54 protein-coding genes and 1 tRNA gene (1 of these 55 cut by a window edge) are annotated in these 56440 nt (G+C 66.2%); 24 read left to right on the top strand and 31 right to left on the bottom strand.

The genetic code is table 11. The annotated features are described in order from the left end of the window. On the bottom strand, positions 1-913 hold the 5' portion of the coding sequence (locus EPO55_RS18565; RefSeq protein WP_363719368.1) for an ABC transporter substrate-binding protein. It extends 287 nt beyond the left edge of the window; the window shows 913 of its 1200 coding nt (coding positions 1-913); it begins with the start codon at positions 911-913; its stop codon lies off the left edge, out of view. Between the two features lie 227 nt (positions 914-1140). On the opposite strand from EPO55_RS18565, the gene EPO55_RS18560 reads away from it, so the two are divergent. Then, positions 1141-2412: an amidohydrolase family protein gene (locus tag EPO55_RS18560; protein ID WP_296338589.1), complete on the top strand. Its 1272-nt coding sequence runs from the start codon at positions 1141-1143 to the stop codon at positions 2410-2412. A 72-nt stretch (positions 2413-2484) separates the two neighbouring features. Here the strand turns inward: EPO55_RS18560 and EPO55_RS18555 are convergent, their stop codons facing one another. The 6 genes from EPO55_RS18555 to EPO55_RS18530 form a co-directional block, all read right to left on the bottom strand. Then, entirely contained in the window at positions 2485-2847 is a 363-nt protein-coding gene (locus tag EPO55_RS18555; protein WP_296338587.1) for a hypothetical protein, read from the bottom strand. Between the two features lie 149 nt (positions 2848-2996). After that, positions 2997-4781: a S8 family serine peptidase gene (locus EPO55_RS18550; protein ID WP_296338586.1), complete on the bottom strand. Its 1785-nt coding sequence runs from the start codon at positions 4779-4781 to the stop codon at positions 2997-2999. A gap of 217 nt (positions 4782-4998) precedes the next feature. Then, positions 4999-5883 (bottom strand): TauD/TfdA family dioxygenase, encoded by an 885-nt coding sequence (locus EPO55_RS18545; protein ID WP_296338585.1) that lies wholly within the window; start codon positions 5881-5883, stop codon positions 4999-5001. 21 nt (positions 5884-5904) lie between these two features. Further along, positions 5905-7569, bottom strand: a complete 1665-nt coding sequence (locus tag EPO55_RS18540) for a thiamine pyrophosphate-binding protein (protein WP_296338584.1) — start codon at positions 7567-7569, stop codon at positions 5905-5907. Between the two features lie 11 nt (positions 7570-7580). Next, entirely contained in the window at positions 7581-8198 is a 618-nt protein-coding gene (locus tag EPO55_RS18535) for an SRPBCC family protein (protein WP_296338583.1), read from the bottom strand. A 1-nt stretch (position 8199) separates the two neighbouring features. After that, a complete protein-coding gene (locus tag EPO55_RS18530; RefSeq protein WP_296338582.1) occupies positions 8200-9081 on the bottom strand; it encodes a dienelactone hydrolase family protein in 882 nt (293 codons plus the stop codon). Between the two features lie 102 nt (positions 9082-9183). On the opposite strand from EPO55_RS18530, the gene EPO55_RS18525 reads away from it, so the two are divergent. Continuing rightward, on the top strand, positions 9184-9567 hold the full coding sequence (locus EPO55_RS18525) for a cupin domain-containing protein (RefSeq protein ID WP_296338581.1): 384 nt from the start codon (positions 9184-9186) through the stop codon (positions 9565-9567). A gap of 276 nt (positions 9568-9843) precedes the next feature. Here EPO55_RS18525 and EPO55_RS18520 read toward each other — a convergent pair whose 3' ends face one another. Then, a complete protein-coding gene (locus EPO55_RS18520; protein ID WP_296338579.1) occupies positions 9844-11004 on the bottom strand; it encodes an ABC transporter substrate-binding protein in 1161 nt (386 codons plus the stop codon). Beyond that, on the bottom strand, positions 10980-12536 hold the full coding sequence (locus EPO55_RS18515) for a gamma-glutamyltransferase (protein ID WP_296338578.1): 1557 nt from the start codon (positions 12534-12536) through the stop codon (positions 10980-10982). Before EPO55_RS18515 ends, EPO55_RS18520 begins: the two co-directional genes overlap by 25 nt. Before the next feature lie 127 nt (positions 12537-12663). On the opposite strand from EPO55_RS18515, the gene EPO55_RS18510 reads away from it, so the two are divergent. From EPO55_RS18510 to EPO55_RS18490, 5 genes are read left to right on the top strand one after another with little or no spacing between them, the layout of a single operon-like run. Next, positions 12664-13209: a sigma-70 family RNA polymerase sigma factor gene (locus EPO55_RS18510; protein WP_296338577.1), complete on the top strand. Its 546-nt coding sequence runs from the start codon at positions 12664-12666 to the stop codon at positions 13207-13209. 50 nt (positions 13210-13259) lie between these two features. Further along, positions 13260-13775: a hypothetical protein gene (locus EPO55_RS18505; RefSeq protein WP_296338576.1), complete on the top strand. Its 516-nt coding sequence runs from the start codon at positions 13260-13262 to the stop codon at positions 13773-13775. A gap of 1 nt (position 13776) precedes the next feature. Further along, complete coding sequence (locus EPO55_RS18500; protein WP_296338575.1) at positions 13777-14343, top strand: periplasmic heavy metal sensor; 567 nt, start codon at positions 13777-13779, stop codon at positions 14341-14343. Positions 14344-14353: 10 nt separating this feature from the next. After that, positions 14354-15922 carry a DUF1800 domain-containing protein gene (locus EPO55_RS18495; RefSeq protein WP_296338574.1) on the top strand — a complete coding sequence of 523 codons (1569 nt, stop codon included), beginning with the start codon at positions 14354-14356 and terminating at the stop codon, positions 15920-15922. A gap of 10 nt (positions 15923-15932) precedes the next feature. Continuing rightward, the gene (locus EPO55_RS18490) at positions 15933-17012 is read left to right on the top strand and encodes a DUF1501 domain-containing protein (protein WP_296338573.1); all 1080 of its coding nucleotides are present in this window, start codon (positions 15933-15935) and stop codon (positions 17010-17012) included. A gap of 4 nt (positions 17013-17016) precedes the next feature. Here the strand turns inward: EPO55_RS18490 and EPO55_RS18485 are convergent, their stop codons facing one another. The 6 genes from EPO55_RS18485 to EPO55_RS18460 form a co-directional block, all read right to left on the bottom strand. Continuing rightward, positions 17017-18384, bottom strand: coding sequence for an MFS transporter (locus EPO55_RS18485; protein WP_296338572.1), 1368 nt, complete (start codon positions 18382-18384; stop codon positions 17017-17019). Positions 18385-18443: 59 nt separating this feature from the next. After that, positions 18444-19616, bottom strand: a complete 1173-nt coding sequence (locus EPO55_RS18480; RefSeq protein ID WP_296338570.1) for a cyclopropane-fatty-acyl-phospholipid synthase family protein — start codon at positions 19614-19616, stop codon at positions 18444-18446. A 4-nt stretch (positions 19617-19620) separates the two neighbouring features. Continuing rightward, positions 19621-20409, bottom strand: a complete 789-nt coding sequence (locus EPO55_RS18475) for a DUF1365 domain-containing protein (RefSeq protein WP_296338568.1) — start codon at positions 20407-20409, stop codon at positions 19621-19623. Positions 20410-20498: 89 nt separating this feature from the next. Then, the gene (locus tag EPO55_RS18470) at positions 20499-21851 is read right to left on the bottom strand and encodes an FAD-dependent oxidoreductase (RefSeq protein WP_296338567.1); all 1353 of its coding nucleotides are present in this window, start codon (positions 21849-21851) and stop codon (positions 20499-20501) included. Between the two features lie 187 nt (positions 21852-22038). Next, complete coding sequence (locus tag EPO55_RS18465; RefSeq protein WP_363719360.1) at positions 22039-23445, bottom strand: deoxyribodipyrimidine photo-lyase; 1407 nt, start codon at positions 23443-23445, stop codon at positions 22039-22041. Between the two features lie 193 nt (positions 23446-23638). Then, positions 23639-24421 carry a DUF1849 family protein gene (locus EPO55_RS18460; protein ID WP_296338563.1) on the bottom strand — a complete coding sequence of 261 codons (783 nt, stop codon included), beginning with the start codon at positions 24419-24421 and terminating at the stop codon, positions 23639-23641. On the opposite strand from EPO55_RS18460, the gene EPO55_RS18455 reads away from it, so the two are divergent. Together EPO55_RS18455 and pdeM are read left to right on the top strand one after the other, a co-directional pair. Next, positions 24420-24977, top strand: a complete 558-nt coding sequence (locus tag EPO55_RS18455; RefSeq protein WP_363719357.1) for a L,D-transpeptidase family protein — start codon at positions 24420-24422, stop codon at positions 24975-24977. The genes EPO55_RS18460 and EPO55_RS18455 overlap by 2 nt on opposite strands. Further along, the gene (gene pdeM / locus EPO55_RS18450; RefSeq protein ID WP_296338561.1) at positions 24974-25684 is read left to right on the top strand and encodes a ligase-associated DNA damage response endonuclease PdeM; all 711 of its coding nucleotides are present in this window, start codon (positions 24974-24976) and stop codon (positions 25682-25684) included. Before EPO55_RS18455 ends, pdeM begins: the two co-directional genes overlap by 4 nt. A gap of 534 nt (positions 25685-26218) precedes the next feature. On the opposite strand, the gene EPO55_RS18445 is transcribed toward pdeM, so the two are convergent. After that, complete coding sequence (locus EPO55_RS18445; RefSeq protein ID WP_296338559.1) at positions 26219-27019, bottom strand: hypothetical protein; 801 nt, start codon at positions 27017-27019, stop codon at positions 26219-26221. A gap of 47 nt (positions 27020-27066) precedes the next feature. Between EPO55_RS18445 and mobA the strand changes: the two genes are divergently transcribed. The 5 genes from mobA to dksA all read left to right on the top strand — a co-directional run bounded on the left by mobA (position 27067) and on the right by dksA (position 30319). Then, positions 27067-27771 carry a molybdenum cofactor guanylyltransferase gene (gene mobA, locus EPO55_RS18440; protein ID WP_296338556.1) on the top strand — a complete coding sequence of 235 codons (705 nt, stop codon included), beginning with the start codon at positions 27067-27069 and terminating at the stop codon, positions 27769-27771. 68 nt (positions 27772-27839) lie between these two features. Continuing rightward, positions 27840-28091 (top strand): DUF2282 domain-containing protein, encoded by a 252-nt coding sequence (locus tag EPO55_RS18435; protein WP_296338554.1) that lies wholly within the window; start codon positions 27840-27842, stop codon positions 28089-28091. Between the two features lie 15 nt (positions 28092-28106). Further along, a complete protein-coding gene (locus tag EPO55_RS18430) occupies positions 28107-28946 on the top strand; it encodes a DUF692 domain-containing protein (RefSeq protein WP_296338552.1) in 840 nt (279 codons plus the stop codon). Continuing rightward, complete coding sequence (locus EPO55_RS18425; RefSeq protein ID WP_296338550.1) at positions 28927-29730, top strand: DNA-binding domain-containing protein; 804 nt, start codon at positions 28927-28929, stop codon at positions 29728-29730. The genes EPO55_RS18430 and EPO55_RS18425 overlap by 20 nt, the downstream gene beginning before the upstream one ends. Positions 29731-29893: 163 nt before the next feature. Continuing rightward, complete coding sequence (dksA, locus tag EPO55_RS18420; RefSeq protein ID WP_296338548.1) at positions 29894-30319, top strand: RNA polymerase-binding protein DksA; 426 nt, start codon at positions 29894-29896, stop codon at positions 30317-30319. Positions 30320-30325: 6 nt separating this feature from the next. Here dksA and EPO55_RS18415 read toward each other — a convergent pair whose 3' ends face one another. The 3 genes from EPO55_RS18415 to EPO55_RS18405 all read right to left on the bottom strand — a co-directional run bounded on the left by EPO55_RS18415 (position 30326) and on the right by EPO55_RS18405 (position 34545). Then, positions 30326-31789: a D-aminoacylase gene (locus EPO55_RS18415; protein WP_296338547.1), complete on the bottom strand. Its 1464-nt coding sequence runs from the start codon at positions 31787-31789 to the stop codon at positions 30326-30328. A 10-nt stretch (positions 31790-31799) separates the two neighbouring features. Then, a complete protein-coding gene (locus EPO55_RS18410; protein WP_296338545.1) occupies positions 31800-33299 on the bottom strand; it encodes a M81 family metallopeptidase in 1500 nt (499 codons plus the stop codon). Between the two features lie 331 nt (positions 33300-33630). After that, positions 33631-34545, bottom strand: coding sequence for an N-formylglutamate amidohydrolase (locus tag EPO55_RS18405; protein ID WP_296338544.1), 915 nt, complete (start codon positions 34543-34545; stop codon positions 33631-33633). 128 nt (positions 34546-34673) lie between these two features. Between EPO55_RS18405 and EPO55_RS18400 the strand changes: the two genes are divergently transcribed. The 5 genes from EPO55_RS18400 (at position 34674) to EPO55_RS18380 (ending at position 39391) form a co-directional block, all read left to right on the top strand. Next, positions 34674-34748 (top strand) — tRNA-Val (locus EPO55_RS18400). A 67-nt stretch (positions 34749-34815) separates the two neighbouring features. Further along, positions 34816-36861: an NAD(+) synthase gene (locus EPO55_RS18395; RefSeq protein ID WP_296338543.1), complete on the top strand. Its 2046-nt coding sequence runs from the start codon at positions 34816-34818 to the stop codon at positions 36859-36861. Positions 36862-36888: 27 nt separating this feature from the next. After that, positions 36889-37296, top strand: coding sequence for a rhodanese-like domain-containing protein (locus EPO55_RS18390; RefSeq protein WP_296338542.1), 408 nt, complete (start codon positions 36889-36891; stop codon positions 37294-37296). Between the two features lie 15 nt (positions 37297-37311). Continuing rightward, positions 37312-38913 (top strand): AMP-binding protein, encoded by a 1602-nt coding sequence (locus EPO55_RS18385; RefSeq protein ID WP_296338540.1) that lies wholly within the window; start codon positions 37312-37314, stop codon positions 38911-38913. 7 nt (positions 38914-38920) lie between these two features. Continuing rightward, on the top strand, positions 38921-39391 hold the full coding sequence (locus EPO55_RS18380) for a DUF3237 domain-containing protein (RefSeq protein WP_296338539.1): 471 nt from the start codon (positions 38921-38923) through the stop codon (positions 39389-39391). Here the strand turns inward: EPO55_RS18380 and EPO55_RS18375 are convergent. The 10 genes from EPO55_RS18375 to EPO55_RS18330 all read right to left on the bottom strand — a co-directional run bounded on the left by EPO55_RS18375 (position 39388) and on the right by EPO55_RS18330 (position 49845). Then, entirely contained in the window at positions 39388-40245 is an 858-nt protein-coding gene (locus EPO55_RS18375; protein ID WP_296338538.1) for an alpha/beta hydrolase, read from the bottom strand. The genes EPO55_RS18380 and EPO55_RS18375 overlap by 4 nt on opposite strands. A 1-nt stretch (position 40246) precedes the next feature. After that, entirely contained in the window at positions 40247-40630 is a 384-nt protein-coding gene (locus EPO55_RS18370; protein ID WP_296338536.1) for a hypothetical protein, read from the bottom strand. After that, positions 40627-41328 (bottom strand): DUF6134 family protein, encoded by a 702-nt coding sequence (locus EPO55_RS18365; protein WP_296338535.1) that lies wholly within the window; start codon positions 41326-41328, stop codon positions 40627-40629. Before EPO55_RS18365 ends, EPO55_RS18370 begins: the two co-directional genes overlap by 4 nt. 64 nt (positions 41329-41392) lie before the next feature. Continuing rightward, positions 41393-42577 (bottom strand): CoA transferase, encoded by a 1185-nt coding sequence (locus EPO55_RS18360; RefSeq protein WP_296338534.1) that lies wholly within the window; start codon positions 42575-42577, stop codon positions 41393-41395. A gap of 189 nt (positions 42578-42766) precedes the next feature. Beyond that, a complete protein-coding gene (locus tag EPO55_RS18355; protein WP_296338532.1) occupies positions 42767-43924 on the bottom strand; it encodes a TAXI family TRAP transporter solute-binding subunit in 1158 nt (385 codons plus the stop codon). Between the two features lie 240 nt (positions 43925-44164). Next, positions 44165-46405 (bottom strand): TRAP transporter fused permease subunit, encoded by a 2241-nt coding sequence (locus EPO55_RS18350; RefSeq protein WP_296338530.1) that lies wholly within the window; start codon positions 46403-46405, stop codon positions 44165-44167. Between the two features lie 157 nt (positions 46406-46562). Further along, positions 46563-46919, bottom strand: coding sequence for a cupin domain-containing protein (locus EPO55_RS18345; protein WP_296338529.1), 357 nt, complete (start codon positions 46917-46919; stop codon positions 46563-46565). Beyond that, positions 46916-47872: a hydroxymethylglutaryl-CoA lyase gene (locus tag EPO55_RS18340; protein WP_296338528.1), complete on the bottom strand. Its 957-nt coding sequence runs from the start codon at positions 47870-47872 to the stop codon at positions 46916-46918. Before EPO55_RS18340 ends, EPO55_RS18345 begins: the two co-directional genes overlap by 4 nt. Before the next feature lie 19 nt (positions 47873-47891). Further along, positions 47892-49394: a tripartite tricarboxylate transporter permease gene (locus EPO55_RS18335; protein ID WP_296338526.1), complete on the bottom strand. Its 1503-nt coding sequence runs from the start codon at positions 49392-49394 to the stop codon at positions 47892-47894. A 1-nt stretch (position 49395) separates the two neighbouring features. After that, on the bottom strand, positions 49396-49845 hold the full coding sequence (locus EPO55_RS18330; protein ID WP_296338525.1) for a tripartite tricarboxylate transporter TctB family protein: 450 nt from the start codon (positions 49843-49845) through the stop codon (positions 49396-49398). 560 nt (positions 49846-50405) lie between these two features. On the opposite strand from EPO55_RS18330, the gene EPO55_RS18325 reads away from it, so the two are divergent. Genes EPO55_RS18325 through EPO55_RS18315 form a run of 3 tightly spaced genes read left to right on the top strand, consistent with a single transcriptional unit; the run spans position 50406 to position 52906 of the window. Next, positions 50406-51452 (top strand): phosphotransferase, encoded by a 1047-nt coding sequence (locus tag EPO55_RS18325; protein ID WP_296338607.1) that lies wholly within the window; start codon positions 50406-50408, stop codon positions 51450-51452. Beyond that, positions 51449-52102: a TetR/AcrR family transcriptional regulator gene (locus tag EPO55_RS18320; protein WP_296338524.1), complete on the top strand. Its 654-nt coding sequence runs from the start codon at positions 51449-51451 to the stop codon at positions 52100-52102. The genes EPO55_RS18325 and EPO55_RS18320 overlap by 4 nt, the downstream gene beginning before the upstream one ends. A 30-nt stretch (positions 52103-52132) precedes the next feature. After that, positions 52133-52906 carry a C13 family peptidase gene (locus EPO55_RS18315; RefSeq protein ID WP_296338523.1) on the top strand — a complete coding sequence of 258 codons (774 nt, stop codon included), beginning with the start codon at positions 52133-52135 and terminating at the stop codon, positions 52904-52906. 10 nt (positions 52907-52916) lie between these two features. Here EPO55_RS18315 and EPO55_RS18310 read toward each other — a convergent pair whose 3' ends face one another. After that, positions 52917-53303, bottom strand: coding sequence for a Rid family hydrolase (locus EPO55_RS18310; protein ID WP_296338522.1), 387 nt, complete (start codon positions 53301-53303; stop codon positions 52917-52919). Between the two features lie 80 nt (positions 53304-53383). Here EPO55_RS18310 and EPO55_RS18305 point away from each other — a divergent pair, with 80 nt between their 5' ends. Beyond that, complete coding sequence (locus EPO55_RS18305) at positions 53384-54184, top strand: enoyl-CoA hydratase/isomerase family protein (protein ID WP_296338521.1); 801 nt, start codon at positions 53384-53386, stop codon at positions 54182-54184. Between the two features lie 2 nt (positions 54185-54186). Continuing rightward, positions 54187-55395 (top strand): cobalamin-independent methionine synthase II family protein, encoded by a 1209-nt coding sequence (locus EPO55_RS18300; RefSeq protein ID WP_296338520.1) that lies wholly within the window; start codon positions 54187-54189, stop codon positions 55393-55395. Between the two features lie 3 nt (positions 55396-55398). Here the strand turns inward: EPO55_RS18300 and EPO55_RS18295 are convergent. Then, positions 55399-56440, bottom strand: a 1042-nt coding sequence (locus EPO55_RS18295) for an AMP-binding protein (RefSeq protein ID WP_296338517.1), incomplete at its 5' end; no start/stop codon positions are given.

The raw sequence follows: 56440 nt of genomic DNA, 5'->3' as shown, positions 1-56440 counted from the left end.
AGGTGCCGGCCTGGATGAAGCTGGGCGGACGGCCCCGCTCCTTGGTGAAGCGGTCGGTGAAGGTGCGCGCCTCCGGAGTCATGTCGTAGTAGAACGGGCTCGAGATCAGCGTGCCCTGGGCGATCTTCAGCCCGATGCCGTGGATGTCGGGGAACTGCGCCAGCGGTGCGCTGATCCGCATGCCCTGCTTCATGAGGCCGAACTCGGACGCCTGCTTGATGCCGTTGACGATGTCACCGCCGCCATTGGCGAACATCAGCCCCTTGGCCTTGGAGGCCTGTGCCTGCAGGACATAGGAGGAGAAGTCCGCCGTGTTCAGCGGATGGCGCACCGAGCCCAGCACCTTGCCGCCGGCCGCCTTGATGAAGGTGGTGGCATCCGCTTCCACCGCCAGGCCGAAGGCGTAGTCCACGGTGATGAAGAACCAGGTATCGCCGCCCATCTTGCTCAGCGCATTGACGATGGTCTTGCCCTGGCCGTAGGTGTCGTAGATCCAGTGGACGCTGTGCGAGCTGCAGGACTTGCCGGTCAGCTCCGAGGTCGCCGCCGCGGTCGGCATGACGATGCGGTTCTTTTCCTCCGCCACTCTCACGAGCGCGAGTGCCAGCGCCGAATTGGGAATGCCGAGGATCATGTCGACGTTCTCTTCGTCGTACCAGCGCTTGGCGATGCCAGCGCCGACATCGACCTTGTTCTGGAAATCGGAGGTCACCAGCTCGATCGGCTTGCCGAGCACCGAGCCGCCGAAATCGGCGATGGCGAACTTGACCGCAGCGACGTCGCCCGGGCCGGTGTTGTCGGCGTAGAGGCCGGACATGTCGTCCAGGACGCCGATCTTCACCGCCTTGTTCTGGGCCAGCGCCGTGGCGCTGAGCAGGCAGCAGGACAGCAACGCCGCGGCAGCGGCTTTCATGCATCGCATCGTTTCCTCCGTATCGAGTTTATTGCGGCACTACGCGCCGACGTTCCCGAATGAACCCTGGGAACTTTCCGAACGCTACCATCCCGCCGGATGCCGGGGAATGCGGGATTGGCCGACCCTCGCCACCCAAAAGCGCCATAGACGGCGCCGGGAAGAGGCAGAGGGGGCATCGGAATCCTGCGCTATAGTCGACGGCAAGAAACCACGGGGAGGCCGGGATGCGGCTGTTGATCGAGCATGCGACGGTCTGGGACGGCAGCGGCGCGGCGCCGTTTCCGGGCCAGGTCTTGATCGAGGGCGAGCGCATCGAGGCGGTGGCGCCCGCCGGCCAGGCCGTGGCTGCCGCCGAGGGCGCTGAGCGGATCGATGCCGGCGGCAAATTCCTGATGCCCGGCCTGGTCGAGGGCCACGCCCATCTCTCCTTCGTCGACACGCCGCGTGGTACGGCGCTGGGCGAGCTGCCGCCGGAAGACCACGCGCTCCTCACCATGGATGCGGCGCGAAAACTGCTGGGCGCCGGCTTCACCAGCGCCTGCTCGGCGGCGGCGGCCAAGATCCGCCTCGACGTCGCCGTGCGCGACGCCATCGAGCGCGGCCACACCGACGGGCCGCGGCTGCTCACGGCGAGCCCCGAGCTCACCGTCACCGGCGGCCTGGGCGATGGCCGCCGCCTGCACCTGCACCAGGACAGTTTCGGTGTCGCCGTCGATGGGCCCGACGAGGTTCGCCGCATGGCCCGGCTCTGTCTGCGCGAGGGTTGCGACACCATCAAGCTCAATATCTCGGGCGACTACGGCACCGAATCGGCCCTGGCCGAAACCACGGTCATGACCGACGCCGAGGTCGCGGCCGGCGTCGAGGCCGCCCACGCCATCGGCCGCCGGGTCGCCGCCCACGCACGCGCTTCCGACTCGGTGAAGCGCGCGCTGCGCAACGGCGTCGACATCATCTATCACTGCGACTTTGCCGACGAAGAGGCACTCGACATGCTGGAAGCCGCCAAGGACCGCGTCTTCACCGGGCCTGCCATCGGAATCGTGCTGGCGCGGCTCGAAAGCCTGCGCGGCGACAATTCATGGCAGGGCCAGAGCTTCCTCGAGCGGCTGAGGCCGCTCTACGAGGCGACCTGTCGTACGCACAACGAGATGCGCAAGCGCGGCATCCGCATCGTGATCGGCGGCGACTACGGTTTCGCCGCCAACCCGCAGGGCACCAATGCGCGCGACCTCGAACATTTCGTGGCCCATCTGGGCTTCAGCCCGAGCGAAGCGCTGCAGGCCGCGACCCGCACTGGCGGCGAAATCATGAAACGCGGCCACGAGCTCGGCCAGGTCAGGCCGGGCTTCCTCGCCGACCTGCTGCTGGTCGACGGCGATCCGCTGAAGGACGTGCGCGTGCTGCAGGACAGGAAGCGGCTCGCCCTGATCATGAAGGGTGGCGTGCGCTACCAGCCATGCGAGGGCGCACCACATGTCAGACGCCTGCATTGAGGGCGCCTGCTGCACTGAGGCGGTCTGCGACCGTTCGGCTGCGCCATGACCTGCCGGGTGACCGATACAAAGTTACCGACGACAGGCAACTGTCGTCGTCTTCCACATCTCGAAGCCGTCCTGCGGACCTTCCGACTCATCGATCTCGCCCGTGGCGCTGATCTGGGCACCCTTGGTGCAGGAAGAAGGCGGCGCCGTCACGACGACGTTGACGATCCGGCAGCCGGCATAGGGACGAACATCGACGGCAAAGTGCGTCGCGTTCTTTCCTTTCCAGACGTCGAGAATCCTGGCGTTGATCGTCAAGACCTGCTTCCTGACGCAGCTCGACGTTTGAGCCGAGGCGATCGTCGACGCCGCGACGAAGGCCGTTGCAATCGTGGCGCAGGCCGCAAGTGCGACGGCGGCGCGTGACTTACTCCTGAAGTTGGGCATCTTCGACCTCCATCGGAGGCTCGGCCACGCGCCGGCCACCTTTTGGCGGGAGGACCCTGCGGCCGAAAGCGTGGGCGGCAACGACGGGGCGACCAGCACCCCGAACGGGACGCCGGCGTGCGGCGACATGGGATTGGGGCGACATGGGATTAAAGCGTGACATCGTAGGCCGGCGCCTGATGGATCTTGAGCGTGCCCGGCGGCGGATTGGGCCAGCGCCGGGCCTTGATGTCGAACCGCACCTTCGCCCTCGTTCCCTTGAAGGCTTCGAGCGACTTCAGGGGAATGCGCACCTCGAGGGGATGGCGCACGAAATCGGCCTTGTCCGAGCGTACCACGGCCAGGGCGCCGCCCAGCGTCTTGCCGTTGGCTGGATCCACGAGGTCGACGGCGATGCCCCAGCTCAGGCTTTCCATGCAACAGCGGGTGACGGCGAACTTCACGACGAGGTTGCCATCGTCGATGAGATGCGAGACCTCCTCGATCCTGGTCGGTCCGACCAGGGTGTCCAGCTTGGCGAGCAAGGCCGGATCGGGAATTCCCCAGCGCGAGCGTTCGTGCGGTGCGATGCCCGGCGCGAATCGCGTGAAGTTGGATGACCGGGCGATCAGGTTCTTGAAATTGTAACCGACCTGCGTGGCGTACATCGCGGTGATGAAGGGCGATGAAAACGACGTGCCGTTGGTCGGCCGGCCGTCGATCAGGAGCTGGCCAGGCCCCAGGACATGCGGCGTCAGCCGCCCGTCGGGCGCGGTGCCGACGTTGGAGAAGGGCGACGGCGCGAAGCGGCCGCCGGCCGCCTTGCCGAACGAGCCGACGAAGGTGACGAAGGGGTTCTCGCGGAACAGGTAGGCGTTGGTCGTCTGCAGGCCGTTGAAGTCGCCGGCGACTCCCAGGGGATAGCCGTTGACCCGCATGAAAACGCCACCCGCCGGTCCGGCGAGCCGCTTTACCCGGATCGCGGCGTCGACCGGCTGGCTATAGGCATGGTTCAGGACGATGAGGCCCTTGGCCTTGTCTTTGGGGTCGACGCGTCCCGAATAGAAGACCCGATCGCCCGCGCCGACGATCTGCAGCTCGTAGTCGGCATCGGGTTGGGCGCCGGCATCCCAGGTCAGCACGGTGCGGAACTGACCCGCCCGCAGCTTGAGGCGCAGGCTGTCGACATCGCGCCCCGGAGCCGCGGCATTGTGAAAGTCGACGTAGCCATTGTTGTTGCGGTCGGCCGTGACGAAGGAGTGGACGTCTTGTCGGTTGTTGCCGGCAGAGATGAAGGCAAACGCTTCCTGCTGCGGCAGGTACACGCGCAGGTACCTCGAAACCTCGTCCTCTTCCTGGGAGAGGATCTGAAACTCCCTCGGGTAGGAGAGGCTGATGTTGGACAGCACGACGCCCTGCGTCCCGGCATGGAGTAGTGCTGTCGCCATCCGGCCGAGCCCACCAGCAGTATAGAGAAGGATCTGCACGTCGGGCGCGACGGAACGGACCACCCGATAGACCCAGTAGCCGTGATCGGAGTCCCATGGTCCGGCATAGGTGGGATCGGCTACCGGCATGTCGCCGGGCGACGCGCCGGTGCGCATCACGCTGGTCAGGGCCTTCTCGTGCGGGATTGCCTCCAGCCGTTCGCGAATGCCGCGGAAGCCGGCGTCGACGATCGCGATCTTGCCACCCGGCAGCCGTGCCGCGACGACAGGCTGGCCGAGTCCCATGAGGGTCCGGGCCTCGTTGAGCTCGATGCCCAGCGCCGCCGGGGCGCGGGCCGCCGCGCGCTCGGCGGCGCTGGGCGCCGGCACGACGAGCGGCGGCATCTTGCGCGTCGCTTCCTCGATGAAGCGCTGACGATGGGAGGTCTCCCATTGCGCCTGGGCGCCGGCCAGCGGCAGGACCGTCAAGGCGACGGCGACGGTTGCAGCGAGTCGGCACGACGTCATGGTGTCGGCGCGGCCAAAGCGTGCGCGACAAACGCCCCGCCATTGTGAAACATTGGCATTGCGGACATCCCCCAGAGGCGCCTCCCCAGGCACCCTCCCCGACAGAAAGGCTAGACCCCGGCAAGTCGGCCGGCAACGGCTGCCCACCGGAGCTCGTCAAATCGGAATGATTTCAACAAGCAACGTGCAGCGCTGCTTGGAGCCTCGAGGCGAGGAACTACGCCGCGACCTGTTCCGCTGTCGGGCCGTCGCCGATCAGCGTCGTTCGGCGCATGTCGCGCGGCTCGTGCGCCGGGAAGGGGCGGGCGCGGTGCATGGTCTGGCGGTTGTCCCACATCACCAGGTCGTCGACCCGCCACTTGTGGGTGTAGACGAACTCGCGCTGGGTGGCGTGCTCGATCAGGTCGCGCAGGTAGCCGCGCGCCTCGGGCATCGGCCAGCCGACGATTTCGCCGGCATGGGACGACAGGTATAGCGACTTTCGGCCGGTCACCGGATGGGTGCGGACCATGCATTGACGCACCGGCCTGAAGCGCTCGCGTTCCTCGTCGGTGAAGTCGCTGAAGCCGATGAGCTGGCGCGAGAACATCTGCGAATGCTCGCACACCATTCCCTCGACCTCGGCCTTGGTGTCGTCGTCGAGCGCATCATAGGCCGCCCGCATGTCGGCGAACTGCGTGTCGCCGCCTTTCGAGGGAATGCTGACGGCGTGCAGCAGCGAATACTTCGCCGGAGTCGTCTTGAACGAACTGTCAGAGTGCCACAGCCGGTTGCCGATGGCGAACAGCCGGCGGCGGTCGTCGCGGGGGTAGGGCGTGTTGTTCTTGTCGAGGTTGGAGACATCGGCGAAGGTCGTGGGCAGCCGCGTCTCGTTGGCCGCGCGCAGGCTGGTGCCGATGGCATGCTCGATCTCGCCCAGGCTCTGCGTGAAGGCGAGTTGCTGGGCGTCGGTGATCTTCTGGTCGCGGAACACCAGCACGGCGTACTTGTCCATGCCGGCATGGATCGCGGCCACCTCGTCGCGCGTGAGCGGCCGGCGCATGTCGATGCCGTCGATTTCGCCTGCGAAGCAGGGACCGACCTGGCGGATGGTGACTGTCATTGCTCAGCCTCCTTGGTTTCCTCACGCTTCTCCGTAGTGAACGCGGCGATAGGCGCGCGACGGGATGAGATCGTCGATATGCACATCCCAGAGGGTACCGATATTGGCACCCTGGTGCTCGGCGAACAGCGGCGCGTACCGGCCGGGCTGGGTGACCGAGGCGCCGCGCAGGCCGAAGCCCGTCGCGGCAGCAGCGAGGTCGCCGCGGCCATGCACGGCTTCCTTGGCGGTGATGCCGTTGGCGCGGAACTTGTGCACCTCGGCGCCGTAGCCGCCGTCGTTCATCACCGCCATCAGCATCTTGATGCCCTGGCGGCGGATCGTCTCCAGTTCCTGCACGTGCATCATCAGGGAGCCGTCGCCCTCGACCAGCAGCACCTTGCCGTCGCCGCGCGCGGCGGCGATGCCGATGGCGGCGGGCAGGGCCGAGCCAATGGCGCCGAAATCGTTGACCACGTGATAGCGTTCGGCGGGGCGGCCCTTCATGTGGGTCATTACCATGCTGAAATAGTGGCCGGCGCCGACGACAACCTCCCAGTCCTTGGGCACCACCTGGTCGAGCTCGACCACTGTCTTGCGCGGGTCGACGGTGTTGGGCTGCACTGGGAATTCCTTGCTGTCAGGCGAATCGCCTGCGACCAGTTTGGCCATCTCGTTGGTCCGGAAGCCGGTGCGCGACACGCCGCGCTGCTTCATGCGGGCCACGATCGCCTCGGCGGCGGCTCTTGCGTCGGCACGGACATGGAGATCGGCGGTGCGCAGACCCTGCCACAGGCCGCGCGGGTTGGTGTCGATCTGGATGGTGCGGGCGGCAGGATAGAGGTAGCCGCCCTCGGTGGTGTAGTGGCCGAGCGCTGCGCCGGCGCCAATCACCAGGTCGGCTTCCGCGAAGCGTTCCCGGGCGAAGTCGCTGGCGAAGGCACCGGCGATGTCGAGCGCGTAGGGGTTGCCGTCGAACAGGCCCTTGCCGAGCAGCGACGTTGCCGTCAGCGCGCCGGCTTGCGCGGCCAGGGCCTCAAGTGCCGCGGCAGCGCCGGACAGGATCGCGCCGCGGCCGGCGATCAGGATCGGCTTCTCCGCCTCGGCGATCATGTCGATCACGCGATCGACGATGGCGGGATCGGGCAGCGGCCGCTGCGCCACCGGCACCAGCTCCGACGAAGGCGTGTAGTCGGTGAGGTGCGGCCACGCCTGCTTCTGCATGTCCATGGGCACGGCGAGCACCACCGGGCGCTGCTCGAGCGCCGCCACCTGGAAGGCCTCGCGCACATTGTCGAGCAGGCGGTCGATGTGCTTTACGCCGACATAGTGCGCGCCGCAGGCGAGCGCGAGCGGCGCCATGTCGAGCTGCTGGATGTACCACGAGGCGGCGAGCGGCGAATCGCCCGCGAACACCACGATCGGCACGTTGCCGCGCGCCGCGATGGTGAGCGCCGTCATGATCTGGGTAAAACCCGGGCCGCAGGTCGTGGAGGCGACGCCGACCTTGCCGGTGGCGCGGGCGTAGCCGTCGGCCATGGCGACGGCGCAATGCTCGTGGCGGGCGTGGATCACCTTCATGCCGGGCAGCTCGGCCATCGCCGTCGACCAGTACATGTTGGCGTCGCCCATGAGGGTGAACAGGTGGTCGACGCCCTCGGCCGCGAAGGCGCGGGCCAGCATGTCGGAAACCTTCAGCTTGCTCATCGCAGTATCCCTTACTTGCCGCGCAGCCAGGACAGGAAGGCCCGCCACAGGAGATTGAAGGCGCTGAGCTCGGCGGCGGCCGGTGGCGATGCAAGCATTGCGTTCGCGGGCGCTGAAGGCAACACGCTGGCATTGATGGGCGAAACTGGGGGGGCCGAATCGTTCGGCGACGAAACGGGCGCGCCGCGCTCGGCCACCATCTTGGCCATGTTGGCGGAAAACTCGGCCAGAAGCGCGCGCGCGACATGGACGCCGCCGGCATTGGCGAAGGTTTCCAGCGGGCCACTCACAGTGAAGCTGCCGTCGACGGCGAGTTCCGTCACGTCGCCGCCGCTCACCTTGACCACGCCCGACGCCAGCGCACGCGAGGCGCCACGCCCGTCGATGCCGCGGCCTTCTATGGTGCACGTCCGTGTCGCGTGGTCGAAGGTAAGGTTTGCCTCGCCGCGGAACATCGCGACGGTGGGGCCGAATTTTACGCGAATGGAGCCGCGGTAGAGTCCGTCGCCCTGGTCCGCCGCCATCTGGGCGCCGGGGATGCAGGAGGCCACGAGCGCCGGCTCGCTCAGGAGGGACCAGACCTGGTCGGCCGGCAGCGGGATTGCCGTCTTCTCGCTCAGCGCCACCATATCAGGCGAGGTTTTTCTTGAAGAAGGCGATTGTGCGCTCCCACGACAGCTTGGCCGCTGCCTCGTTGTAACGCGGCGTCGAGTTGTTGTGGAAGCCGTGCTGCGTGCCGGGATGGATGAACACCTCGTACGGCACGCCCGCACTCTTCAGCGCCGCCTCGTAGGCCGGGTACATCGCGTTGATGCGCTCGTCGTTCTGCGCGAGTTGCACCATCAGCGGTGATTTGATCGAGGGCACCGCTGCGGTCTCCGCTGCCGCGCCGTAGTAGGGCACGCCCGCCTGCATGCCGGCGCCCATGGCGGTGGCCAGCCAGTTGGTCGTGCCGCCGCCCCAGCAGAAGCCCGTGACGCCAAGCTTGCCGGTCGAGAGCGCATGCGTCTTGAGATACTTCGCGCTGTTCAGCATGTCGGTGCGCAGCTTCGGCTGGTCGAGCCTGGCCTGCAGCGCGCGGCCGTCGTCGTCATTGCCGGGGTAGCCGCCGACCGGGAACAGCCCGTCCGGCGCCAGCGCCAGGAAGCCCTCGGTCGCGGCGCGCCGCGCGACGTCCTCGATGTAAGGGTTGAGTCCGCGATTCTCGTGCACCACGAGGACCACCGGGAACGGGCCGTTTCCCTTGGGTTGCACGAGATAGCCGCGCATCGTGCCCGAGGTGCCGCCCGGCGACGGGTAGGTGACGTACCTGGCCTTGATGCGCTCGTCGGTGAAGGAGATCGTCTGGGCGTTGGCATAGCGCGGCATCAGGGCCTGGGCCATGGCGAGGCCACCCGCCGCCACCACGGCGGCCTGCTGCAGGAAGGCGCGGCGGTCGATCCGTCCATGGCAATATTCGTCGTAGAGATCGAACACGCGCTGGTCGATCTCGAGCTGGGTCACCGAATCCAAGTCGTTGCTCCTCCACCAGGGGCTGCAGTCTAGATCAAGGAATCAGGTTGCGCTCCTCTTGACGGAAAGGAGAGGCTAGAATGGATCAAAATGAGGTGAGCGATGCCAGTCGTCGACTACGCGGCACTGCCGGAGTTCCCCATGCGGGCCGGAATCACCGGCAAGTGGATCACCAGCCACGAGCATGGCGCGACCACGACCAGCGTGCTCTCCAATACGGTGGAACCCGGCGTCGCCGTCCCAAAGCACTTTCACGAATACGAGGAGATCGTGCTGGTCGAGGAGGGGCGGATCTGGGTCGAGCTGGGTGACACCCGGGTGTTCGCGGCCCCCGGTCAGGCCGTCATCATTCCGCCGCGCACACCGCACGCCTGGGGAACGGAAGGCCCGGGCATGGCGCGCGTCCTCTTCGTCTGGCCAGTGCTGGAGCCTTTCGCACCGGGCAAGAGCACCTACTTCGAAGGCGCGCCGCCCAAGGTGAGCTGACCCAAAATCAGGCTTCCTCACGAAGGGTTGGAGAAAAAGTCGCAAATTCAGCAGGAAAAAGATTATTCCGACGGGAGTGCATTTTCGTCCCTGATCAACCCACTCGCCCGCCCCACGCGCGGTGTTCCATTGTGGCCGGAAGGCCGGCTGGGGGACGATTTTTCTAGCAGGTCCGCGATTCGGGCCTGAGTCGAAAAGAATCTTCCGGTTCGAGCCGGCAGGCGCTTTGCGAATTTCCGGACAGTTTCTGGACAACTCGTGTCTGAAAAATCGCACCTAGCGCGGCTGACCCTGGCGCAATTGCATGGTGTAGCGCTGGGCGAGCCTGGGCACTCGGCTGGTGCCGTCGTAGCAGACGATCTCGGCCTCGTGCGCCATGTTGCCCTTGCCGTCCGATTTGTAGGTCGTGACCACGCCCACGTAGCTCTCGCTGGCGAGGCGGTCACGCACGGCTTTCGGTGTGACGGGCTGGCCGGCCTTGCGGAGATCGGCGATCACCTTGCCCAGCATACCGACGGCGTCGAACTGGGCGGCGGCAAAGGCGTCGGGCTCGCTCTTGTAGGCGGCACGGTAGGCGTCGAGAAAAGCCTTCATCGGGCCTGAGGTGGCCGAGATCGGCGAGGCCGCGGTCTCGGCGCAGACACCCTTCAGCTCGGCGGGTTCGAGCAGCGCCGCGGTCGCGGGCTGGTGCATGGCCGAGCCCGCGACGATCGGCACGTCGGGCAGGAGCTGCCGCGCCTGGCGTACGGCGAGGACGGTGGAGGCGGCATGCAGGTGAAGCACGATCACGTCGGCATTGGCGTTCTTGGCGCGCAGGATGGCGGGCGAGAGATCGTTGACGGTGGGGGCGATGCTCTCCTCGAGGACTGGCGGTGCTTTTAGATCGGTAAAAGTCCTGGCGAGCTGCTCGCGGCCGGACTGGCCGTAGGCGGTGCTCTGGTAGATGACGGCCGGCCGTTTGGCACCGAGCTTTTCGACGACGTAGCGTGCATGCGCCACCTTCACCGTGGCGTCGCTCGGAAAGAAGCGGAAGAACCAGGGGTTGCCGAGCTCGCCCAGCCGCGCGGTGCCGGAGATGGTGAGCAGCGGCACGCCGCGTTCTTGTGCGAGCGGCAGCAGCGCCAACATCTGGGTGCCCAGGATCGGTCCAACGGCAGCCGAGGGCAGGGTGCCGCCCATGGCGCGTTCCCAGGCGGTGACGGCGGCTTCCGGAGTTGCGGCGGTATCCAGTACCTCGGGCTTCAGGGTGACGTCGCGGATCTGACCCGCCGCCAGCAGCGCGCCGTTACGCTGGCTGGTGCCTTCCAGCGCCACGAAGCCGGTGAGGGGCACGAGCACGGGCAGGCGCAGGTCCTGCGCCGCAGCCCCGGAGACGGCAAGGGGAGCCGCGACGAGGAGGGCGACGGCCGCGGCTACTGCGCTGCGCCGCCGGCCCATGGCGACATCACCTCGTTCATGCCGGTGAGCTCCCCGGTTTTCGGATCGCGCACGATGCAGCTCGGATTGGCGAAGCCCAGCGGCGAGATCGGGTTGTCGACCTCGACCATCGGCAGCTTGGCCGCGATCGCCTTCTTGATCGCGTCGGGCAGGTCGCGGTTGACGCGGATCGGGCCCACGCCCGAGACGTCGATGCGCGGCTGATGGAAGGCGGCCTCCACATCCATGCCGCGGTCGATCTGCATCAGCGCAAGCTGCGCCACCGCCGGCACGATGCGCCGCCCGCCCGAGGCGCCGATGCAGAACCATGCCTTGCCGCCCCGGGCGACGACCACGGGGCAGATGTTGCAAAGCGGCTTCTTGCCCGGGGCGATGGAGTTGGGCTTGTTGGGTTCGGGATCGAACCACAGCATGCCGTTGTTCATGGTGATGCCGGTCTTGGGCAGCATCACGTTGGAGCCGAAAAGCGACATCAGGGTCTGCGTCAGCGCCACCATGTTGCCTTCCGAATCGGCGGCGCAGAAATGCGTGGTGCAGGTGTTGGTGGGCTTGTCGCCCAGCGTCTTCAGCCGCTCGTCGTAGGCCTTGTGCATGCCCTCGGCGAAGGCGGTGAAGAAGGCGGCGTCGGGCGCGCCCTTGCCCCTGGTCCGGTCGCCCGCCAGCTCGATGGCGCGGCGCAAGGTGGGCCCCGCGGTGAGGCCGCCTGCGACGTTCACGGTGACGCCGTTGTGCTCGAACGACAGGGGATCGACCACGCGCGCCTCGTAGGAGGCGAGATCGTCGGTGGAGATCGCCGAGCCGCCCGCCTGCAGGTCGGCCGCGATGTCGCGCGCCAGGCTGCCTTCGTAGAATTCGCGCGGGCCGCCCTCGGCCAGCCGCCGCATCGTCTCGCCGAGATTGCCGAGCTTGAGGTAGCGTTTGTTGTGCGCCCAGTCGATCGAGGGCACGCGGCCGTCGTCGCAGAGGTAGGCGGCGCGCGAGGCCGGGAACTTGGTGAGGTGCTGCGCGCCCTGCGCCAGCATCACCTGCATGTACCAGTCGAGTTCCATGCCGCGCTGGGCGAGCTCGACGCCGGGCGCCAGCACGTCCTTCCACTTGAGCGTACCGAAGCGCTCCAGTGCCTTGGCGAGGCCCGCGACCATGCCGGGCACGGCGATCGAGTGGTAGCCGACCTCGTTCCTCTGTTCGAGGATGTCCGGCCAGGCGAAGGGGTTGGCGGGGCCGGGACCGACGATCTTGTAGACCGAGGGGTCGAGCTTCCTGGCCGAGACCGGGCCGTAGTCGATCGTCCAGGCGCGGCCTTCCTTGGCGCTCCAGATGGTCATGAATCCGACGCCGCCGATGCCGCTCATCCACGGCTCGACCGCGCCGATCGCCATGCCGGTGGCGACCGCGGCATCGATGGCATTGCCGCCCTGGCGCAGGATGGCGGCGCCGACCTCGGCGGCCCTGCAATTCTGGGCCACGACGACGCCCTTGCCGCGCACCGCCTGTTTGGTGATCTTGACCTGCCGTGTCAGCGACTCGCTCATCAACGCTCCCCACTTTGAGGGAGCGACTGTAGCGGGGCCTGAATTGGCCACAAACCCCGTTAGACTGCAGGGCGGACGGGCCCCCAAGGACGAGCCCCCAAGGACGAGCCCAGGGAAGATCGCAGGCGTGACGGAACTGAACCAGACCGACCTGCAGACGCTCACCACGGGCAACAAGCGTGCGTGGGACAGCTTCGTCACCGCGGCGGCACCCCTCATAAACGCCGTCGTGCGGCGGACGCTATCGGCCTTCCGGCTGGGCGAGGACGACGTCATGGACGCGGCCCAGGACGTGTTCGTCCGCCTCTGCGCCCAGGACTTCCGACTGCTCAAGACCTTCGACCCGGCCCGCGCCAAGCTCAGTACCTGGCTGGCCGTGGTTGCCCGCTCGTGCGCTGTGGATCATTCCCGGCGCCGCCGCCAGGCGACCCAACCGCTCGACGACGTCCCGGAAGCGGCCCTGGGGGTCGAGGACAAGCACGTCGAAAAGCTCAAGATTCCCCAGGGGCTTCTGACCGATCGCCAGGTCCTGATCCTGAAGTGCCTCTACGACGAGGAGCGCGACGTGGCCGAAGTGGCCCTTTTGCTCAAGATCGACGCCCAGACCGTCCGCAGCACCCACCACAAGGCCCTGCTGCGGCTGCGAGCGCACTTTGGCGAAGAACCGCCCTGAAGAGGGGATGGATCGGGCTTTTCCGACGTATTCTGGAGCAGGAGCAGACCATGAGCACGGAGCATACCCCCCGGACCGACAAGGAGCTGTGGCAGAGCCTCGCCCTGGATCGAGAGGCCGCGCCCAAGGCCATATCCGACCTCGATTTCGCCGCCTGGCTGGACGGCCGGCTTCCCGAGGCCGCCGCCGCGCGGATCGACGCTGCCGTCGCGGCCGACCCCGCGTTGCGCCGCGCCGCCCTCGATCTGGCGGATGTCCTGGGCAAGCCCTTGCCGGCGGCGCCGGAACGGCTGGCGGTGCGGGCAAGGGCGCTGGTCGGCTTCGCGGCGGAGAGGCAGGTCGGGCAAGGCGGTGGATTCTTCGGCCGCCTGTTCTCGTCCGGAACACGTTATGCCCTGCAACGGGCGGCGATGGCGGCCATGGCGATCGTGATCGCCGGCGCCGGCTTCATCATGGGCGGCGGGCTCGGCGAATCGTTTGCCCAGCAGCGGTACGGCTCGGGCGTCACCCAGGCGACCTCCTCGGAGACGTCGAACGAATTGACCGATTTCTCGGACGGGATCTGACGTGTCACCGCGCGTGATGCAGCTCCTGCTCGGCCTGTCGGTGCTGCTCAACTGCTTCGTCCTCGCCGGGTTCGTCTACCGGAGCTGGATCGCGCCGCCGACATTCGAGGCCCGCCTGCCGCCACCGCCGCCGCCGGGTGCCCGGCCCAGCCCGATCGAGGCCGTGCTCCACGATCTCGGCGTCGACAGCGGCCAGCGCGAGGCGCTGCGCGGCCTGCTGGACGGCTATGCCGCGAAGCGTCGCGAACGGCTGCGGGAGATCCAGAAGGTGCGCGAGCAGTCTGCCGCCGAACTGAAGCGGCCGCAGATCGACCTTGTGAAGGTCGACGGGCTGGTCGATCAGCTCGCGCGGCTGCGCGCCGACCTGCAGAAGGAAAACCTGCGCGCCGCGATCCAGCTCGAACCGGCGTTGCGCCCGGACCAGCGCGAACGCCTGCGCGTGCTGATTGCCGAGCGCTTCGCCGGCGCGCCGCCGCCGCCGCCGCGCCCGCCGGGCCCGCCGGGCCCGCCGGGCGGTCCTCCTGGCGGCCCTAGGGCGCCCGGCGGCCCCGGCAGGCCCCCGCAATAGGAGTGGCGCCATGACCCTTCGTCTCGACCGGCGTGGTTTCATCACTGGTGCAGCGGCACTGTCTGCTGGCTTGTGGCCGGCGCTGCCGGCGCAGGCAGCCCAGGCGATGGGCTTCGACGACGCGCGGCTGCTGCTGTCGCGCACGGGCTTCGGCGCGACGCCGGCCGAGATCCGCGCCCTCGAAGCGCAGGACTACGCCACCGCCGTCGACCGTCTCCTCGGCAATTCCAGACCGCAGGCCGCCACGCCGGCACCGGCGTGGCTGGACCAGAGCCCGGCCGAGGTCCGCCGCCGGCAGCAGGCGGCCGAGGCCCAGCGCAAGCCCGGCGTCGACGGCAAGCCGCTGCAGATCGCGCGGCCGGTGCAGGAGCAGGGCCGCGAGCTGCGCAACTGGTGGGTCGAGGAGATGCTGGCGACCGACCAGCCGCTGGTCGAGCGGATGGTGATGTTCTGGCACGGCCATTTCACCTCTTCGATGCTGAAGGTGCGCTATGCACCGGGGTTGTTCCGCCAGAACGCGCTGTTCCGGCGCGAGGCGATGGGCAACTTCGCGACGCTCCTGAAAGAGGTGGCGCGCGATCCCGCGATGCTGATCTATCTCGACGGCATGCGGAACGTGGTGCGACAGCCCAACGAGAACTTCGCCCGCGAGCTTCTCGAGCTGTTCACCTTGGGTGAGGGCCGTTACAGCGAAGCCGACGTCAAGGCAGCGGCGCGGGCCTTCACGGGCTGGACGGTCAATCGCGAGACCGGTCAGTTCATGGACCGCCCGGCCCAGCACGACGACAGCGAGAAGACCTTCCTCGGCCAGACCGGCCGCTTCGGCGGCGACGAGATCATCGCCATTCTGCTCAAGCACCCGCGCACCGCCGAGACCATCGTCGAGAAGATGTGGCGCGAGTTCGTGTCGCTCAGGCCCGACCCGGCCGAGGTGGGCAAGCTGGCGGCGTCGTTCCGCGCAAGTGGCTACCAGATCAAGCCGCTGCTGCGGGCGCTGCTGATGTCGCAAGCGTTCCGTGATCCCGCCAACCGCGGCAGCCTGATCAAGTCGCCGGTCGAATTGATCATCGGCACCGTGCATGTGCTGGGCCTGCCGGTGCCGGAGAAGACCCAGCTCGTGCGCATGATGCAGGGGCTGGGCCAGGTGCCGTTCGATCCGCCCAACGTCAAGGGCTGGCCGGGTGGCGAAAGCTGGATCACGACCTACACGCTGATGCTGCGCCAGCAGTTCCTGCGCCGCATCGTCGAAGCCACCACGGTGGCCTCGATGGACGGCGGCATGGCGATGAAGCCGGGCCCGAACCGCCGCGCCGACCGCCGCCAGCAGGTGCCGGGCGACGACAGCACGATGCAGATGATGGAGTCGGGGCAGATGATGGGGCCGCGCCCGGTCGAGGGTCGCAGCCTGCGCAGCGCCGGCGGCGAGGCGCGTCTCGGTGCCAGCCTGAGCGGTGCCGATTCGGCCACGCTGCTCCGCACGCTGTTGCCGCGCGCGCCGATCGACCCGATCGATGCCTCGGCCTCGCCGGGCGCGGTCGTGGCGGCGGCGATGCTCGATCCCGCCTACCAGTTGAAGTGAGGGGCGCGCCATGGGCCGTATCCTGCTTCTGGTCGAACTCAAGGGCGGCAACGACGGGCTGAACACGCTCGTGCCCTTCGCCGATCCCAGGTACCGCGAGCTGCGTCCCGGCGTCGGCATTGCGCGCGAGCGCGTCCTGCCGCTCGACGAGAAGGTCGGCCTGCACGACAAGCTCGAGCCCCTGATGGAGTCGTGGAAGGCCGGGGACTTCGCGATCCTTCAGGGCGTGGGCTATCCCTATCCCAATCGCTCGCATTTCCGCTCGATCGAGATCTGGGACACCGCGTCGGCGGCGAGCCAGACCTTGAGCGAAGGCTGGATCGCCCAGGCCTTCCAGGCCACCAGCCTGCCCAAGGGCGCCGCCGTCGATTGCATCGTGGCCGACACCAACGCGCTGCCGGCGACCGGCCCGTCGCTGCGCACCATCGTCATGCAGGATGCCGAGAGTTTCCTGAGGCAGGCCGCGAGCATGAAGGAAAAGGGCGGCAGTGCCGATGCCGGCAATCCGGCGCTGCGTCACGTGCTGGCCGTGCGTCAGGAGATCAATGCGGCGGCGGCCGGCCTGCGCGACAGGCTGCGCGCCGCACCGGCACCCACCCATGCCTACAACCAGGACAACGGCCTGGGTCGCCAGCTCGATCTCGCGACACGCCTGCTCGCGGCGAAGGTCCAGGTGGTCGCCATAAAGGTCGCGCTGGGTGGCTTCGATACGCACGCCAACCAGGCGCAGACCCATGAGCGGCTCCTGGGCATTCTCGCCGCCGGCCTCGCGACGCTGCGCAAGAACCTGATCGCGGCCAATCTCTGGAACGACGTGGTCGTCATGACCTATTCGGAGTTCGGCCGCCGCGCACGGCAGAATGCCAGCGGCGGCACCGATCACGGCTCGGCGGCGCCGCAGTTCGTCATGGGCGGCAGTGTGAAGGGCGGCCTTTACGGCGCCTATCCGTCGCTCACCGACCTGCAGGACGGCGACCTCAAGCACACCGTCGATTTTCGCAGCGTCTTCGGCACGGTGGCGCAGGGCTGCTGGGGCCTGCAGCGCGATTTCGGCCTGCGCCAGCCGCAGCGGCTGGGTTTTCTCGCCTAGACTTTCAGAAGCGTCCCGTCAGCTCCTGCCGCACCGAGCCGCGCTCGGCCTCGATGCGGATGAACCAGAGCAGCAGCGCGGCGATGATCTTAATAGCCACCGGCAGCACGATGTAGACGAACATCAGCGCCGTGGTGCTGTAGAGGCCCTTGGCCGGGTTGAAGCCCAGCAACGCCGCCACCGGCAGCGAGCCCGCGGCGCCAAGCGCGGTCGCGAGCTTGGTCGAGAGCGCCCACAGGCCGAAGTAGGTGCCGGTCTTGCCCCGCGAATCGCCGCCTTCCTGGGCGTTGATCACGTCGGCCAGGATCGACGGCGGCAGGCCATAGTCGGCGCCGATGCCCATGCCGGTGATGACGGAAATCGCCAGGAACCAGTAGAAGTCGCCGGGTCCGACGAAGATGGCGAGCGCCATCGCGACGGCGGTCAGCACCATGCCGATGAACCACGCGGCGGCCTTGCTGAGGCGGCGTGACAGCAGCAGCCACAAGGGCACGCTGGCGGCGCCGGCGATGAAATAGACCAGCAGGATGATGCCGGCCTGCAGCTTGCCGCCCTTCAGCACGTGCTCGACGTAGAACAGCATCACCGTCACGGCGACGCCGAGCGCCGCGCCGTTCACGACGAAGACCAGCAGCAGGCGGCGGAACAGCCGGTTCTTCAGCGGCTGGAAGAAGGTGACGAAGATGTTGCGGTTGGCGTGGGTAACCGGCGGATGGACGGAGGGGCCTGCCCAGATCATCGTCGGCGTCGACAGAACGAGCAGGATGGGCAGGAAGACCAGCCCGAGCATCGCGTAGCCCTGGCTTTCGCCCAGCGTGGCGGTGAGATAGGTCGGCAGCACGACGGCGAGCGTCATGCCGAGCAGACCGAACACCTCGCGGCCGACCGTCACCTTGGTCCGCTCGTTGTAGTCGTCCGACAGTTCGGCGCCGTGGGCGTGGTAGCTGATCGAGACGCCGGAATAGCCGAGGTGGACCAGCAGCAGGGCGGCCAGCAGCCAGAACGCCATGAGATTGTGGTCGCCCAGGATCGAGTCGGGCGGATCGAAGAGCATGTAGAATCCGCCGCCGAGAAACGGCGTCATCATGGCGACGAAGGTGAGGCGGCCGCGCTTGCCGTAGCGCGTGAAGCGGTCGCTGATCACGCCGATGACCGGATCCTGGATGGCATCGACGATGCGGGCAAAGATGAAGATCGCGCCCATGATGCCGAACGAAAGCTTTACCACCTCGCCGTAGAAGTGACTGACGTTCAGCACGACCGGCAGCGCCGCCATGGCGAGCGGTAGTTGCAGGGTCGAGTAGGCGACCAGACGGTCGAACTTGATTTTTACCGGCACGGCGGTCTCGTGCCCGGTCGATCCTGCATTCACCCGAAAAAGCCTTCCTGTCTCCAGGGCGGCTTGGCGCGCCCCGTCTTTGTTGGAGACAGTTATATATGCCTGAAGTGTGCCTGCAATACGTCCGTCCGGCGCGTCTTGAAGCCGGCGGCACAATAGGCGAGGTAATATCGCCACATCCGGCGGAAACGCTCGTCGAATCCCAGCTTCGTCACTTGGTCGGCCACCCGGTCGAAGCGGCCGAGCCAGGTCTCCAGGGTGCGCGCATAGTCCAGCCCGAAGCTGTAGAACTCGGCGATCTTGAGCCCGGCGTGGCGGCACTGCTCGCGCAGGCTGGAAGGCGACAACAGCATGCCGCCGGGGAAGACATAGGTCTGGATGAAATCCGGATGACGGCGGTAGCCCTCGAAGAGATCGTCGGCGATCACGATCGCCTGGACGATCGCCGAGCCGCCCGGCGCCGAATGGCGCTTGAGCGCGGCGAAATAGTCCGGCCAGTAGCGCTCGCCTACCGCCTCGATCATCTCGATCGAGACGATGTGATCGTACTTCCCTTCGATGTCGCGATAGTCGCGGAACTGCAGGTCGACCCGATCGGACAGGCCGGCGCGCTGCAGGCGGGCCTGGGCGTAGGCGAGTTGCTCGCGCGAGATGGTGACGCCGGTGACCCGCATGCCGCGCCGCGCCGCCGCTTCGGCGAAGCCGCCCCAGCCGCAGCCGATCTCGAGGATGCTCTCGCCCTGCCGGGCGCCAAGCTGATTCAGGATGCGCTCGTACTTGGCGGTCTGCGCGGCCTCGAGCGCCTGGCCTTCCGCACCTTCGTAGAGAGCGGAGGAGTAGGTCATCGTCGGGTCGAGCCAGAGTCCGTAGAATTCGTTGCCCAGGTCGTAATGGGCATGGATGTTGCGCTTCGATCCCTCGCGCGAATTGTCGTGCCGGCGATGCAGCAGCTTCAGCAGGATGTTGTGGAAGACGTTGGTGCGCGTGACGCGGCCCAGAGCTTTTTCGTTGTCGGTGAGCAGCGACAGAAGGCCCGGCAGGTCGGGCGAGTCGCAGAGGCCATCCATGTAGGACTCGGCGAAGCCGATGTCGCCGTCGAGCAGCACGCGGCGGAAGAAGCCCCAGTCCTTGATCTCGATCTCGGCCTGGCGTTCCGCCCCGGCCGGGCCGAAATGGCAGACCGTGCCGTCCGGCAGCCGGACGGTGAGCCGGCCGGCCGTCAGGCGGGCGAGCGACTTCAGGACGAAGCGGGCGGCGAATGACATGAGGTCAACGGCTCACGAGCTGCGAAGGCGGGACGGGCTTCCGATAAAATCTCGCCTGCTTCCGCCAGAGTTGCAAGGCCTGCCAGTGAATTCTCGCCACAACGCCCAGGGTCATCGTCGGGTTGCACAGGAAGCGACGCAACACCGCCTGGTCTGCGAGCGGTTCGCGCCGGCCCGCCACGGAAGTCGCCAGCATCAGGCCCTGGGCGTCATGGTAGTTGACGTCGACGTGGGCAATCCGGTCGTCGAGGCGGAACCGGAAGCGATAGTCGCCCTCGACCGGCAGGAAGGGCGAGACGTGGAAGACCTTGTGGCCGTCCAGCCAGGCGTCCGAATTGATGGGCCGGCGGTCGTCGTGGTGGACCAGGTAGCAGTGGCGCTCGCCGAAGGTGTTGTTGACCTCGCATAGCACCGCCCGGAGCGCGCCCGAGCGGTCGCGGCAGAACCAGAAGCTCACCGGATTGAACACGTAGCCCAGCATGCGCGGCATGGTCATCAGCATCACCTCGCCGTCGCAGACGTCGCCGAGGCCGTTCTCGGCCAGGATCCGGCGCAGCCACGCCGCGAGGTCGCCGCCGTCGCGCGCGCCATGATCGGCGCGCCGGAACGAGACGAGTCCCGGGCGATCGAGCTTCAACCAGCGACCGTCGGCCGTGTCGAGCGTGCCGAGGTCGAGGCAGAGATAGGCGACGCGATAGCGGAAGGCATTTTCGCGCGGCCGCAGCCGCCGGTGCACGACGGTGGCGTCGATGATGCTGTGGGTATTCTCTGACCCCCTCCGGCCTGCGGCCACCTCCCCCGAAGACGGGGGAGGAGAAGAAACAGACTCCTCCCCCGCTTGCGGGGGAGGTGCCCCGAAGGGGCGGAGGGGGTCGAGGGCGATCACGACCTTGCCGCCACCGGCAGCGGGAACGGATCGAGCGAGGGCCGGTCGGCGACCACGCGCGGCGGGTCGCCGATGCGGCGATGCTCGTCGGGCCTGGGCCAGGGGCGGCGGACGTCGAGCTGCTCGGCCACGTCGAGGCCGGCCGACAGCGCATCCTCGTGGAAGCCGTAGCCGCAGTAACTGCCGCAGAAATAGGTGTCGCGCACACCCTGGATCGCATGCAGGCCGCGCTGCGCGCGGATCGCCGCGGCGTCGTACATCGGATGTTCGAAGTTGAAGCGCGCATAGGCCGTCGCAGGCGACGGCGCGCGGCCGGGATTGACCGAGACGAACAGCGGCGTCTCCTCGGGCAGGTTCTGCAGCCGGTTCATCCAGTAGGTGACGCTCACGCTCGCTTCCTCCGAACGGCGGTCGGCGACATAGTTCCAACTCGACCAGACACTGCGCCGCTTGGGCATCAACGACAAATCGCCGTGCAACCAGACCTCGTTCGAGGAATAGGCGAAGCGGCCGAGCAGCTGGCGTTCCGGACCGTCGGCATCCTCCAAGAGCGCCAGCGCCTGGTCGGCGTGGCAGGCCAGCACGATCTTGTCGAAGCGGTCCCAGTGGCCGGAGGCGTCGCGTACCTGGACGCCAAGAGGTCCGCGACGGATGGCGCGCGCCGGCGTCGCGAGCCGCGCCCGGGCGCGCAGCGGCGTGGCGATGCGCTCGACATAGGACCGGCTGCCGCCGCTCACCGTCCGCCACTGCAATTGCGGTCCGATCGTCAGCAGTCCGTGGTTGCTGAAGAATCGCACGAAGCTCTGGGCGGGATAGTTGAGCATGCGGCCGAGCGGCGTCGACCAGATGCACGAGGCCATCGGCACCAGGTAGCGGTCGCGGAAGGCGTCGCTGAAGCCGGCGTCGTCGACGAAGCGGCCGATGGTGAAGTCGAGATCCTCGCTCTTGTCGAGGAGCTGCGGGGCGAGGCGGTTGAAGCGCAGGATGTCGTGGGTCATGCGCAGGAAGGACGGACGCACGACGTTGCGCCGCTGGCCGAAGTAGCCGCCGAACGAGCTGCCGTACTCGAACCGTCCCTCGTCGAGGCTGACGGCGAATGACATGTCCGAATTCTCGGTCGCCACGCCGAGATGGTCGAACAGGGCGACCAGGTTGGGATAGTTGCGCTCGTTGAAGACGATGAAGCCGACGTCGACCACCCGCGTGCCGCCGGGGACCGGCGCGTCGACCGTGCAGGAATGTCCGCCGAAGCGGTCCTCGCGCTCGTAGACCACGACTTCGTGCTTCCGGCTCAGCAACCACGCAGCACCCAGTCCGGCAACGCCGGCGCCAATGACGGCGATCTTCATTCGAAGCAACTCCCTGACATTCACCATACATACGCCGGGGGAGGCGGGACGGATGATGATGATGACCCCCTTCGCCCCCTTCGGGGGCACTTCCCCCGCAAGCGGGGGCAGAGAAGATAGAGTCTTCTCCTCCCCCGTAATCGGGGGAGGTGGCCCGAAGGGCCGGAGGGGGTCAGATCTCTGCCGACTAAGCGCTGCGCTTGATCGTCCGGAAAGCCCCTAGCGCTCGCACGCGGGCAGCGGCGTGGTCGACGAGACGGGCGGGATAGACGTCCGGCGGCAGCGGTTGTCTGGCGGTCCACGGCCGGTGGATCGTCTCCGCCGGCAGGCTGGCGAGTTCGGGTACCCAGCGGCGCACGTAGTCGCCGTTGGGGTCGAACTTCTCGCCCTGCAGGACCGGGTTGAACACGCGCAGGTAAGGCGCGGCATCGGCGCCGGTGCCGGCCACCCATTGCCAGCCGGTGGCGTTGTTGGCTGGATCGGCATCGACCAGCGTATCCCAGAACCAGCGCTCGCCGGTGCGCCAGTCCACCAGGAGATCCTTGGTCAGGAACGAGGCCGCGATCATGCGCACGCGGTTGTGCATCCAGCCCGTGGTCCACAGTTCGCGCATGCCGGCATCGACGATCGGATAGCCGGTGCGGCCGCGCCGCCACGCCTCCAGCGCGTCGCCGGCTTCCGCCCACGGAAAGACATCGAACTCGGGCCGGAAATTGCGCTGCGCCAGGTCGCCGAAATGGAAGAGGAGGCTGTAGGAGAATTCGCGCCAGCCCAGTTCGGCCAGGAACTTCTCGACGGCGGCGGAATGGCCGCGGCCGGTGGCGGTGCGCCAGATCTGGCGCGGGCTGATTTCGCCGAAAGCAAGATGCGGCGACAGTCGCGACGTGCCCTCGACGGCCGGCAGGTCGCGCGCCTGCCGGTAGCGTGCCAGGGCATCGTCGAGGAAATCGGTGAGGCGCCGCGCCGCCGCTGCTTCGCCCGGCGTCCACGACGCGCGCATGCCGCCCGCCCAGTCGGGCGCGGTCGGCAGCAGGCGCCAGTCCGAGAGCCTGTCGCTTTCGGGCCACATGGCGGGCGCCGGCAGGGCCCGGGGTGCCGGCAGGGCCATGTCGGGCGAGGCAAGGTTGCGGCAGGCCCGCCAGAACGGCGTAAAAACCTTGAACGGCTCGCCGGCCAGGGTCTTCACCTCCCAGGGCTCGAACAGCAGATTGGCTTTGAGGCTTTCGGCGACAATGCCGCGCTGGGTGAAGAACTGCTTCAGCCGCGCGTCGCGCTCGCGCGATCCCTGGTCGTAGACGCGGTTCCAGTAGATCGCTTCGGCTTCGCATTCCGCCGCCAGCTCGGCGATGACGCGTTCGGCCGGGCCGCGCCGCAGGATGAGTCGTGAGCCCAGGGTGCGGAGCGAAGCGTCGAGCGCGAGGAGGCTGTGATGCAGCCACCAGCGCGAGGCGGCCCCCGGCGCCCGCACGCCCTCCGTCTCCTCGTCCAGCACATAGACCGGCAGCACGGCGCGGCCCGACCCCAGGCTGGCGATCAGCGCGGGATTGTCCGTCAGGCGAAGGTCGTTGCGAAACCAGATGATGGATGCCGACATGATCGGCATACGGTCGGACGGGTGGGTTGGATCATGATGATGATGCCCCCCTCCGGCCTTCGGCCACCTCCCCCGAAGACGGGGGAGGAGAAGGCGATCTCTTCTCTGCCCCCGCTTGCGGGTCGTCGCTATGGCCGCCAGCGGCCATAGCGACCAAGTGCCCCCGAAGGGGGCGAAGGGGGTCAGAGTCGGGTCAGGACCTCGGACACACCGGCGCCTTGCGCATTTCCAGGTTCGCGAGATCGGCGGTGACCGAGAGCAGGCCGGTGTCGACCGTGAGGCGATCGAGCACGCCGTTGTCGAACACCAGGGCGGTGACGCTGAACAGCGGCTTCTGGTCCTGGCGACCGCGCGAGAAATTCATGAACACCGGCCAGGATTTGCCGGTCGGCAGCGCCACGGGCCGGTCGGCCGGGCGGGCGCTGCGGACGTTGGCGCGGTCCTGTTCGGTGACCTCGACCAGGAAGACGTCGCCGGTCACCTCGGGATCGAACATCAGGGCGGGGAAGGACGCGGCCTTCGCGGCCAGCCGCTCGATCAGATGGCCGATGGCGGCTGTCGGCAGCAGAGTGGGCGGCGGCAGGATGGACAGCGACGGCGGGCTGGTGCCGAACACGATCTCGGCCTTGAGCTCGCCGCCCTGCCGCTGGACCCGACCCTTGACGTCGCGCGGGTTGCCGTTCTGCGTCTGCACGAGGCCGTAGCGGAAGGCGTTGCGCGTCTCCTCGCTGTCGAGCTTTGAGGCCAGACTCATCTTCCACGAGGTCGTGAGCGCGATCTCGGTCCTGATGTCGCGCTTGAGGTGCCAGCCGGCGCAATCCTGCGTGAGGTCGTGCACGGCGGTGCCGATGCGCGGCGCGTTGGCCGCGGCGCCCAGGCGCAGGGTGTATTCGGCGCGGTGCGGCTGGACCTGGGCGGCCACAGCTAGCGGTGACAGCACGGCGGCAGCGACGAGGAAACTCACAACGGAACGCATGGCGGCACCTTGCGCACGGGGTCAGGGCCGGTCAATCGTGCGCGCCATGACTTGGCGGCAACTTGTGGCGGGATTTTGGCACCAGTTCGGTTTGGGGCGCGGGAATCCACCGGAGCCGGCCGCGCCGGAGCAGCAGGCTGACCTGGTGGAAGTCCATAAGGCCGGGCGCCGGCTGGAATTGAGGCGTGAGGGAAGGGTGCTCAAAACCTATCGCGTGGCCCTGGGTTTCGCGCCGGAGCGACACAAGGAGCGCGAGGGCGACGGCCGCACGCCCGAAGGCGCCTATGTGATCGACGCGCGCAACCCGAAAAGTTCGTTCCATCTCTCGCTCCGCGTCTCCTATCCCGACGAGCGGGACAAGGCCCATGCCGCGTCGCTCGGCGTCTCGCCCGGCGGCGACATCTATATCCACGGCCAGCCCAATGGGCCGCGCAAGTTCCTGGTCGGTCATCCGGTCAAGGACTGGACCACCGGCTGCGTCGCCGTCGCGGATGCGGAGATGCGCGAGATCTGGTCGCTGGTGCCGACCGGCGTGCGCGTGGTGATTCATCCATGACGCCGGCCATGAACGCCTTCGATTTCGACTGTGCCGGCGAGACGCTGCTGGCGTTGCCCCAGGGCGCGCTCTACTGGCCGGCGCGGCGCCTGCTGGCGGTGGCCGATCTCCATTTGGAGAAGGGCTCGTCCTACGCCGCCGCCGCGCGGAAACTTCTGCCGCGCCACGACACGCGCCAGACCCTGGCGGCACTGGCCGCCCTGATCGACGCGCTGCAGCCGGCGACAGTGGTATGCTTGGGCGATTCCTTCCACGACCGCGAGGCTGTCGCGCGTCTGGCCGACGAGGAACGCGCCGAGATCGAACGCCTGACCGCGCGCACGCGCTTCGTCTGGATCGCCGGCAACCACGATCCCGCGCCGCCACCTGCTGGCTGGGGCGAGGTCGCGGAAGAAATCGACGAGACGCCGCTAATTTTTCGCCACGAGGCGCATTTCGGTCCGGTGACGGGGGAGATCTCCGGTCACTTCCATCCCGTCGCCGCGCTCACGGTGCGCGGCCGAGGATTCCGGCGGCGCTGCTTCCTGACTGACGGCCATCGCCTCATCCTGCCCGCCTTCGGCGCCTATGCCGGCGGACTCAATGCGCTCGATCCCGCGATCGCCCAGCTCTTCCCCGACGACTACGACGCGCTGCTGGTCGGCCGCGACGCCGTGCGGCGGCTGTCGTGGCGGCAGCTCAGGCCGGATGCGGCGGCGTTTGGCTAAGAGGCGGTGCTAGCAGTGCCTGCAAATCATCGACTTGCAAGTTCAGCAGGTTTTGGCCTATTATTTCGATAGGTTGGCGTTTCTCGCGCCGGCCTTTTCGTTTCCGGCAAGACCTGCCCGTGGCCGTCCGCGGGTTCGCGCTAGAAGCGCCTGGTGCAGCCGCCGCGGGTCCTGACCCGCGGGTGAGACAACAACGGACCCCGCTTTTCCGACGGCCGTCGGGCAGGCATCGAATGACGCCGCGTCAAGCGCGCGCGACGGGGCATGTGGAGACCAACGGCCGATGACTGACACGCACCCAACGAATGGTGCGCCGCGCGGATCCTGATCCACGGAAGGGCGGACTCCGGGCCCACTTTCTGGCCCAACACACGCACGTTTCAGGTGGGCCCGCTCGATCGGCAAAAATCCCGGATGCATTGGCTTTCAGGCGGCTGGAAAGCCAAATATCTGCATGTCGAGTTGGGCCAAATTTGAAAAGTTGGGCCACGGTGGTAGGGCGTCCGTGCACACGCCGCCCACCGCCCGCCGCCTCTAGCGCGGCAACTCGTACTTGAGCGTCACCTCGCCAAGCCCCTCGATCCTGCCGGTGGCGGTGCTGCCGGGCGGCACGAACTGGCAGGCGACCATGCTGCCGGTCGAGACGATCATGCCCTTCTTCAGGGTTTTGCCGTGGTCGCCGAGCTTGTTGGCGAGCCAGGCCAGCGAATTGTAGCAATGGCCCAGCACGTCGCCGGAATGGCCCTCGCGCACCACCTTGCCGTCGAAGGAGATCGAGCCGTTGAGGTTGCCAAGGTCGAGCTTGGCCCAGTCCTTGTTGGGCTTGGCCAGCAGCGAGCCGCCGTTCCAGCCGGCGTCCATGATCAGAGGGTTGACGGCGAGGCGGCTGTAGTCGGCGCCACGGTCCTCGATCAGCTCGAAGCCGGCGCGGGCCGAGCCGACGAAGGCCGCGATCGAGTCCTTGTCGTAGGGCCTGGCCTTCGGCTTCGGCACGTCGGCGTTCACCGTCAGGATGATTTCGAGCTCGACGCCCAGCCGCGTCCAGCGGTCGGCACGCACGGAGGCCTTGTGCTCGAACACGCGCTTCTTGCGGATCGGCCCGTAGGCCGGTCCCTTGAGGCCGGTCTGCGCCAGGATCTGCGGCGAGGTGAGCGCGATCTTGTAACCGACGAGCGGGCCCTGCTTCACGACCTGCTTCTTGAGGAAGGCATCCTGGACCTTGTAGGCGAGCCGCTCGTCGTCGGTCGCGAACTGCGCCGGCCACCAGCCGACGACGGCGCGGGCCTTGTCGACGGAATGAAGCCAGCTGGCGACCTTGGCGATGCTGAGAGCCATGTTGTTCCTCCCCTTGCTTGCAGCGATGCGGACCGCATAGTGCCATCATGGCGACAAAAGCGGTGGAACATTTCGGACCCGTGCGGGCTGGCGCCCTGGTCGGCGTCGTTCTGGCCGGCGGCGAGGGCCGGCGCATGGGGCCGGGGCCGCTGAAGCCGCTGCGCCGGCTGGCCGGCCGGCCGATGGTGGCGCATGTCGTCGAGCGCTTGGCGCCGCAGGTGATGGACCTCGTGGTGATCGCCAACCAGCCTGCCGCGGCCTTCAAGGCGCTGAAGGTGGCGGTGATCGCCGATCCGCCCGACATCCAGCGTGCCGCCAAAAGAGATGGCCGGAAGCTGGGGCCGCTGGCCGGCATCCTGGCCGGCATGGAGTGGGCGCTGGCGCATCATCCGCATGCCGGCTGGATCCTGACCGCGCCGGCCGATGTGCCGTTCCTGCCGCTCGATCTCACGGTCCGCCTGTGCGGCCACATGCATGTGCCGGAGCCCGACGTGCTGATGGTCCGCCACGGCCGGCGGCGCGAGCACACGATCGCGGTCTGGTCGGTGAGGCTCGCCGCCGACCTCAGGCGCGCCGTGCTGGAGGAGGGCGTGCGGCGGGTCGACGAGTTTGCCCGGCGCTACCGTTTCGCCGAACTGGTCTGGCCGGGCGGTGCGGGACCGTTCCTGAACGTCAACACGCCGGCCGAGTTCGCCAAGGCCACGCGCGTGGCCGCTTCAAGTTTACGTGACCACAAGCTATCGAAGCGATAGCCGGCGTGTGACGGAAGGTGAGGCAAAATCGTCGTATGATCGTGTCGTCATCAGCCAAGGAGAACCGCATGACCAAGACCCGCATCGCCATCGCCTCGGCCCTGGCCGCCGCCCTCGTCCTGCCGGTGGCCGCCCAGGCCCAGGGCAACACGGAGAAGTGCTACGGCATCTCCAAGGCCGGCAAGAACGACTGCCAGACCGCCACCTCTTCCTGCGCCGGGACCTCCAAGAAGGACGCACAGGGCGATGCCTGGCTCAGCGTGCCGAAGGGCGCCTGCGAGAAGATCGTCGGCGGCAAGCTGACGGCCGCCAAGGGCTGACGCCGGGACCTTCGAATGAAACCGGTCGCCGGTATCGGGCTGCGCTCGCCGCATCTGGCGGAGATCGGGCGCGACCGGCCGGCGGCCGGCTTTCTCGAGATTCATGCCGAGAACCATCTCGGCGGATCGCCGGCCGGCCAGGCGATCGAGCGCCTGCGCGAGAGTTATGAGCTCTCGATTCATGCCGTCGGCCTGTCGCTGGGATCGGCCGATGATCTCGACGAGGCCCATCTCGCGCGCGTCGCCGCGCTGGTGAGGCGGCTAAAACCGGCGCTGGTCTCCGACCATCTGTCGTGGAGCGTTCACGGCGGGCGCTACTTCAACGACCTGCTTCCGCTGCCCTATACGGAGGAGGCGCTCGAGGTCGTGGTGCGCAATGTGGGCTGCCTGCAGGAGGCGCTGGGGCGCCAGGTCTTGATCGAGAACCCGTCGTGCTATCTGGCCTTTGGCCATTCGACGCTCACCGAGCCGGAATTCCTCGCCGAGTTGGTACGGCGGAGCGGTTGCGGCTTGCTGCTCGACCTCAACAACGTCGTGGTGACGGCGCACAATCTCAGGCTCGATCCGTGCGATTGGCTGTCAGGCCTGCCCGGTGAGGCGATCACGGAATATCATCTGGCCGGCCATGCCGTGAACGATGCCGATGGCGAGCCGATCCTGATCGACGATCATGGCAGCCGCGTCGGGGACGAGGCGTGGGCGCTGTTTGGCGAGGCCGTTCGACGCTACGGCGCGCGGCCGACGCTCATCGAGTGGGACACCGACATTCCGGCGCTCAGCGTGCTGCTCGAGGAAGCCGCCAAGGCCGAGCAGGTGATTCAGCATGCAGAATCCGATGCCGCTCGCGCTGCCTGATCTCCAGGCGGCGTTCGCCGCCCATGTCGCAGGCGGCGATCGCGCCGATCTCGCCGCTGCTGTGGTGGGTGATTCGATATCGGCCGAGGCTCGGCTTCGCATCTACCGCCACCATGTCGCCTACAGCCTCGGCAGCGCGCTCGCGGCCACCTTCGCGACCGTCCATGCTCTGGTCGGCGAGGCGTTCTTTCGAAGCATGGCGCAGCGCTTCATCGGGCAGACGCTGCCGACGCAGCCGGTGCTCACCGAATATGGTGCCGGCTTTCCGGCCTTCGTCGCAGGCTACGAGCCGGCGGCCTCGCTGCCCTACCTGGAGGACGTCGCCCGGCTCGACTGGGCGCTCAATGTGGCGTTCCACAGTCCGGCGGATCGCCGGCTCACCGCGGCCGATCTCGCCGGGATCGCGCCGGAGCGCCTGCCGTCACTGTCGATCGCCGTGCCGGCCGGGACCGCGCTGATCGGCTCGTGCTACCCGCTCCATCGCATCTGGAATGCCTCCCAGCCGGGTGCTTCCGCCGAAGCGGTCGATCTTAGCGCCGGGCGCGCGAATCTCCTGGTGCTGCGCCGGGCCGACGATGCAGCTTTCATCGTCCTGGACGCGGGCGAGGCGGCTTTCGTTGCCTCTGTGGTCGAGGGAACGTCCCTGGAGATTGCAGCGGAGCGGGCAACGAGCGCCGGGCCTTCTTTCGATCTGTCCACCGCCTTCGCCCGACTGCTCGCTTTGGAGGCATTTGCTGCGCCGCAGCAAAAATTGGGTGATGGCCCTCTAAAAGCTCCCGGTTAAGACGCTTTATTGAAGGGAATTTATGTTGCGGCGCACGGCAAGAATTCCTCCGCCCGTGCGTTCGATCTTGCAGCGTAACCGACCATCCCTATACTCCGCGCGCCTTGAAAGTCCGCCTTCCCCCGAGGTGGATGTGCAGTCGCTGCGAGTGGAGTTGCCGACGATGTCGATTACGTTGCCGCAGAATTACCGGCCTACCGATCGCGAATCCTTCATGAACCCGATGCAGCAGGAGTACTTCCGGCAGAAGTTGCTGAAGTGGAAGAACGAGCTGATCGAGGAGTCCAACCAGACGCTGCAGAACATGCAGGAGGAGAGCCTGGCGCAGCCCGATCTCGCCGATCGCGCCACCGCCGAAACCGACCGCTCCCTCGAACTGCGCACCCGCGACCGCTTCCGCAAGCTGATCTCCAAGATCGACCAGGCACTGAAGTCGATCGAGGAAGGCACCTACGGATATTGCGAGGAGACCGGCGAGCCGATCTCGCTCAAGCGGCTCGAGGCGCGTCCGATCGCGACCCTGTCGGTCGAGGCGCAGGAGCGCCACGAACGCATGGAGCGCACGCGCCGCGACGAAGGCGCCGACTGATACTTTCTACTGGGCCTTCGCCTCGTTCTGCATCTCCTGACGATTGAGTGCGCGGCCGGCGCGGCCGCCGCCCGGTTTGCCGTCGCGCCACGCGATCGCGCCGTTGCAGATCACCGTATCGATGCCCTTGGCGGGCGAGATCGGCTTGTCGAAGGTCGCCGTATCGATCACCGTCGCCGGATCGAAGATGCAGAGGTCGGCATAGAAGCCGGCCTTCACCTCGCCGCGCTTGGTGAGATGGAAGCGCTGCGCCGAATACGACGTCATGCGGCGCACGGCGTCCTCCAGCGGGAAGAGCTTCAGGTCGCGTGAATAGTGGCCGAGCACGCGCGGGAAGGTGCCCCACAGGCGCGGATGCGGATGGGCGTCGAACGGGATGCCGTCCGAGCCGATCATGGCGCCGGGGTGGGCCATCGCGGCCTGCACGTCCTTCTCGTCCATCATGAAATAGATCGCGCCTGCGGGCTGGATGCGGTCGGCGGCTTCCTTCATCGAGCAGCCCATTTCGGCGGCGATGTCCTTGAGGTCGCGGCCGCTCATGCCGGCCACCTTGTCGGACCAGGTGATCAGCACCTTGTCGGCACGGTCGAGCATGTCGGAGCGCAGGATCGTCGAGCCGGCGATATAGGGATAGACGTCGAAGGCGATCTGCTGCTGCTTCATCGCGTCGGTGAACTTGGGCAGCGTCTCCACCATGCGCCCGAAGTTGGAGCGGCCCGAGCACTTGTGATGCGAGACGATGATCTCGGCGCCGACGCGGCGGCCGATCTCGAAGGTCTCGTCCATCGCCTCGATGATGTGATCGCCTTCGTCGCGCATGTGGGCGGTGTAGACGCCACCCCATTTGCCGAGCGGCTTGGCGACCTCGGCCACCTCGTCGGTCGGCGCGGCGGCTGAGACGGCGTAGAACAGACCGCTCGACATGCCGATCGCGCCCTGCTCGAGGCTCTGGTCGAGCAACTCGCGCATCTGCTTGATCTCGGAGGCGGTGGCGCCGCGATTGAGATCGTCGCCCATGGTGTTGATGCGCAGCGTCCCATGGCCGATCAGGAAGGCGCCATTGATCGCAGGCTTGGCCGCGTCGATCTTGCGCGCGAAGTCGGCGAAGTTCCTGGAGAGATTTTCTTTCTTCTTGATGATCAGCGACATCCAGTGGCCGACATCGGGGCGGACGTAAGGCGCGGCGGAGACGCCGCAATTGCCGCAGACTACCGTGGTCACGCCCTGGCTCACCTTCATCGCCATGGTCGGGTTGTCGATGAGGGCGGTATCGTCGTGCGTGTGTACGTCGATGAAGCCCGGCGCCACGACCTTGCCCGTAGCATCGATCTCGTTGTCGCCCTTCAGCGATCCCGAGGCGCCGACCGCGGCGATCCGGTCGCCCTTCAGGGCGACGTCAGCCGCAAACAGCTTCTTGCCGGTGCCATCAGCCACCTGGCCGTTGCGAATGACGATATCGTAAGCGGCCATAAAGGAACTCCTAGGCTTCGTTGCGGCCGAGCCGCATGTCGAGATCGAACGGATAGAGCGGCCGCTTGACCTTGGTGTACTTGAAGAGCTTGAGGTCCGACGCGGTGCAGCCATCGCCGTCGCACATCACGATGTGTTTGGCGATCGGCTCGAAACCGGCGCGGAAATGCTGGCGCGATTTGATCAGCACGAACTTCTTGGCGCGGGGATCGATGCCGCAATGGGTGAAGACGCCGAGGTCGTAGGGCTCGGCGCGCTTCTCGGAGACCACGATCTGCATCTTGCCGGTATCGAGCACGGCAGTGCGGCCCATGCGCACCGTGGTGCCAGTGGCCATCGGGCCGGTGACGGTGAACTGACCGTCGGTGATCGCCTTCACCCTGCCGGTAACCTTGAGCGGTTTGCCCTTGAGGCCCATGGCCGGCATGTCGATCTTGCCGCCCAGCTCGAGCGTGATCTCGGCACCGACGCCGGCCTTGATCATCTGCTCGACGCAACCTGGATCGCAGATCGGGCCGGCGCAGGCGTCTTCCATGCCCTGGTTGATGGCCTCCTCGATGACACTCATCACGTCCTGGGTGCCGCCTGACGCGGTATTGTCGCCATGGTCGGCCATGACCACCGGGCCGCCTTCCAGCGACTTGGCGCGCGCCACCTGGACCGACAACGGCTCGGGATGGAACAGGAAGCCCTCGCGCTTCTCCCACGCCGTATCGAGGATCTTGTTCAGCAGGACCTCGCCCTCGGCCGTGCGCTTGTCGCAGACGATGACCGAGGAAAGCGCGAGGTGAGGGATGTCGGCCTGCGGGAAGCCGCCGAACACCGAGGCGTTCAGCACCTGGCCGGTGTCTTCGGCCTGGTTGGCCATGGCCATCAACGTCTTCATCGGCTCGCGCGAGGGCGTGTGGACCAGCGAGCTGCTCATGATCGGCCGGTTGCCCCACACCATCCGGGGCTCGATCTCACCCGCGAGCGTCCGCATCAGGGTGCGGCCGGCGCGGCGCGCGGTGTCGGCCATGTCGATGTGGGGATAGGTGCGATAGCCGGTGATGATCGTGGCGCCCTTGATCATGGCGTCGGTCATCTGGGTGTGGAAGTCGAGCGCCACTGCGACCGGCACGTCAGGCGCGATCTTGCGGATGCGGTTCAGCAGCTCGCCTTCGCCATCGTCATAGTGTTCCGCCACCATCGCGCCGTGCAATGCGAGCAGAACGGCGTCACATCCCTTCTTGATCTCCTCGACGATGGCCGTCGTCATCTGTTCGTAGGCGGCCCTGGTGACGAGACCGGAGGGATGGGCGCTGGCAGCCATCGGCACGGTGAATTCGGCGCCCGCCCGGCGGGCAACCTCGATGAAGCCGCCGAGCGAGGTGTTGGTGCCCTCCGATTCCTTGATGGCGAGGGGGCCGGCCAGATCAGCTGCTCGGGCGAAGGATTCGATCGGGGTGGGCAGGGGCGAGAACGTGTTCGTCTCGTGCATCATCATCGCGACTACGAACTTTTTCGCCAAAACTGCCTCCACCCTCAATTAAGCCCTCGTGCAATCTACATAGATGCAGACCCTCTGCGTCCGGAGCAGCATTGCGCTCAGCGCAGAGCTGGGTCGCATGATTTTGGTGCGTTGCAAAAAAGCCACACCCGAGTTCCATCCTCGATCTTAGTTAAATCTGCGAATTCAGGGCTCTTTTTCGCTCTTGAAATCTCTTCGCAGGTGCACCATTCTTTGTGGGCAGCAAACGTCACATCTGTGACCTTCATTGTTTGCTGTATGCCCGTCTTGGGCGTTTCCTCCCTAAACTCGGGCCGTGCTTGTCACGGCCCCTTTTTTTGGCCGGTTGGGCTTATTCAGCGGCTAGCGGCCGCGGGAGCAAGATTTCCAGGGCATGATTGCCGATTTCCTCAAGCAATCCCGCCATCAGCCGTTCCACGACGCCGGCCACCGGCAGCCTCTCGTGGCGGGCTTCGTCCATGTAGAGCGCCCGATTAATTTCGATCTGCAGAGCATGGCGGGCAAGCCCGGGACGACCATAGCGCTGGGTGGTGAAGCCGCCGGCATAGGGTTGGTTGCGCAGGACCCGCAGGCCGCGGGCAGCCAGCCAATGTTCGGCGCGCTCGACCAGTTCGGGCGCGCATGATTCACCATGATTGTCGCCCAGGACGACATCGACACGGGTATCCCGCTCTCGCGGGCCCAGGCTCGATACCGGCGCCGCCGACACTGATGACGGCATCGAATGGGCGTCGATCAGCAGAGCGGCGCCGAACCGGCTGTAGGTCTGCTCGACCAGGCCCGACAAGGCCAGGTGATAGGGCCGCCAGCAGGCCTCGAGCCGGTGCTCGATCATTTCTGCCGGAACCCGGCCGCGGTAGATCGCCTCGCCGCTTGCCGCCAGGCGCGGGATCATGCCGAGGCCCGCGGCGACACGGGTCGTGCGGTGATTGAGCGGCCGCGGCAGCGGCCCCTCGAACATGGCCGGATCCAGTTCGTAGGGTTCGCGGTTGGCATCGACGTAAGAGCGCGGGAAACGGGCCGCCAGCAGGGGCACGCCGAGCGACGGCGCCGCGCCAAACAACTCGTCGACGAAGGCGTCCTCGGCCCGGCGCAGGGCCGCGAGCGGCACCGCCGCCTGGGCCAGGAATTCAGCCGGATAGTTCGATCCGCTGTGGGGGGAGGCAACCACCAGCGGCATGGTTTGGCGCGTCGGCAGGCGGCAGTCCAGAGCCTCGTGATCGGGCGGGGCCAGCGAAAAATCCATCCCTGCCTCATAGCGCGCGGGGCGGGGCGCGTCACGCCCCGCGCTCTTGCCAATCCACGGGGAGCGATGTAGACGACCGGGCTTCCGCGTTTCCCTGTGTACCTACACAGTGCAACGCGAGCGGCGATGGGCGCGTAGCTCAGCGGTAGAGCACTGTCTTGACATGGCAGGGGTCACAGGTTCAATCCCTGTCGCGCCCACCATCGCCCCACCACAAGCTCTTGATCTCAATCGAGCGCCATCGGACTGTAGAAATTCACTGGAGTTCCGATGTCCGACTTCTTCTCCCTCTACACCCATGACTTCGTACGCATCGCCTGCTGCGTACCCCGTACCCGGGTGGCGGATGCACCGTTCAATCTTGCCGAGACCCTGAGGCTGGCGGCCGAGGGCGACAAGGCGGGCACCGCGCTGATGGTCTTTCCGGAACTCGGGCTCTCGTCTTACGCCATAGAAGATCTACTGCTGCAGGATGCCCTGCTCGACGAAGTCGAGCACTCCATCGCTGAGGTCGTGAAGGCGTCGAAGAAGCTAAATCCCGTCCTGATCGTCGGCGCGCCGCTGCGCGTGCGCGGTCGGCTCTACAACACGGCCATTATCGTCCATCGCGGCGCCATCCTGGGCGTGGTGCCCAAGATCTACCTGCCGAACTACCGGGAGTTTTACGAGAAGCGCCACTTCATTTCCGGCGCGAACGTGCTGGAGCCGGAAATCACATTGGCCACCCAGACAGTGCCCTTCGGCACCGACTTCCTGTTCCGCTCCACGGGCAGCGTGCCCTTCACCTTCCACGTCGAAATCTGCGAAGACGTCTGGGTGCCGGTGCCGCCCTCGAGCCACGCAGCCCTGGCCGGCGCCGAGGTGCTGGTGAACCTCTCGGCCAGCAACATCACCATCGGCAAGGCCGAGACGCGCCGGCTGCTGTGCAGCAGCCAGTCGTCACGCGCCATCGCCGCCTACGCCTATTCGGCGGCGGGCGCGGGCGAATCGACGACCGACCTCGCCTGGGACGGTCACGCCGCCATCTTCGAGGTCGGCGACCTGCTGACGGAGTCCCAGCGCTTCGCCCAGGAATCGACGATCATCCAGGCCGATATCGATCTCGGCCGCATCCGCCAGGAGCGACTGCGCTACAATGGCTTCGCGGATTGCGCGGCGAACGAGGGCGCGCGCGTGACTCGCTTCCGTGCCGTCACCTTCGAGCTCGACGCGCCGAAGAAGAGCGTGAAACTGCAGCGCGCCATAGAACGCTTTCCCTATGTGCCGTCCGATCCGGCCAAGCTGCGCGACAATTGCTACGAGGCCTACAACATCCAGATCCAGGGCCTGGCCCAGCGTCTGCAGTCGAGCCGCGTCGGCAAGGCGGTCATCGGCGTTTCAGGCGGCCTCGATTCGACGCATGCGCTGCTGGTGACCTGCCGGGCGATGGACCTGCTCGGCCTCGATCGCAAGAACGTGCTGGCCTTCACCATGCCGGGCTTCGGCACCTCGGACAAAACCCACAAGAACGCCTGGCGCCTGATGCGCGAGCTGGGCGTGACGGCGGCGGAGATCGACATAAAGCCTTCGGCCCTGCAAATGCTGAAGGACATCGGCCATCCCTTCGGCAGCGGCAAGAAGGTCTACGACGTCACCTTCGAGAACGTTCAGGCGGGACTTCGCACCGACTATCTGTTCCGTCTTGCCAACCAGCATGGCGGCATGGTGGTGGGCACGGGCGATCTCTCCGAACTGGGACTGGGTTGGTGCACGTACGGCGTGGGCGATCACATGTCCCACTACAATCCCAACGGCTCGGTCTCCAAGACACTTATCCAGCACCTGATCCGTTTCGTTGCGGCCTCCGGTGATGTCGACAAGGGCACCGCCAAAACCCTGCACGACATTCTCAATACCGAAATCTCGCCCGAACTGATCCCGGCCGGCGCAAGCGGCGCCATCCAGTCGACCGAGCAGTCGGTCGGTCCCTATGCACTTCAGGACTTCAACCTGTTCTATCTGACGCGATTCGGCTTCCGGCCGTCCAAGATCGCCTTCCTCGCCTGGAATGCCTGGCACGACGCGGCCAAGGGCGCCTGGCCCGCCAACCTGCCGGCCGATGCCAAGCGCGCCTTCACGTTGGCCGAGATCAAGAAGTGGATGACGCTGTTCATGCGCCGCTTCTTCACCAACCAGTTCAAGCGCTCGGCACTGCCCAACGGACCGAAGATTTCGTCGGGCGGCTCGCTGTCGCCGCGCGGCGATTGGCGCGCACCCTCGGACGGCAGCCCCGATGTATGGTTGGCCGAACTCGCCCAGCAGGTTCCTGAGAAATAGACTGGGTCGCGCAGGGAGGACGAGCCGATGCCACTCGAGATCAAGAAGACCGTGCAGCAGATGGTCGACGAGGCCAATGCCGCGATCGAGACCTTGCCGCTGGCCGAGGCGATGAAAGCCCATGGTTCGCCGGGGATTACCTTCATCGACATCCGCGATCCGCGCGAGCTGTGGCGCGACGGCACGATTCCGGGCGCCATCAATGTGACCCGCGGCATGCTCGAGATGTGGATCGATCCCAAGAGCCCCTATGCCAAGGAATTCTTCCAGACCGGCAACAAGTTCGTGTTCTTCTGCGCCGGCGCTTGGCGCTCGGCGCTGGCGACCAAGACGGCCCAGGACATGGGGCTGACCCCGGTTGCGCATTTCGAAGGCGGCTTTGGCGCCTGGAAGAAGGCGGGTGGCCCGGTGGAAACGGTCGAACCCAAGAAGTAAGCGGAGCGTTCCGCGATGAGCCCCGACCAGCCGTTGGTGCCGCAGCCGACCGCGGCCGACTTCCCCGAATTTCTCTCGATCCCGGTCCGCGTGGCGCGCAACGCCGCCCTTTATCCCGACAAGCCCGCGGTGAAGTGCGAAGGCAGAGCGCGCAATTGGGGCGACTTCGATCGGCGGGTGAACAGGATCGCGCGCAGCCTGGGCGGAATGGGCGTCGGCAGCGGCGACAAGGTCGCCATCCTTGCCGCCAATTCGATCGAGTATCTCGAGACCTTTATGGGCGGCCTGCGGGCCGGCGCCTGCGTGGTGCCGCTGTCAACCATGGCGGCGGCGGACTCGCTCGAGAAAATGCTCGACGATTGCGATGCCAAGGTCCTGTTTCTTTCGGACCAGTATCGCGCCCTGGTCGAGCCTTATGAAGACCGGCTTGGCAAGCTGATCGCCGGCGGCCGCATCGCCTACGATTTCAGCCGCCCGGGCTGGCGGAACTTCGAGGAATGGCTGTCCCCAGCCAGCGAAGGTGCCTTCGCGGTGCCGATCGGCGTGCTCGACGACTTCAACATCATTTACAGTTCGGGCACCACCGGTCTACCCAAGGGCATCCTGCATTCACATGTGATGCGCGACATGCTGGCCGTGCGTTTCACCGCGTTCGACTACGGGCCGGACACGATCTCACTGGCCTCGACTCCGCTCTATTCCAACACGACGCTCGTTTCCGTCCTGGCGACCATCGGCGTCGGCGGTACGACCATCCTGATGACCAAGTCCGATGTGCCGAAGTTCCTTGAGATCGCCCAGAGGGAACGCGTGACGCATGCGATGCTGGTGCCCGTGCAGTACCAGCGGATCCTCGCCCATCCGGACTTCGACAAGTACGACCTCAGCTCGTTCAAGGCCAAGCTCTCGACCAGCGCGCCGCTCAGGGCACACATCAAGGCCGACTGCCTGGCGCGTTGGCCGGGACGCCTGATCGAGATCTATGGTCTCACAGAGGGCGCCGGAAGCTGTATGCTGGAGGCAAACCTCAATCCCGACAAGCTCCACACCGTCGGCAAGCCTGGCCTCGGCAGCGAGATCGTGGTGCTGGACGAGCAGGGCAGGGTGCTGCCGCAGGGCGAGGTGGGCGAACTGGCCGGCCGTGCCCAGGTGATGATGAAGGGCTACTACAAGCAGGAAGACAAGACGCGCGAGCTCTTCTGGCATGATCGCGATGGCCGCCTGTTCTTCAAGTCCGGCGACATGGGCAGGATCGACGAAGACGGCTTCATCGTGCTGCTCGATCGCAAGAAGGACATGATCATTTCCGGCGGCTTCAACGTCTATGCCGCCGATATCGAGGTGATGCTGCTGCGGCATCCCGACGTCGTCGACGTGGCGGTGATCGGCGTACCGAGCGACCAGTGGGGCGAATCGCCGATGGCGCTCGCGGTGCGGGCGCCAGGGTCGAAGGCGACATCGGACGAGATCCGTGCGTGGGCCAACGGCCAGCTCAGCAAGACGCAGCGCCTGGTCGCGGTGGAGTTTCGCGATCAGCTTCCGCGCAGTACTATTGGCAAGATCATGAAACGCGAACTGCGGGCACCCTACTGGGAAGGCCGTGGCAGCAAGATCTGAGGACACGATGACCGATCCGAAACTGCGCTCCTCGCACCTCTTCACCTTGACCCTGGCCGTCGATCCGAACATGACGGACATCGGCGAGACGCCCTATGGGCGCCGCCGCATCGCCACCGTCACGGGCGGAAGCTTCGAGGGCGAGGAGCTGCGGGGCAGCGTGCTGCCGTCGCCCGGTGGCGACTGGCTGCTGCTGCGGCGCGACGGCATCCTGCAGCTCGATGTCCGTCTGACGCTCAAGACCGACGACGGCCACCTCATCTACATGAGCTATCGCGGCATGCGGCACGGCCCGGCCTGGGTGATCGAACAACTCAACAAGGGCGAGAAGGTCGACCCCAGTCAGTACTATTTCCGCGCAACGCCGTGGTTCGAGACCTCATCTGAGAAGTACAGGTTCCTGAATCGGATCGTCTGCGTGTCGACCGGCCGGCGCGAGCCGACGGGACCGGTCTATGAGGTCTTCCAGATCCTCTAGCGCGCGATCCTGTCCAGCACGGGCAGGATGTACTCGCGGAACTTTGCCGGGTTCTCGCTCATCGGGAAGTGGCCGAGTTCCTTCATGACATGGACTTCCACGCCCGGGATCTGTGCCGCCGTGCGCAGCGTGTCCGCGGCCGTGCAGGAGAAGTCGTACTCACCGGTCAGCAGGTAGAGCGGACAGACCTTGGTGTCGATGGTCTTCACCTTTTCGCGCAGGTCGCCGTCGACGCGGTAGAAGTAGAGGTCGCCTTTGAATACGCCCGGACCGCCCTGCATGTACATCCACAGCGTCTCGTGGCGGCTCACCGGCGGACTCTGTGGTGCGATCAGGCCCGAGATGAGAGCGGCGCAGACCTCGCCGCCATGCACGTCGGGCCGGTGCAGCCAGGCGGTATCGTACCAGGGTTGCTGAAAGTCGGCGGCTTCCAGAGCAATCAGGGCGCGGAACTCGGCGGCATGCTCGATCACCAGATTGAGCACGATGCGCCCGCCGATCGAACAACCCATGACCGCCGGGCGGTCGAGTTCCATGGCCCGGCAGAAGGCCCGAATGGCGGCGGTGTAGGAGGCCGTCGTCAGGCGATACTCCTCGCGTTCCCAGCCATCCGGCGGCGTCGACTTGCCGTGCCAGGGCATGTCGAAGGCGAGGACGCGAAATCGCCGGGTGATTTCGGGGTCGGCCAGCAGATGGCGGAACTGGCGGTTGTCGGCACCGGCGGTGTGCAGGCAGACCAGGGGGATACCGCCACCTGCTTCGGGCCCGGCTTCCTCGAAATAGATGCGGTGGGGAATGCCATCGATTTCGAGTCGGACGTAGCGGCCGACCATCGGATCCAGTGCCGGCGCCATGTCAGTCCGCCTCCGGCAGCCGACGCGGCAGTGCCAGCAGGTCCTTGAAGTATTGAAGATTCTGCAGCAGCGGCCGCAGGTCACCCTGGATCGAGGCCGCGCCACGCTTGGTGAGCGAGAAGAGATCGTGCCAGCCGGGCTCGGGCACTTTTCGCCAATGGCGCTGCCAGGCATCCTCGGTGCCGCTGACCGAGAATGCCACGGAACGCAGCAGGCGAGGTCCACGGGCAAGATCGGCGAGAGCGCCCTGGCGCAGGGTCAGATAGAAGGGCTCGGCACCGATGTCGACGCGGCAGTCTGCGTCCAACCAGCGTCCGCGACGGCAGAGGTCGGCATCGGCGGCGAGCAGTTCGGGCAGTCGGGCGAAGCGGTCGGCAGGGTTCATTCCTGCAGAATGTACTCGATCTCCGAGCCGTCGAAAGCTTTGAAAGCCGCCTTTACCCAGCGGCCGCGATCGTCGAACCACTGGTCCATGGTGATGTCGCCGGCATAGCGGTAGTGCGTCGCCTCGATCGAGCGCGAGGAGGTCTTGATCGTCTGCCGTCCCAAGTTGGTGATCTGGACCTTGGACGGCGTGCCGTACTGGGTGTTGAGCAGCATCGACTGCTTGACCTGATTCAGGTTCCAGTGGGTCGAGGGCAGCACCGTGGGCGGCAAGGCTTCGACGACAGCGTCGTTGCGCTGGAGCCCCTGGTCGTTCAACGAGGTGCCGAAGGCCACATCGGCGCCCTTTCGTTCGACCGCAAGCCGATTGCCGTCATGCCGGGCGCGCATCGTGAATTGCTTGCCGTTGTCGTCGGTCTTGGTGTCGATCGACTGAAGGGTCGAGCCGTTCCATACCTCGTTGCCGCGATGGCTGTAGCGGTAGACCGTGAGACCTAGCGCCCTTACCGCGAAGTCGATCGAGGTTGCCACGGTGCGCTGCTGGCCGTTGCCCTGAAAGGACAGGGTGTGACTCCCGATCTGCTGGCCGTTGCGATAGACGTTGAACGAATGGGTACTTCCATAGGGAAAATCGCCAGTCGCAGCCGTCGTGGCCGCTCCGGTCACTACAAGAATCGTCGCAAGAACCGCCCGGCGCATATTCCGACTCCTCCTCCAATTATACGTCGGATTGGGCTTTCAGATCACGCCGCAACATCCGCGATCAGACGACGCGGTCGTCCCGCAGCCTCTGGATAACGGTCGGCTCGTAGCCAAGTTCCCGCAGGATCTGGTCGGTATGCTCGCCCAGTTTCGGGGCGCGGCGGCGGATGGTAAGCGGCGTGCGGGATAGTTTTACCGGCTCCTGGAGCACCGGAACCGGCTTGGTCGCGCCGGGGAAGTCCATCGGGTGCAGGAATTTCGCGTCCTGCACGTGCTTGTCGTCCAGCGCCTGCTGCGGCGTATAGACGGGGCCGGCCGGAATGCGGTTGGCTTCGAGAGCGGCCAGCGCCTCGGCTGCGGTGCGGCCGTTGCACCATTTCTGCATGATCGCCGACAGCGCCTCGCCGTTGTCGCCGCGGGCGAGGTCGTCCTTGAAGCGCGGGTCGCTGGCCAAGGACTCGTCGCCCATCAGCTTGCACCAGCGTACGAAAAGCGGCTGGCCGATGGTCATGGCGTAGATCCAGCCGTCCCTGCACTTGAAGGTATCCGACGGACCGGCGGTGAAGCCGCGATTGAGGGTGGCGATGCGGTTGAGGCTGAGCATGGCCTGCTCGATCAGGTGGCCGTTGGTGATGTTCATGGCGGTGCGCAGCAACGCCGTCTCGACTTTCTGGCCCTTGCCGCTCTTGGCGCGGTCGATCAGGGCAGCCAGCACGCCCACGGTGTTGAGCAGTGCCGTGCCGAAGTCGACGAAAGGGGCGTTCATGCGGGTCGGCACCTTGCCGTCACCCGACAGGAACATGGCGCCGGACATCGCCTGTCCGATCGTGTCGAAGCCCACCCGGGTGGCGTAGGGACCCTCCGAGCCGAAGGTCGAGGTCGTGGCGAGGATGATCCTGGGATTGATGGCGGAGATGGTGTCGTAGTCGATGCCCATCTTCTGCAGGTCTTCGTAGGGCAGGTTGGCGATCACCACGTCCGAAACGGCGACCAGCTTCTTCACGATCTCTCGGCCGGCCGGCTTCACGGGATTGAGCGTGAGGCCGAGTTTGTTGCGGCCCATCTGGAGAAACATCGCGCCTTCGCCGCCCTCGACCACCGGGGTGACCCAGCGGTCCTCGCTGCCGTCGAGCTTCTCGATGCGGATAACCTCGGCGCCCAGATCGCCCAGCATCGTGCCGCAGAACGGGCCGGCGATATACCGGCCGAAATCGAGAACGCGAATGCCCTCCAGGACGCCTGCCATCTACTCGCTCCCTTGCCTATTGCACCGGGCCGCGCGAAGGCGGCGCACGAGCAATAGCGCGGCAATGGCAGTCGCGACAAGAATGGCAGACGCCGGAGGCGCCGTCGCCATATTGCCAAGCGGCTCATGGCGATCGGCCGACGCTACGACCAGCGGACCGGCCGACACGACCAGGAGCCGCAGCGGCTACTAGAGCACCGGATCCATGCCAGCCTTTTCGAGCGCCGCCTTACGCACCGCCATCCATGCCGCGGTGAAGGCAGCCTTGTCCGCCGGCGGACTGGCTTTGTTGAACTCGGCCCATGCCTTGCCGAGCACGTCCTGGCGCTTGATCAGCATGTCGTTGTGTTTCTGCGCTTCGGCGGTCCAGACACCGGCCTCCTTCAGCGCCTTCACCGCGCCCTCATGATAGGGCAGCACCCAAGAGAGGATCTGAAGCTTGACGTCCAGGCCATCGGCACCAGGCGCTGCATCCTTGTACTGCGCGTAACCGTCGATCATCGCCTTGGTGATGGAATAGATCAGGTCCGCCTTCTCGGCGGCATACGCCATGAAGATCGGGTACGGGTAGGTCGGCAGCTCGAGCGAATTGGAGTTGCTCAGTCCGCCTGCCCCGCAAGTCACCTTGTGGGGGTAGAAATAGGGCCCGACCTTCTGCAGGCGAGCCCAGCCTGCTTTGTCGGAAGCGCGTGTCTGTGGCATCACCACGCCACGCGGCGAGGTTTCGAGCTCCTTGACCGTGCCGGTGATGGTGGAGGCGATCGCGGCGTCGATCTCGTTGTTGATCATGCCCTTCCACATGGCGCCGAAACTCGAGAATTCGACCAACTTGACGTCGTTCTTTGTGAGGCCGCCGAAGGCCAGAATCGCATAGGCATTCTGATTGAGTGCCGGCGAGCCGACGACGATGCCGATGCGCTTGCCCTTGAGGTCCTTGAATTCCTTGACGCCGGTGTCCTTGGCAACATTGAGGGTGATGCCGTTGCACGAGGCCGCCGACAGCATCAGCCGCAGTGGTTGCGGGCCCCAGCCGGCCACCGCGAACTCGAACAGGCCTTCGGAGGCGAAGTAGCCGCCGATGCCCATCGCGGAGGCCTGTGCGCGGCCGTTCTTCAGGGGCGCCAGACGGGCGACGTCGTTACCCGCCGGCAGGACGCGCAAGTCGCTCTTGTACTGCTCCTTGAGCACTTTCCCGACGGCGACGGCGATGTTGAAGCCCGATGTGCCGGTATCGTAGGCCGTCATGGTGAGCGTGTCGGGCAGTTTGACGCTCTGGGCCCAGGCCGGGCCGACGCAAATGGCAGCGGTTGCCACCAGTGCCGACGTGATCATTGTTCGCCGAAGCATGATCGTTCCTCCCTTTGGTTCGCGCTGTCGCCATCGTGCGAGATCGAAAGCGGACGCAGACCAACAGTTGCCGTCGATCCCTCGACGGCAGTACTGCGATCACTTGCGAGGGAACGCGCTCCAGCGCGTGCCCATGACGTTCGCTCCCTGGTCTCGGCGACGGTAGGCCCGCCGCTTGCTTTGTCCGCAATCATGGCCGCCGCTGGCTGGTGAGTCCAGCCGGATTGCCGGCAGCTCTGTTCACGCCGCGCGGAAGCGGCGCACGAGCAACAGCGCGGCAATGACGGTGGGAACAAGAATGGCAAGCGCCAGAAGTTCCATCGTCGTGTTGCTAACCGGCATGAGGCCGCCGCCAGGCGTCGCCATCACCAGCCCGCCAAGGATCAGAAGCACACGCAGCGGCCATTCGAATGGCCCGGCGGCGCGCAGGTCGCCGACGCCCGCCTGGTAGCCCTGGATGCCGCCGCAGATGAACACGGTCCCGAACAACGTCGTGGCGGTCAGATAGAACGCCTCGAAGTAGGGGATAGCTTCGCCCGGCGCCGACGCCTGAAGCACCAGCGCCGGATTCATGACGAAGAAGAACGGGATGAAGTAGATGATGCTGCCGACCCACATCGACTCCCAGCCGGTCTTCATGGCGGGTGCCCCGGCGATTCCCGCCGCGGCGAAGGAGGCGATGGCCACTGGCGGGGTGATCGACGACAGCATGCCCCAGTAGAAGATGAACATATGCACGGCCATCTTGTTGAGGCCGAGTTTCTCCAACGCCGGACCGACCAGGATGGCAAGGAAGATGTAGCAGGCGGTCGTCGTCAGCCCGAGGCCGAGCACCAGGCTTGTGATGGCGCACATGACGAGCAGCAGCAGTGCATTGCCGCCGGCCAGCGCGAGCAGATCGTTGGCGAGCGAGGAAATCACGCCGGTCAGTGAAAAGGCGCCGATCAGGAGGCCGCAGCCCGCCAGGATGCCAACCAGTTCGACGAAGGTGCGGCCGTTCGCCTCGAGAAACTTGACGTACTTGGCGAGACCCCAGCGTTTTTCTCCGCCAAGCTCATTCAGCACGACAAGGAGCAGCATCCCACCAAGCGCCGGAAGCAGGACCGCGTTCATCCAGGCATCGAACAAGCCGGGATCGCCCGCCGGCAACTCAATGGCCTTGGCATAGGCTTCGCCGCGGATGGTCATGACGGCCGTGGCGGTGACGGCGATGAGAAGCGCGATGGTGTTGATCGATTTCCACTTGCCCGGCTGCTCCCACTGATTCAGCACCAATAGCAGCGCCGTTGCATAGAAAGGTGCATGGCTCTCGCGCTTGAAGTAGAGCAGCATGACGACCAGAACGATCACGACAAAGGCGAAGTACCAGCCTTCCTTGAAGGTCTGCCCCAGGCTGGGCAGCTCGCGCCGTTCGAGACCCTTGAGGCCTTTGCGCGCCGCATAGGCGTCGACCTGCATGAACAGGCCGGCGTAGTAGAGGATTGCCGGAATGATGGCGGCGACCGCGACCTCGGCATAGGTCGTGCCCATGAATTGAGCCATGACGAAAGCGGTGGCGCCCATCACCGGCGGGGCGAGCACGGCGCCGGTCGACGCGCAGGCCTCGATGGCGGCGGCGTAGGAAGCAGTGAAGCCAGTCCGCTTCATGGTCGGGATCGTCATCGTGCCCGCGGTCAGCACGTTGCTGACGATGCTGCCCGACATCATGCCGAGCAGGCCGGATGCGAAGATGCCGACCTTGGCGGCGCCGCCCCGGAAGGTACCGCAGAGCGCGAAGGCCAAATTGATGAAGAACTTGCCGGCGCCCGTCATCATCAGGGCGGTGCCGAATACCAGAAAGCCGATCACGACATCGGCGAAGGCCTGGATGGGAATGCCGAGCAGGCTTTCGGTCGAAAGCACGTGGTAGGCGGTCGTCTGGTCGAGCGTCGATTGGTTGCCCCTGAGGGGGCCGAGCCAGTCCGCGCCGGCGAACAGCGGATAGACCGTGAAGGGCAGAACACAGAGCATCAGGCTCCAGCCGCCGGTACGGCGCAGCGCCTCCATCAGCACAGCCCACATCACGTAGCCCGCCCAGATGATCGACTGGGGCGGATCGCCGAATTCCCAGCCAAGCTCGGCAGCTTCGCGGATGTGGAGCATGAGGTACAGCGACGCGAGAGCGGTGCTGGCAAAAAGCACGATGTCGTACCAGGGAAGCCGCGTCATCGATGCGTTCGGGCTTCCCGGGAAGATCAAGAAAGTGAAAGGCAACATGCACGAGATCAGGAGATAGAAGTACTCGGTGTTGAGCTGAGTGAAGCCGACGAAGAAGCGCAGCGCGAACTGCTGGTTGATGCAGAGGAAGATCGTGACGCCGGTCAGGACGACGAGTGCCCAGCGCCACGCCCCCGACAGCGTCCGCAGGCGCATGGTTTCGGCCTCGGCGGGGCCGACCTGGTGCGGGTCGTCAAAGACGATCGGCGTCGCTCGGTCTGTCATGGGATGCGGCCTGAGATCGACTATTTAGAGATCGCGTCGATTCCAGCACGCAACGCAGCGCTCGCCTGAACAAGGCGTAGATTCATGAGATCCTCCCTTTGAGCGCCTTGTTTCCGGCGCCTGTTGCCTGGCATGTTGCCCAGTCGGGAGGCCGGGTTCAATCGAAGAACGTGTTCGGCTTCAAAAAGAACGCGAGCATCAGGCAGCCTTCGTCGGTCCAGGCATCGTGACGGCTGCCGGGCCGGCGCCAGACATAGTTTCCGGCACTGCAGACGCCGTCGTGGTCGGCGAAAGACCCTGCGAGGACGAAGGTCTGCTCGACCGCCACATGCTCATGCTGGGGGAGACGTGCTCCCGGTGCCCATCGCATCAGCACGGTCGACATGCCGGTGTCCTTGTTTTCCATGAGGATCTTCCAGTCGATCCCCGGGAAGCGTGTCGGCTGCCAGGGAACGCTGGCCACGTCGACGTAGGTCGAGTCGCGCAAGGCCATGGGCATCGTCTCGGCGTTCATGCTGCGGCCCTCTGCTTGGCCGCCTTGAGCGTGCCGCCGCGCATGACATGGCCGGGCAGGGGCCGGCCGACCACGTCCTCGGCGATTTTTGCGACCTCGATCAGCTTGTCCACGTCGAGGCCGGTCTCGATGCCCATCTCCTCGCACATGTAGGCGAAGTCCTCGGTGCAGATGTTGCCGACCGCGCCGTCGGTCGCCGCGAACGGGCAGCCGCCAAGGCCGGCGATCGAGGCATCGAACCTGGTGACGCCCAGCCGGAGGCCGGCATAGGCGGCGGCCATGCCGGTGCCGCGGGTGTCGTGCAGGTGGAGCGAAATCTCGAGTTCCGGCCACTTGCTGCGGATGGCGCCGATCAGGCGTTCGACCGATTGCGGCGTCGCCCAACCCATGGCGTCGGTGAGCTTGATGCCCTTGAGCGTGAAGCCCGCCAGCGTGGCCTCATCGAGCGCCAGCTGAACGCGCTGCAGAATCAGCTCCGCGGAAAGCTCGCCCTCATAGTTGCAGCCGAAGGCACCGAGGATGATGCCCCATTCCACGGGCATGCCGCGGTCCTTGAAGGTCTTGAGCGACATGCGCTGCTCGACCATCGCGTCCGGCACCGATTTGCCGATGTTCTTCAGGGAGAAGGTATTCGAGGCCGTGACCCGCACGCCGCCATCGACATGAAGGGGACCGCGCAGCGCCCGTTCGAGGCCCTGCTGGTTCAGCCACAGCGCGCTGTACTGCACGCCGGGCTTGCGTCGGATGGCGGCCGCCACTTCCTCGGCGTCGGCCATGGTCGGCACCCGCTTGGGATTCACGTAGGAGACGCAGGCAATCCGCTTTAGGCCTGCATCCGCCAGCGCCTCAATGAGCCGGACCTTGTCGGCCACCGGGATCGCCTTCTTCTCCGACTGGAAGCCCTCGCGAGGGCCCTCCTCGTCGATCTGCACGCGCTTGGGCAAGTCGGACATGGCGGGCCTCCTCCGGGCGTCAGCCTTCCTCTTGGAAGGCCTCCTTGCGCGCTTTCTTGATACTGGGCAGGGCCATCAGCACCAGCAGCAGGGCCGTGGTGATGAGCAGGCCGAGGCTGATCGGCCGCTCGAGGAACACCATCGCATCGCCGCGCGACAGCAGCATGGCGCGCCGGAAGTATTCCTCCATCTGCGGACCGAGCACGAGGCCCAGAAGGAACGGTGCACCCTCGCAGCCGAGGCGGGCGAAGATGTAGCCGAGCACGCCGAAGGCTGCGACCTGCAGGACGTGGAAGGTACTGTTCTGCAGGCTGTAGGCGCCGATGCAGCAGAACAGCAGGATCGCCGGGGCGAGGAAGCGGTAGGGCACGGTCAGCAGCTTCACCCACATGCCGATCATCGGCAGGTTGATGACCACCAGCATGGCATTGCCGATCCACATCGAGGCGATCATGCCCCAGAACAGATCCGGCTTCTTGGTCATGACCTCGGGCCCGGGCTGGATGCCCTGGATGATCATGGCGCCGACCATCAGCGCCATCACGGCATTGGAGGGAATGCCGAGCGTCAGCATGGGAATGAACGAGGTCTGGGCCGCGGCATTGTTGGCCGCCTCGGGTGAGGCCACGCCTTCGACGGCGCCCTTGCCGAACTCGCCCGGGTTCTTGGAGAGCTTCTTCTCGAGCGTATAGGCCGAGAAGGCGCCCAGCGTCGGTCCGCCGCCTGGCAGCACACCAAGTGCGGCGCCGAGCATGGTGCCGCGCAGGATGGCCGGAATCGACCGCCTGGTCTCTTCGCGCGTCGGCCACAGCGAGCCCACCTTGATGGTGCCCGTTCGCGTCAAATGTCGTTCGAGGTTGACCACGATCTCGGCGATGCCGAACAGGCCCATGGCGATCGGCGCGAAATCGATACCGTCGCTGAGCTCCGGGATGTCGAAGGTGAAGCGCTGCGCGCCGGTGTTGACGTCGGTGCCCACCAGACCGAACAGCAGGCCGAGGAAAACCATGGCGATGGCCTTCAGGACCGAGCCGCTGGCCAATACGACAGCAGCGACGAGTCCGAGCGCCATCAAGGCGCAGTAATCGGCGGGGCCGAATTTCTGCGCCATGCGCGTCAGCGGTTCGGCGAACATGACGATGATGACGGTGCCCACAGTGCCGGCGAAGAATGAGCCGACCGCCGAGATCGACAGCGCCGCACCGGCGCGCCCCTTGCGCGCCATCTGATAGCCGTCGAGGCAGGTCACGACTGACGCCGCTTCGCCTGGCAAGTTGACCAGGATCGACGTCGTCGAACCACCATAAGACGCGCCGTAGTAGATGCCGGCCAACATGATCAGCGAGGCGACCGGCGGCAGGTGGAAGGTGATCGGCAGCAGCATGGCGATGGTCGCCACGGGACCGATGCCGGGGAGAACCCCGATCAGCGTGCCGAGCATGCATCCCAGAAGGGCATACAGGAGATTCTGGAAACTGAAGGCGACGCTGAAGCCAAGGGCCAGGTTGTCTAGGAGATCCATCTCACCACACTCCGCGCAGGATGGTGATATTCATCCCGAGCCCGACCTTGAAGACGAGGGTGCATACGATCGCCAGAACGACCATGTTGGCGAGCACTTCCTTCAGCTTGAACTCCTCACCGGCGAGCGAGGCGATCAGGATCAGCACGACCAGCGCCGGCAGCAGGCCGGCGCGTTCAAACAGCAGGGCGAAGCAGATGATGCCGATGGTCACCAGGGTGATCGGCTTCCACTTTGGCTTCTCGACCGGTTCGGCGCCGGCGACCAGGGCGACCACGCAGATCACCCCGCCAAGACTCATCATGATCAGCGCCAGCATGCGCGGCACGTAGCCCGGCCCCATGCGCACCGTCGTGCCGAGCGCCAGCTTCTGGCCGAAATAGAGGGCCACCAAGCCGAAGCCAATGAACATCAGCCCGGACAAAAAGTCCTTGCTCAGGAATCGATTCAACGACGCCTCCCAGAAACGCGTAGTCTTCAATGTATCGTTGGGCTCGAACCCCCGAGCCTGTACGAGGGTTAGATAAACACGAATTTACCTCTTTGCCCAAGCCCCAAGTTCAGGAGCGCTGCAATAGCCGCACGGCGGTGGCGGTGAGACAAAGAGCCAACGATCAGCGCGCCGGGTGCACGAGCCGCCTGGCGTGTCGCGACGGGCGCGACAAAGAGCGCGGGCAGCGGCAGCACCACCAAGCAGAACAGGGCGCCACCGCCTGGCGCATCGACCGATCGGCCGGGTGTGCCAATGGCCTCTTTGCTGGAATTGGAGATTGAGGGGTAGCAGATGAAGTGCTCAAAGTTCCGCCATCGATGCCTAGAGACGAGGCGGATCTAGTTCATCCGGTCACCCGCGATGACCTCGCCCTCGACACTATTGCGAGCGGGACAGCCACGCAGACTCCCCATTGGTCGATATTGCGTGCGCTCCGACGGACGAGCAAACTCCCTGCCAAATGAACGACCGTTCAGGGGCAGTTATTGGCACGTAAAGGCGCAGATTACATCGGCACGATGGAGGTGCAGGCGAAGCACCGATTCGACGAGCAATCGCTTGGCCGGTTCATGGCCTCTCACGTAGATGGCTTCGTGCCGCCAGTGCGGGCGGAGCAGTTCCGCGGTGGCCAGTCGAACCCGACCTACCGCCTGACGGATGGTGCCGGGCGGCACTACGTGCTGCGCCGCAAGCCGCCGGGCAAGCTCCTGCCGTCGGCCCACGCAGTCGACCGTGAATTTCGGGTGATTGCCGCCCTCAACAAGACCGATGTGCCGACGCCCCGGGCCTTTGCCCTGTCCGAAGATGAGGGCGTGGTCGGCACTCCCTTCTACATCATGGAGTACTGTGACGGCCGCGTGCTGTGGGATCCGCTCCTGCCGGAAGTGCCGAAGGAAGGGAGATTGGCTATCTATCGGGCCAAATTCGAGACGCTGGCAAGGCTCCATGCGGTCGACTATGCGGCGTTGGGCCTTGCCGACTTCGGCCGCCCCGGCAGCTACGTCGCACGCCAGATTTCCCGCTGGGGCAAGCAGTACAAGGCCTCCGAGACCGAAGCGATCGAGGCTATGGACAAGCTGCTGGAATGGCTGCCGGCACACCTGCCTGCCGATGCCGAGACGGTGCTGGTCCATGGTGACTATCGGCTCGACAACATGATCTTCCATGCCACCCAGCCGCGGGTGCTCGGCATCATCGACTGGGAAATCTCGACGTTGGGCGATCCGCTGGCCGAACTCTCGTATCTCTGCATGCTGTGGCGCACGCCCAAGGATTGGGGTGGCCTCGGTGGCCACGATCTCGAAGCGCTCGGGCTGCCGACGGAGCGCGAGATGGTGTCCTACTACTGCGGCCTCTCGAAGCGGTCCGTGCCCGACCCCGCGCTCTGGGACTTCTACATGGCCTACAACCTGTTTCGCGTTTCGTGCATACGCCAAGGCGTCTATGCCCGGTCACTCGACGGCACGGCGTCGAACGTTCGCGCCGCGGATTCCGGAAAGCTGGTGCGTCCGGCGGCCGAACTCGGCTGGAAGATCGTCGAAAGCATCGGCGGAGGAACGAGATGACCAAGCGCAAGCCCGTGCGGACGGCCGCCGCGGTGCCCGTTGCCGCCGAGCGCGAACAGCGACCGCCGATCGAGGCGATCCGCGCCGCGGCGTTCCAGCAGTTCGCCGAACGCGGTTACCCGGTGGTGACGGTCCGCGACATCATGAAGGCCTGCGGGCTGACACAGGGGGCGCTCTACAATCACTTCAAGTCGAAGGACGAGCTGCTGCATGACATCATCGCCTCGACCCAGGGCGAACTCGAGCGGATATGCCAGCAGGCGGTGGCCGGCGCGGGCGATGACCCGCGCGCCAAACTGGCAGCGTTCGTGCGCGTCTATGTCATGCGGCATTGCCGGCTCCGGGTGGAAGCCCTGGTCGCCAACCGCGAGATCGGCTGGCTCGATGCGGCGCGCGTCGCCGATATCCGCCGCAGCCGCCGCGCCATTCGCGACGTTGTCGTCGCGATCCTCAGGCAGGGAGTGGAGAGTGGGCTGTTCGATCCGCCATTGACCGGCGGTCGCCAGGATCTCAAGGCCATCGCCATGGCGTTGCTTGACCAGTGGACACATGTTTCCATGTGGTATGGCCCCGGCGGACAGATCGCCGAGGAGGAGATGTCCCGCCTCTACGCCGACATGGCGCTGCGGGCGGTCGGGGCCCGGCCTTAATTAAGCCCAAGAATACTGGAGTATCCGGGCATGTTCGTACGTTTGGCGACACTTGCCCTGGCATTCGTCTTCGCCTCTGCCTGTACGCCGGAGGCGACGAACACGCCGCCGCCCAGCAGCCGCAGCACGGCCATCGCGGCTGCACCAAGCAAAGGTGCCGTGCCGGCTGGACGCTGGCGCGCGGTACTGATCGCCGGCGACAATAACAGCCCGGCTTTCGACAACGGCGTCCAGTCGTTGCGCGAGAAGCTCGTGGCGCATGGCGTAACTGACATCTCGGTCTATTCCTCGGATGCCGGGCGTACCACACCGGCACGGCTTGCGAGCGTCGCCAACGTGGCGACCGCGTTGCGCGCCGGAGGCGGCGACGCCTGTCTCGTCTTCGTCACCAGCCATGGCGAGCAGAAGGGGTTCTTTCTGCGGACGGATCGCAGGCTGTTCGATCCTGGCTCGCTCGATCGGGTGCTGAGCGTGGGCTGCGGCTCGGTGCCGACCGTGGTCGTGGTGTCGGCCTGCCATAGCGGGACCTTCCTGACGCCCGATATGCGCAAGCCCAATCGCGTGATTCTGACCGCGGCCGCGACGGACCGCACGAGCTTCGGCTGCGGCACGGGCGATCAGTACACCTACTACGACCAGTGCCTACTGCAGCAGTTCGACAGTGCCACCACATGGCGCGAGCTGGCCGTCGCCACGCGTTCCTGCGTCGAGGGTCTCGAACGCCGCATGGGCATGCGGCCGCCCTCGCAGCCGCAGATGTTCGTCGGCGCCCAGGTCGAGGCTTTACGGTTGCCGTCGCGCTAGGGGCTTGACGTCAGTCGATCACGGCCGTGAAGTCGCACGTAACGAGGTGTGCGCTGTCGGCTGCCAGCGATAGGGTGTGACGGGCCGGCCGTGAAGCCGCATCCGGGAACATCTTCACCCATTCTTCGTTCAGGGCCGCGCGGCCGGTCGAGGGCTGTTTCATCCAGAAATTGATCTTGATGATGTCGTCGACCGTGCCGCCACCCGCCTCGACGCACAGGCGGATGTGCTTGAAGATGTTGGTGACCTGTCCGGCGAGATCGGGCGGAGCGATGCGCGTGCCCGGTTCGGTCCCATTCATGATGCTCGACATCAGGATGTTGCCGATCCGGCTGGCATTGGGGATTGGGTTCTGGTGGCTGTAGCCGGGGTAGTTGACACTCTTGCGCTTGGCCATCGTTTCTCTCCCTTGGAAGGGCCGGGAGCATTGCATTTCCGCCAGCGTTGGCAAATGGTCTCGGTCGGAGGAAACGAACAATGACCGGCACCAAATCGGGCTCCCTCGTCGACTATGCGCGCGAAGGCGCGATCGTCACCCTGACTCTCAATCGCCCCGAGAAACTGAATGCCTTCAGCGACGAGTTGGTGGGCGCACTTTCGGACGCGCTGCACCGCTTCGACATGGACGACGCGGCACAGATCGCCATCCTGAACGGTCGCGGCCGCGCCTTTTCAAGTGGCGCCGACGTTCAGCAGCGCCAGCTTCGCAGCCGCGAGGAATTCCTCAGGCTGGGCGGACCGCAGGGACGTGGCACGCATTCCTCCGATCTCCTGACCAAGGCGGTGAACTGGAAGCCGGTGATCGCCGCCGCACACGGCTATGTGCTGGGACTGTCCGTCGGCATCGTCCTGGAGTGCGATCTGGTCGTGGCCGAGGAGGGAACCAAATTCCAGGTCACCGAGACCTCGCGTGGTCTCGGTGCCGGGAAGTACTGGGCCCTGATGCATTATCGCGGTGGCGGCGCCTTTACCATGGAGGCAGCGCTCACTGGGCGTTTCTTCACCGCCGAGGAAGCGTTCAAAGCCAATTTGATCAATCGCGTAGCCGCCAAGGGCAAGTATCTCGACGTGGCGCGCGATCTGGCGCGCGACGTGATCAAGAACCCGCCACTCAGCGTGCGCTCCACCGTGCGCATGCGGCGCTGGTACATGGACCGCCTCAGTCGGGAAGTCATGTTCCAGACGGCGCCGGAGCGGCTCTATCTCACCGAGGATTTCCAGGAAGCCGCTCGGGCCTTTAGCGAGAAACGCGAACCGAAGCCGTTCAAGGGGCGCTGACCATGAGACATAGCAGCGATCGCATCCTGACCAGCCACGCCGGTTCACTGCCGCGGCCCGACGAGCTGATCGAGGCCAACGCCCGGCGTGAGGCCGGCACGGTCGACGAGGCCGGCTTCCAGAAGGAACTGGCGCAATCCGTGGTCGACGTCGTCCGCCGCCAGGTGGCGGCCGGCATCGCCGTGCCCGGCGACGGCGAATACGGCAAGTCGATGGGCAGCAAGGTCAACTACCGCGCCTGGTGGAGCTACTCATTCCAGCGGTTGGGCAACCTGCAAGTGCGCGGGCTCAGCCTCTATCAGTTTCCCGTGCGGCGCTCGAGCCCGGGAAACACCGTGCTGTCGAGCTTCGGCGACCGTCGCGATCGGCTGAAATTCGCCGCCGCCTACGCCGATCCCGAGTCGGGCATCACCACTGGTCCGCGCGCCACCGATTGGCCGGTCTGCGTCGGGCCACTCAAATACACCGGCCATGCCGCGATCACCGCCGACATCGCCAACTTCAAGGCCGCACTCGCGGCGTCGGGGACAAGCGAGGGTTTCATGACCTCGATCGGTCCGGCGAGCTGCGCGCGCATCGGCAACACCTTCTACAAGAGCGACGACGAATTCGTGTTCGCCTGCGCCGACGCCATGCGCGAGGAGTACAAGGCGATCATCGAAGCCGGTCTGATCCTGCAGATCGACGATCCGGCGATCGCAGAGAATTTCGACCAGATCAATCCCGAGCCGACCGCGGAGGAGTATCGCAAGTTCACCATGCCCAAGGTCGAGGCGCTGAACCATGCGTTGCGTGGATTGCCGAAGGATCGCGTCCGCTTCCACCTCTGCTGGGGCAGCTGGCATGGCCCGCACACCACCGACATCGCCATGCGCGACATCGTCGAGGTGATGCTGGCGATCGACGCCGGCGCCTATTCGTTCGAAGCCGGCAACGTGCGGCACGAGCATGAGTGGTCGGTATGGCAGGACACCAAGCTGCCCGACGACAGGTTGATTCTACCGGGCGTGGTGAGCCATGCGACCAATGTCGTCGAGCATCCCGAACTGGTGGCCGAACGCATCGGCCGCTTCGCCAAACTGGTCGGCCGCGAGCGCGTCATCGCCTCGACCGACTGCGGCCTCGGCGGGCGCGTTCATCGCGACATCTCTTGGGCCAAGCTAGAGACGCTGGCGCAAGGCGCGGCGCTTGCCAGTAAGCAGTTGTGGTAGTCGTCAGGTCGACAGAAGCCTTTCTGCGATCTCCCTGAGCTTCGCGCGCTGGATCTTGGGTCCGTTCGGTGACGGTGTGACCGGGAAGTCGTCGACCGCAAACACGCGCAGCGGCACCTTGTAGTTCGCGAGGCCGCGTCGGCAGTGGGCGATGACGCCGGCCTCGTCGAGCGCTGCACCGGCTTCGAGAATGACGAAGGAAATCGCGCGAACGCCGTCTGATCGCGGTACGGCGATCGTTTGGCAGGCACTGATTCCAGGGATCGATTGAACGTGACTCTCGATTTCGAGTGGATTGACGAGGAAGCCCGAGAGCCGCAGCACGTCGCCCATGCGGCTGAGGAACGTGAATCCGCCCTCGCCATCGAGTTCGGCCAGGTCGCCGGTGCGGACGTAGCCGTCGGCAGTGATGGTCTCGGCGGTCGCTGCATCGTTGCCGTAGTAGCCGACCATCAAGGAGGGGCCGGCGCATTCCAGTGCGCCCGGCTGCCCGGCGCCGAGCAGCACGCCGCTCTCGGGATCGCGGACCCGCACGTGGGCGAGGGGCGACGTCGGCACGCCGCCGCCCAGTTTGCGCCGCGCCACTGCGGCATCGAGCGGCTGACGCGCATAGAGCGCCTGGACTTCGCTCATGCCGTAGAGACCGCACAGGCTGAGCCCGCGTGCCTCGGCCTGCTCGGGCAACGCGCCGAGCGCAGCATTGAAGGCTGCATAGCCCGCCCATTTGATCGACGGAAAGGGCCTGTCGCCGGGAACGAGGTCGAGCAGGCGCGCATACATATCGTCGCTGCCGAACAGGGTGGTCGGCCGATGATGGGCGATCAGGCGGGTAATCTCGTCGATTTCGTAGGATTCGACCAGCACGCAGGGTTTCCCGGCGGCGAGAGTGGCGAGGGTCTGGTTGAAGCCGAAGACGCCGCAGAGCGGAAGAATCGAAAGGGAGAGTGTGTCGGGCGCGGTGAAGCCGAAGACGCGTGCCACCTGCTGGGCGTGGCTTGCGATCGCGCCTTGGCGATGCAGCACGAACTTGGGAGCGCTGGTCGTG

It is taken from the genome of Reyranella sp. (assembly GCF_004296935.1).
GTDB lineage: Bacteria > Pseudomonadota > Alphaproteobacteria > Reyranellales > Reyranellaceae > Reyranella.
Note: the sequence above shows the minus strand (reverse complement) of the source record. Positions and strands in the feature narration are given on the sequence as shown.

Coding starts and splice junctions, on each gene's coding strand:
- EPO55_RS18495 (WP_296338574.1), top strand. CDS start 14,354: ATGACCCTTCGTCTCGACCGGCGTGGTTTCATCACTGGTGCAGCGGCA.
- EPO55_RS18395 (WP_296338543.1), top strand. CDS start 34,816: ATGTCCGACTTCTTCTCCCTCTACACCCATGACTTCGTACGCATCGCC.
- EPO55_RS18470 (WP_296338567.1), bottom strand. CDS start 21,851: ATGAAGATCGCCGTCATTGGCGCCGGCGTTGCCGGACTGGGTGCTGCG.
- EPO55_RS18335 (WP_296338526.1), bottom strand. CDS start 49,394: ATGGATCTCCTAGACAACCTGGCCCTTGGCTTCAGCGTCGCCTTCAGT.
- EPO55_RS18515 (WP_296338578.1), bottom strand. CDS start 12,536: ATGAGCGAGTCGCTGACACGGCAGGTCAAGATCACCAAACAGGCGGTG.
- EPO55_RS18355 (WP_296338532.1), bottom strand. CDS start 43,924: ATGCTTCGGCGAACAATGATCACGTCGGCACTGGTGGCAACCGCTGCC.
- EPO55_RS18390 (WP_296338542.1), top strand. CDS start 36,889: ATGCCACTCGAGATCAAGAAGACCGTGCAGCAGATGGTCGACGAGGCC.
- EPO55_RS18435 (WP_296338554.1), top strand. CDS start 27,840: ATGACCAAGACCCGCATCGCCATCGCCTCGGCCCTGGCCGCCGCCCTC.
- EPO55_RS18415 (WP_296338547.1), bottom strand. CDS start 31,789: ATGGCCGCTTACGATATCGTCATTCGCAACGGCCAGGTGGCTGATGGC.
- EPO55_RS18315 (WP_296338523.1), top strand. CDS start 52,133: ATGTTCGTACGTTTGGCGACACTTGCCCTGGCATTCGTCTTCGCCTCT.
- EPO55_RS18370 (WP_296338536.1), bottom strand. CDS start 40,630: ATGAACCCTGCCGACCGCTTCGCCCGACTGCCCGAACTGCTCGCCGCC.
- EPO55_RS18455 (WP_363719357.1), top strand. CDS start 24,420: ATGGCGGCACCTTGCGCACGGGGTCAGGGCCGGTCAATCGTGCGCGCC.
- EPO55_RS18545 (WP_296338585.1), bottom strand. CDS start 5,883: ATGACAGTCACCATCCGCCAGGTCGGTCCCTGCTTCGCAGGCGAAATC.
- EPO55_RS18360 (WP_296338534.1), bottom strand. CDS start 42,577: ATGGCAGGCGTCCTGGAGGGCATTCGCGTTCTCGATTTCGGCCGGTAT.
- EPO55_RS18320 (WP_296338524.1), top strand. CDS start 51,449: ATGACCAAGCGCAAGCCCGTGCGGACGGCCGCCGCGGTGCCCGTTGCC.
- EPO55_RS18460 (WP_296338563.1), bottom strand. CDS start 24,421: ATGCGTTCCGTTGTGAGTTTCCTCGTCGCTGCCGCCGTGCTGTCACCG.
- dksA (WP_296338548.1), top strand. CDS start 29,894: ATGTCGATTACGTTGCCGCAGAATTACCGGCCTACCGATCGCGAATCC.
- EPO55_RS18525 (WP_296338581.1), top strand. CDS start 9,184: ATGCCAGTCGTCGACTACGCGGCACTGCCGGAGTTCCCCATGCGGGCC.
- EPO55_RS18365 (WP_296338535.1), bottom strand. CDS start 41,328: ATGCGCCGGGCGGTTCTTGCGACGATTCTTGTAGTGACCGGAGCGGCC.
- EPO55_RS18505 (WP_296338576.1), top strand. CDS start 13,260: ATGAGCACGGAGCATACCCCCCGGACCGACAAGGAGCTGTGGCAGAGC.
- EPO55_RS18305 (WP_296338521.1), top strand. CDS start 53,384: ATGACCGGCACCAAATCGGGCTCCCTCGTCGACTATGCGCGCGAAGGC.
- EPO55_RS18535 (WP_296338583.1), bottom strand. CDS start 8,198: ATGGTGGCGCTGAGCGAGAAGACGGCAATCCCGCTGCCGGCCGACCAG.
- mobA (WP_296338556.1), top strand. CDS start 27,067: ATGGCGACAAAAGCGGTGGAACATTTCGGACCCGTGCGGGCTGGCGCC.
- EPO55_RS18550 (WP_296338586.1), bottom strand. CDS start 4,781: ATGACGTCGTGCCGACTCGCTGCAACCGTCGCCGTCGCCTTGACGGTC.
- EPO55_RS18300 (WP_296338520.1), top strand. CDS start 54,187: ATGAGACATAGCAGCGATCGCATCCTGACCAGCCACGCCGGTTCACTG.
- EPO55_RS18490 (WP_296338573.1), top strand. CDS start 15,933: ATGGGCCGTATCCTGCTTCTGGTCGAACTCAAGGGCGGCAACGACGGG.
- EPO55_RS18325 (WP_296338607.1), top strand. CDS start 50,406: ATGGAGGTGCAGGCGAAGCACCGATTCGACGAGCAATCGCTTGGCCGG.
- EPO55_RS18555 (WP_296338587.1), bottom strand. CDS start 2,847: ATGCCCAACTTCAGGAGTAAGTCACGCGCCGCCGTCGCACTTGCGGCC.
- EPO55_RS18380 (WP_296338539.1), top strand. CDS start 38,921: ATGACCGATCCGAAACTGCGCTCCTCGCACCTCTTCACCTTGACCCTG.
- EPO55_RS18465 (WP_363719360.1), bottom strand. CDS start 23,445: ATGTCGGCATCCATCATCTGGTTTCGCAACGACCTTCGCCTGACGGAC.
- EPO55_RS18345 (WP_296338529.1), bottom strand. CDS start 46,919: ATGAACGCCGAGACGATGCCCATGGCCTTGCGCGACTCGACCTACGTC.
- EPO55_RS18375 (WP_296338538.1), bottom strand. CDS start 40,245: ATGGCGCCGGCACTGGATCCGATGGTCGGCCGCTACGTCCGACTCGAA.
- EPO55_RS18560 (WP_296338589.1), top strand. CDS start 1,141: ATGCGGCTGTTGATCGAGCATGCGACGGTCTGGGACGGCAGCGGCGCG.
- EPO55_RS18350 (WP_296338530.1), bottom strand. CDS start 46,405: ATGACAGACCGAGCGACGCCGATCGTCTTTGACGACCCGCACCAGGTC.
- EPO55_RS18520 (WP_296338579.1), bottom strand. CDS start 11,004: ATGGGCCGGCGGCGCAGCGCAGTAGCCGCGGCCGTCGCCCTCCTCGTC.
- EPO55_RS18480 (WP_296338570.1), bottom strand. CDS start 19,616: ATGTCATTCGCCGCCCGCTTCGTCCTGAAGTCGCTCGCCCGCCTGACG.
- EPO55_RS18405 (WP_296338544.1), bottom strand. CDS start 34,545: ATGGATTTTTCGCTGGCCCCGCCCGATCACGAGGCTCTGGACTGCCGC.
- EPO55_RS18430 (WP_296338552.1), top strand. CDS start 28,107: ATGAAACCGGTCGCCGGTATCGGGCTGCGCTCGCCGCATCTGGCGGAG.
- EPO55_RS18340 (WP_296338528.1), bottom strand. CDS start 47,872: ATGTCCGACTTGCCCAAGCGCGTGCAGATCGACGAGGAGGGCCCTCGC.
- pdeM (WP_296338561.1), top strand. CDS start 24,974: ATGACGCCGGCCATGAACGCCTTCGATTTCGACTGTGCCGGCGAGACG.
- EPO55_RS18425 (WP_296338550.1), top strand. CDS start 28,927: ATGCCGCTCGCGCTGCCTGATCTCCAGGCGGCGTTCGCCGCCCATGTC.
- EPO55_RS18445 (WP_296338559.1), bottom strand. CDS start 27,019: ATGGCTCTCAGCATCGCCAAGGTCGCCAGCTGGCTTCATTCCGTCGAC.
- EPO55_RS18540 (WP_296338584.1), bottom strand. CDS start 7,569: ATGAGCAAGCTGAAGGTTTCCGACATGCTGGCCCGCGCCTTCGCGGCC.
- EPO55_RS18310 (WP_296338522.1), bottom strand. CDS start 53,303: ATGGCCAAGCGCAAGAGTGTCAACTACCCCGGCTACAGCCACCAGAAC.
- EPO55_RS18385 (WP_296338540.1), top strand. CDS start 37,312: ATGAGCCCCGACCAGCCGTTGGTGCCGCAGCCGACCGCGGCCGACTTC.